Source organism: Noviherbaspirillum saxi (assembly GCF_003591035.1).
GTDB classification, from domain to species: Bacteria; Pseudomonadota; Gammaproteobacteria; order Burkholderiales; family Burkholderiaceae_D; genus Noviherbaspirillum; species Noviherbaspirillum saxi.
Map to the genome: position 1 here is coordinate 1,383,166 of NZ_QYUO01000003.1, position 57,671 is coordinate 1,440,836.

General features: G+C 57.7%; 52 protein-coding genes and 1 pseudogene (2 of these 53 only partly in view). 22 read left to right on the forward strand and 31 right to left on the reverse strand.

What is annotated here, in order from left to right; all coding sequences use genetic code 11:
• From D3871_RS29365 to D3871_RS29390, 6 genes are all read right to left on the reverse strand, one after another.
• Positions 1 to 910 carry the 5' portion of a BMP family ABC transporter substrate-binding protein gene (locus tag D3871_RS29365; protein WP_119772678.1) on the reverse strand. Its footprint begins 179 nt before the window's first position, so the window shows 910 of its 1,089 coding nt (coding positions 1–910); it begins with the start codon at positions 908 to 910; the stop codon falls past the left edge of the window.
• A gap of 126 nt (positions 911 to 1,036) precedes the next feature.
• Entirely contained in the window at positions 1,037 to 1,969 is a 933-nt protein-coding gene (locus D3871_RS29370; protein ID WP_119772679.1) for an ABC transporter permease, read from the reverse strand.
• Positions 1,954 to 3,048 carry an ABC transporter permease gene (locus D3871_RS29375; RefSeq protein ID WP_233575869.1) on the reverse strand — a complete coding sequence of 365 codons (1,095 nt, stop codon included), beginning with the start codon at positions 3,046 to 3,048 and terminating at the stop codon, positions 1,954 to 1,956. The genes D3871_RS29370 and D3871_RS29375 overlap by 16 nt, the downstream gene beginning before the upstream one ends.
• Positions 3,038 to 4,615 carry an ABC transporter ATP-binding protein gene (locus D3871_RS29380; protein ID WP_119772680.1) on the reverse strand — a complete coding sequence of 526 codons (1,578 nt, stop codon included), beginning with the start codon at positions 4,613 to 4,615 and terminating at the stop codon, positions 3,038 to 3,040. The genes D3871_RS29375 and D3871_RS29380 overlap by 11 nt, the downstream gene beginning before the upstream one ends.
• A 59-nt stretch (positions 4,616 to 4,674) precedes the next feature.
• The gene (locus tag D3871_RS29385) at positions 4,675 to 5,781 is read right to left on the reverse strand and encodes a CobW family GTP-binding protein (RefSeq protein ID WP_233575870.1); all 1,107 of its coding nucleotides are present in this window, start codon (positions 5,779 to 5,781) and stop codon (positions 4,675 to 4,677) included.
• Between the two features lie 17 nt (positions 5,782 to 5,798).
• Entirely contained in the window at positions 5,799 to 6,131 is a 333-nt protein-coding gene (locus D3871_RS29390) for a hypothetical protein (RefSeq protein ID WP_119772681.1), read from the reverse strand.
• A gap of 554 nt (positions 6,132 to 6,685) precedes the next feature.
• Here D3871_RS29390 and D3871_RS29395 point away from each other — a divergent pair.
• From D3871_RS29395 to D3871_RS29420, 6 genes are all read left to right on the forward strand, one after another.
• Positions 6,686 to 7,705, forward strand: a complete 1,020-nt coding sequence (locus D3871_RS29395) for an XdhC family protein (RefSeq protein WP_119772682.1) — start codon at positions 6,686 to 6,688, stop codon at positions 7,703 to 7,705.
• Positions 7,706 to 7,712: 7 nt separating this feature from the next.
• Complete coding sequence (locus D3871_RS29400; protein WP_119772683.1) at positions 7,713 to 8,339, forward strand: UbiX family flavin prenyltransferase; 627 nt, start codon at positions 7,713 to 7,715, stop codon at positions 8,337 to 8,339.
• A gap of 601 nt (positions 8,340 to 8,940) precedes the next feature.
• The gene (locus D3871_RS29405) at positions 8,941 to 9,399 is read left to right on the forward strand and encodes a GreA/GreB family elongation factor (RefSeq protein ID WP_119772684.1); all 459 of its coding nucleotides are present in this window, start codon (positions 8,941 to 8,943) and stop codon (positions 9,397 to 9,399) included.
• Positions 9,400 to 9,540: 141 nt separating this feature from the next.
• Positions 9,541 to 10,464, forward strand: coding sequence for a universal stress protein (locus tag D3871_RS29410; RefSeq protein ID WP_158598118.1), 924 nt, complete (start codon positions 9,541 to 9,543; stop codon positions 10,462 to 10,464).
• A 16-nt stretch (positions 10,465 to 10,480) separates the two neighbouring features.
• Positions 10,481 to 11,359 carry a uroporphyrinogen-III synthase gene (locus tag D3871_RS29415; RefSeq protein WP_158598119.1) on the forward strand — a complete coding sequence of 293 codons (879 nt, stop codon included), beginning with the start codon at positions 10,481 to 10,483 and terminating at the stop codon, positions 11,357 to 11,359.
• Between the two features lie 404 nt (positions 11,360 to 11,763).
• Positions 11,764 to 12,798: a C45 family autoproteolytic acyltransferase/hydrolase gene (locus tag D3871_RS29420; RefSeq protein ID WP_119772687.1), complete on the forward strand. Its 1,035-nt coding sequence runs from the start codon at positions 11,764 to 11,766 to the stop codon at positions 12,796 to 12,798.
• Between the two features lie 76 nt (positions 12,799 to 12,874).
• Here D3871_RS29420 and moaA read toward each other — a convergent pair whose 3' ends face one another.
• From moaA to D3871_RS29440, 4 genes are all read right to left on the reverse strand, one after another.
• Entirely contained in the window at positions 12,875 to 14,017 is a 1,143-nt protein-coding gene (gene moaA, locus D3871_RS29425; protein WP_119772688.1) for a GTP 3',8-cyclase MoaA, read from the reverse strand.
• Positions 14,018 to 14,040: 23 nt separating this feature from the next.
• Positions 14,041 to 15,642, reverse strand: coding sequence for a methyl-accepting chemotaxis protein (locus D3871_RS29430; protein WP_119772689.1), 1,602 nt, complete (start codon positions 15,640 to 15,642; stop codon positions 14,041 to 14,043).
• 34 nt (positions 15,643 to 15,676) lie between these two features.
• The gene (locus tag D3871_RS29435; protein ID WP_119772690.1) at positions 15,677 to 17,065 is read right to left on the reverse strand and encodes a nucleobase:cation symporter-2 family protein; all 1,389 of its coding nucleotides are present in this window, start codon (positions 17,063 to 17,065) and stop codon (positions 15,677 to 15,679) included.
• A gap of 208 nt (positions 17,066 to 17,273) precedes the next feature.
• Positions 17,274 to 18,194 carry a LysR family transcriptional regulator gene (locus D3871_RS29440; protein WP_233575871.1) on the reverse strand — a complete coding sequence of 307 codons (921 nt, stop codon included), beginning with the start codon at positions 18,192 to 18,194 and terminating at the stop codon, positions 17,274 to 17,276.
• A 312-nt stretch (positions 18,195 to 18,506) separates the two neighbouring features.
• Here D3871_RS29440 and D3871_RS29445 point away from each other — a divergent pair, with 312 nt between their 5' ends.
• The 5 genes from D3871_RS29445 to D3871_RS29465 all read left to right on the forward strand — a co-directional run bounded on the left by D3871_RS29445 (position 18,507) and on the right by D3871_RS29465 (position 23,436).
• Positions 18,507 to 19,370: an FAD binding domain-containing protein gene (locus tag D3871_RS29445; protein ID WP_119772691.1), complete on the forward strand. Its 864-nt coding sequence runs from the start codon at positions 18,507 to 18,509 to the stop codon at positions 19,368 to 19,370.
• Positions 19,367 to 19,861 carry a (2Fe-2S)-binding protein gene (locus D3871_RS29450; RefSeq protein WP_119772692.1) on the forward strand — a complete coding sequence of 165 codons (495 nt, stop codon included), beginning with the start codon at positions 19,367 to 19,369 and terminating at the stop codon, positions 19,859 to 19,861. Before D3871_RS29445 ends, D3871_RS29450 begins: the two co-directional genes overlap by 4 nt.
• Positions 19,858 to 22,143 (forward strand): xanthine dehydrogenase family protein molybdopterin-binding subunit, encoded by a 2,286-nt coding sequence (locus tag D3871_RS29455; protein WP_119772693.1) that lies wholly within the window; start codon positions 19,858 to 19,860, stop codon positions 22,141 to 22,143. The genes D3871_RS29450 and D3871_RS29455 overlap by 4 nt, the downstream gene beginning before the upstream one ends.
• A gap of 283 nt (positions 22,144 to 22,426) precedes the next feature.
• Entirely contained in the window at positions 22,427 to 22,762 is a 336-nt protein-coding gene (locus tag D3871_RS29460) for an HAD family hydrolase (protein ID WP_119772694.1), read from the forward strand.
• Positions 22,763 to 22,818: 56 nt separating this feature from the next.
• Positions 22,819 to 23,436, forward strand: coding sequence for a superoxide dismutase (locus tag D3871_RS29465; RefSeq protein WP_119772695.1), 618 nt, complete (start codon positions 22,819 to 22,821; stop codon positions 23,434 to 23,436).
• A gap of 90 nt (positions 23,437 to 23,526) precedes the next feature.
• Here the strand turns inward: D3871_RS29465 and D3871_RS29470 are convergent, their stop codons facing one another.
• Positions 23,527 to 24,435, reverse strand: a complete 909-nt coding sequence (locus D3871_RS29470) for a LysR family transcriptional regulator (protein ID WP_119772696.1) — start codon at positions 24,433 to 24,435, stop codon at positions 23,527 to 23,529.
• Positions 24,436 to 24,560: 125 nt separating this feature from the next.
• Here D3871_RS29470 and D3871_RS29475 point away from each other — a divergent pair.
• Positions 24,561 to 24,772: pseudogene (locus D3871_RS29475) on the forward strand (pirin family protein); the annotation flags it as partial.
• 90 nt (positions 24,773 to 24,862) lie between these two features.
• Positions 24,863 to 25,540 (forward strand): hydrolase, encoded by a 678-nt coding sequence (locus tag D3871_RS29480; RefSeq protein WP_119772697.1) that lies wholly within the window; start codon positions 24,863 to 24,865, stop codon positions 25,538 to 25,540.
• A gap of 72 nt (positions 25,541 to 25,612) precedes the next feature.
• On the opposite strand, the gene D3871_RS29485 is transcribed toward D3871_RS29480, so the two are convergent.
• Positions 25,613 to 26,539 (reverse strand): LysR family transcriptional regulator, encoded by a 927-nt coding sequence (locus D3871_RS29485; RefSeq protein ID WP_119772698.1) that lies wholly within the window; start codon positions 26,537 to 26,539, stop codon positions 25,613 to 25,615.
• A gap of 305 nt (positions 26,540 to 26,844) precedes the next feature.
• Between D3871_RS29485 and D3871_RS29490 the strand changes: the two genes are divergently transcribed.
• The 8 genes from D3871_RS29490 (at position 26,845) to D3871_RS29525 (ending at position 35,425) form a co-directional block, all read left to right on the forward strand.
• Positions 26,845 to 27,756, forward strand: coding sequence for a dioxygenase family protein (locus tag D3871_RS29490; protein ID WP_119772699.1), 912 nt, complete (start codon positions 26,845 to 26,847; stop codon positions 27,754 to 27,756).
• A 371-nt stretch (positions 27,757 to 28,127) separates the two neighbouring features.
• A complete protein-coding gene (locus tag D3871_RS29495; RefSeq protein ID WP_119772700.1) occupies positions 28,128 to 29,141 on the forward strand; it encodes a porin in 1,014 nt (337 codons plus the stop codon).
• Positions 29,142 to 30,456: 1,315 nt separating this feature from the next.
• Entirely contained in the window at positions 30,457 to 31,239 is a 783-nt protein-coding gene (locus tag D3871_RS29500) for a sulfite exporter TauE/SafE family protein (RefSeq protein ID WP_119772701.1), read from the forward strand.
• Positions 31,240 to 31,419: 180 nt separating this feature from the next.
• The gene (locus D3871_RS29505; protein WP_119772702.1) at positions 31,420 to 31,956 is read left to right on the forward strand and encodes a cupin domain-containing protein; all 537 of its coding nucleotides are present in this window, start codon (positions 31,420 to 31,422) and stop codon (positions 31,954 to 31,956) included.
• Between the two features lie 96 nt (positions 31,957 to 32,052).
• Positions 32,053 to 32,967: a dioxygenase family protein gene (locus D3871_RS29510; RefSeq protein WP_119772703.1), complete on the forward strand. Its 915-nt coding sequence runs from the start codon at positions 32,053 to 32,055 to the stop codon at positions 32,965 to 32,967.
• A 69-nt stretch (positions 32,968 to 33,036) separates the two neighbouring features.
• Positions 33,037 to 34,026: a quinone oxidoreductase family protein gene (locus D3871_RS29515; protein WP_119772704.1), complete on the forward strand. Its 990-nt coding sequence runs from the start codon at positions 33,037 to 33,039 to the stop codon at positions 34,024 to 34,026.
• An 11-nt stretch (positions 34,027 to 34,037) separates the two neighbouring features.
• Complete coding sequence (locus tag D3871_RS29520) at positions 34,038 to 34,385, forward strand: cupin domain-containing protein (RefSeq protein ID WP_119772705.1); 348 nt, start codon at positions 34,038 to 34,040, stop codon at positions 34,383 to 34,385.
• A gap of 53 nt (positions 34,386 to 34,438) precedes the next feature.
• Positions 34,439 to 35,425, forward strand: a complete 987-nt coding sequence (locus D3871_RS29525) for a Bug family tripartite tricarboxylate transporter substrate binding protein (RefSeq protein ID WP_119772706.1) — start codon at positions 34,439 to 34,441, stop codon at positions 35,423 to 35,425.
• 474 nt (positions 35,426 to 35,899) lie between these two features.
• Here D3871_RS29525 and D3871_RS29535 read toward each other — a convergent pair whose 3' ends face one another.
• From D3871_RS29535 to D3871_RS29565, 7 genes are read right to left on the reverse strand one after another with little or no spacing between them, the layout of a single operon-like run.
• On the reverse strand, positions 35,900 to 36,163 hold the full coding sequence (locus D3871_RS29535; RefSeq protein WP_119772708.1) for a hypothetical protein: 264 nt from the start codon (positions 36,161 to 36,163) through the stop codon (positions 35,900 to 35,902).
• A gap of 12 nt (positions 36,164 to 36,175) precedes the next feature.
• Positions 36,176 to 36,628 (reverse strand): SRPBCC family protein, encoded by a 453-nt coding sequence (locus tag D3871_RS29540; RefSeq protein ID WP_233575872.1) that lies wholly within the window; start codon positions 36,626 to 36,628, stop codon positions 36,176 to 36,178.
• Positions 36,621 to 37,877, reverse strand: coding sequence for a vWA domain-containing protein (locus D3871_RS29545; protein WP_119772710.1), 1,257 nt, complete (start codon positions 37,875 to 37,877; stop codon positions 36,621 to 36,623). The genes D3871_RS29540 and D3871_RS29545 overlap by 8 nt, the downstream gene beginning before the upstream one ends.
• Complete coding sequence (locus tag D3871_RS29550) at positions 37,874 to 38,794, reverse strand: AAA family ATPase (RefSeq protein WP_119772711.1); 921 nt, start codon at positions 38,792 to 38,794, stop codon at positions 37,874 to 37,876. Before D3871_RS29550 ends, D3871_RS29545 begins: the two co-directional genes overlap by 4 nt.
• Positions 38,795 to 38,831: 37 nt before the next feature.
• A complete protein-coding gene (locus D3871_RS29555; protein ID WP_119772712.1) occupies positions 38,832 to 39,629 on the reverse strand; it encodes an FAD binding domain-containing protein in 798 nt (265 codons plus the stop codon).
• 10 nt (positions 39,630 to 39,639) lie between these two features.
• On the reverse strand, positions 39,640 to 42,048 hold the full coding sequence (locus D3871_RS29560) for a xanthine dehydrogenase family protein molybdopterin-binding subunit (RefSeq protein ID WP_119772713.1): 2,409 nt from the start codon (positions 42,046 to 42,048) through the stop codon (positions 39,640 to 39,642).
• 1 nt (position 42,049) lies between these two features.
• Positions 42,050 to 42,520, reverse strand: coding sequence for a (2Fe-2S)-binding protein (locus D3871_RS29565; protein ID WP_119772911.1), 471 nt, complete (start codon positions 42,518 to 42,520; stop codon positions 42,050 to 42,052).
• Between the two features lie 443 nt (positions 42,521 to 42,963).
• Here D3871_RS29565 and D3871_RS29570 point away from each other — a divergent pair, with 443 nt between their 5' ends.
• Positions 42,964 to 43,986 carry an XdhC family protein gene (locus tag D3871_RS29570; protein WP_119772714.1) on the forward strand — a complete coding sequence of 341 codons (1,023 nt, stop codon included), beginning with the start codon at positions 42,964 to 42,966 and terminating at the stop codon, positions 43,984 to 43,986.
• Between the two features lie 106 nt (positions 43,987 to 44,092).
• On the opposite strand, the gene tssA is transcribed toward D3871_RS29570, so the two are convergent.
• The 12 genes from tssA to D3871_RS29630 all read right to left on the reverse strand — a co-directional run.
• Complete coding sequence (gene tssA / locus D3871_RS29575; RefSeq protein WP_233575873.1) at positions 44,093 to 45,190, reverse strand: type VI secretion system protein TssA; 1,098 nt, start codon at positions 45,188 to 45,190, stop codon at positions 44,093 to 44,095.
• 179 nt (positions 45,191 to 45,369) lie between these two features.
• On the reverse strand, positions 45,370 to 46,038 hold the full coding sequence (locus D3871_RS29580) for a formyltransferase family protein (protein ID WP_119772716.1): 669 nt from the start codon (positions 46,036 to 46,038) through the stop codon (positions 45,370 to 45,372).
• Positions 46,039 to 46,163: 125 nt separating this feature from the next.
• Entirely contained in the window at positions 46,164 to 50,279 is a 4,116-nt protein-coding gene (locus D3871_RS29585; protein WP_233575874.1) for a type VI secretion system protein, read from the reverse strand.
• A 28-nt stretch (positions 50,280 to 50,307) separates the two neighbouring features.
• Positions 50,308 to 51,129 (reverse strand): DotU family type IV/VI secretion system protein, encoded by an 822-nt coding sequence (locus D3871_RS29590; RefSeq protein WP_233575875.1) that lies wholly within the window; start codon positions 51,127 to 51,129, stop codon positions 50,308 to 50,310.
• Positions 51,130 to 51,134: 5 nt separating this feature from the next.
• On the reverse strand, positions 51,135 to 52,460 hold the full coding sequence (gene tssK / locus D3871_RS29595; protein ID WP_119772718.1) for a type VI secretion system baseplate subunit TssK: 1,326 nt from the start codon (positions 52,458 to 52,460) through the stop codon (positions 51,135 to 51,137).
• 17 nt (positions 52,461 to 52,477) lie between these two features.
• Positions 52,478 to 53,041 (reverse strand): hypothetical protein, encoded by a 564-nt coding sequence (locus D3871_RS29600; RefSeq protein ID WP_233575876.1) that lies wholly within the window; start codon positions 53,039 to 53,041, stop codon positions 52,478 to 52,480.
• An 11-nt stretch (positions 53,042 to 53,052) separates the two neighbouring features.
• Positions 53,053 to 54,483, reverse strand: coding sequence for a dicarboxylate/amino acid:cation symporter (locus D3871_RS29605; protein WP_119772719.1), 1,431 nt, complete (start codon positions 54,481 to 54,483; stop codon positions 53,053 to 53,055).
• On the reverse strand, positions 54,480 to 55,766 hold the full coding sequence (locus D3871_RS29610) for a dicarboxylate/amino acid:cation symporter (RefSeq protein WP_233575878.1): 1,287 nt from the start codon (positions 55,764 to 55,766) through the stop codon (positions 54,480 to 54,482). Before D3871_RS29610 ends, D3871_RS29605 begins: the two co-directional genes overlap by 4 nt.
• 10 nt (positions 55,767 to 55,776) lie before the next feature.
• A complete protein-coding gene (locus D3871_RS29615; RefSeq protein ID WP_199724958.1) occupies positions 55,777 to 56,691 on the reverse strand; it encodes a substrate-binding periplasmic protein in 915 nt (304 codons plus the stop codon).
• Between the two features lie 68 nt (positions 56,692 to 56,759).
• Positions 56,760 to 57,032 (reverse strand): hypothetical protein, encoded by a 273-nt coding sequence (locus D3871_RS29620; protein ID WP_119772919.1) that lies wholly within the window; start codon positions 57,030 to 57,032, stop codon positions 56,760 to 56,762.
• 21 nt (positions 57,033 to 57,053) lie between these two features.
• Entirely contained in the window at positions 57,054 to 57,440 is a 387-nt protein-coding gene (locus D3871_RS29625) for a DUF4280 domain-containing protein (RefSeq protein ID WP_119772721.1), read from the reverse strand.
• Positions 57,440 to 57,671: the final stretch of a toxin-antitoxin system YwqK family antitoxin gene (locus D3871_RS29630; protein ID WP_233575880.1), read on the reverse strand. It continues 524 nt past the right edge of the window; only the last 232 of its 756 coding nucleotides appear in the window; its start codon lies beyond the right edge, outside the window; its stop codon occupies positions 57,440 to 57,442. The genes D3871_RS29625 and D3871_RS29630 overlap by 1 nt, the downstream gene beginning before the upstream one ends.

A 57,671-nucleotide genomic window follows, 5' to 3' on the forward strand; every position in this document is an offset into this window, starting at 1 on the left:
CGCGCACATCAGCCGGCACCGCCGCGTTCAATGGGGCCATCCGGATCATGCCTTCGCGCAGTCCGCCGACCACGTTGCCCGACTTCCAGCGTCCGGCAAGCACATCTTCGATGACCTTGACATAGTAGGGCCCCCAGGTATGCATGATCGAGGTCAGGTTGGTCTTGGGTCCGAATTTCGACACGTCGGAATAGTAACCGAGCGTATAGACACCCTTCTCTTCCGCCGTGGTCACAATCGAGACGCCGGATGTTGCATAAGCCATCACATCGACACCAAGCTTCATCAGGGTACTGGCTGCATCGCGTTCCTTGCCCGGGTCATACCAGGCATTGACCCAGATCAGCTTGATTTGCGCGTTCGGGTTCACGCTGCGCATGCCCTGCGCAAATGCATTCAGCCCTTGCAGCACTTCGGGAATCGGAAATGCGCCGACATAACCGACCACGCCCTTCTTGCTCATCGCTCCGGCCAGCACGCCTTCGAGATAACGGCCTTCGTAATAGCGGGCGTTATAGACGCCGAGATTCGAGGCGGTTTTATAGCCGCTGCCATTCAGGAAAATCACGTTTGGCGCCTGGCGTGCCACCTTGACGGTCGGCTCCATGAAGCCGAATGAAGGCGTGAAGATCACCTTGCAACCTTCCTGCACAAAGTTCCGGATCACGCGTTCGGCGTCCGGCCCTTCCGCGATATTCTCGACGAACTTGGTGGTGATCTTGTTCCCGACGGCAGCCACCAACTCCTTGCGCGCCAGTTCATGCTGATAAGTCCAGCCGCTCTCTCCTATTGGATTCGAGTAGAGAAAGCAGGTTTTCAGCGGCTCGTCGGCCAATGCGGAAGCGGCGATGCCCAGGCCTGCAACAAGACCGGTAAAGAGACGACGTGTACGGCGGTGATCGTATGACATTTTCTTCTCCTGTATTTTATAGTTAAATTAAATGTAAATGACACTAACCAAAGACTCGAATACAGCGATCGTGCCCGCCAATCCAGGTGCGTCCAGTGATCGCCTTGACGCTGAACAAATCGGTGCTTAACTATCCGCGCGGAACGGCTGCCCGAGCGACACTGGCGAATTCAGCCGGATCGTATTGGCGTTGCGCGAAATCACGACCAGAACGATGATCGTCGCGGCATACGGCAGCGCCGACAAAAACTGCGCCGGGACATCGAGTTTCAGTCCCGACCCCTGGACGAACAATTGGGAAATCATCACGCCGCCAAAGAGGTAGGCTCCGAGCACCACGCGCAATGGCCGCCATGTCGCGAATACCACCAGCGCCAGCGCGATCCAGCCGCGTCCCGCCACCATGCCTTCGGCCCAGAGTGGCGTGTAATACACCGACATGAACGCACCGCCGACACCCGCCATCGCGCCGCCGAAGGCAACCGCCGCATAGCGCAGCGCGATGACCTTGTAACCCACGGAGTGGGCGGCCGAAGGCGACTCTCCCACCGCACGCAATACCAGGCCCCAGCGGCTGCGGTACAGGAACCAGATCACCGCACCGACCAGCAACCAGGAAAAGTACACAAGGGACTGGTGATTAAACAGCGCTGGGCCGATCACCGGAATATCGGCAAGAACCGGAATGGGAATCGGCGGCACGATGCCGATCGGCGCAGACTCGAACGGTTTGCCGATAAAGGCGGACAGTCCGACACCAAAGATCGCCAGTGCGAGACCCGAAGCGACTTGATTGGCCAGCATCGTCAAGGTCAGGAAACCGAACAGCAACGACATCGCGCAGCCGGCGGCCATACCTGCCAATACCGCAAGAAGCGGGCTTCCGCCGGAGAAGGCGACGGCGAATGCGGCAACCGCACCGACTGACATCATTCCTTCCGCACCCAGATTCAACACGCCGGATTTTTCGGCGACCAGCGTGCCGATCGCGACAATGATCAATGGAGTGCCACAGATGATCGTGGCCGAGATGATGGAGGTGATCAGGTGGTTTTCCATGTCGCTTTTCCAAAAAACGGGTTGCTGCCCAAGCGCAGCCGATAGCCGATGAACAGGTCCGCCGCGAGCAGAAAGAACAGCAGCATCCCCTGGAACACCTTGGAAATCGAGGACGGCAGGTTCATGTATTGCTGCGCCTGCTCGCCGCCGAGGTACAGCATCGCCATCAAAATGCTGGAGAACAAAATACCGACCGGGTTGAGCCGTCCGACGAAGGCCACGATGATCGCGGCGAAGCCATAATTCATCGAAATGCTTTCGGTCAGCTGTCCCATCGGGCCAGCCACTTCGCTCATGCCGGCGGTGCCGGCCATCGCGCCGCCTGCCAGGAGACCGATCCAGATCGTGCGCTTTGCGGAATAGCCGGCGTAACGCGCGGCGGCTTCGGCCTGTCCTGCGACCTGCATCTGGTAGCCGTAGAAACTGCGCTGCAGGAACACATAGCCGGCGCCCAATGCGGTCAGGGCGATGAGAAACGCAAGATTCAAGCGCGTACCTTCGATCAGCACCGGCAGCAATGCCGAGTCATCGAACATGTACGTAGCCGGGAAATTGAATCCGTCCGGATTTTTCCATGGTCCGTGCACCAGCCACGACGCGGTCAACTGCGCAATGTAGACCAGCATCAGCGTGACCAGGATCTCATTCGCCCGAAAACGGGTGCGCAGCAGCGCCGGTATGGCCGCCCAGACGACACCGCCGAGCACGCCCGCCACCAGCATCGCGGGCAGCACCCAGATGCTGGAAACACCCTGGAAAAACAGTGCAACTCCGGTGGCGAAAATCGCACCCAGAATGTACTGCCCTTCGGCACCGATATTCCACACGTTGGCACGGTAACCGACCGCCAGGCCGACGGCGATCAGCATCAGCGGCGTCGCCTTCAGCAGTAGCTCCGAAATGCTGTACAGGTCGCGGATCGGATGGATGAAAAAGACCTTGAACCCTTCGATCGGACTCTTGCCCAGCAGCGCGAACAACACCAGGCTGCCGGCCAGCGTCAGCGCCACCGCGATCAGCGGCGACAGATAGCGCATGCGCTGCGACGCTTCAGGGCGCGCTTCAAGTTTAAGCAACATGTTTCACCTCCCTCATGTCAGTGATGGCGTTTGTATTGACTGCTCCGGCCGCACTTGGCCACATGCCGCTCATCCACATGCCGATTTCTTCGACATTGGTCTGGCGTGTCGGCGTGGTCGGCGACAAACGGCCGCCGGCGATGACGGCGATGCGGTCGCTGATCTCGAACAATTCGTCCAGCTCTTCCGAAATCACCAGCACCGCGACACCGGCATTGCGCAGGTCGATCAGCGACTGGCGGATGAAGGTTGCGGCGCCGACGTCTACACCCCAGGTCGGTTGCGACACGATCAGCAGCTTGGGCTTCTGCATGATTTCGCGTCCCATGATGAATTTCTGCAAGTTCCCGCCGGATAGCGAGCGTGCCTGGGCATCCGGCCCGCCACACTTGACGTTGAAGCGTGCAATGCATTCTTCCGCAAAGCCGCGCACTACATCGGCGCGAATCAGATTTCGGTTCAGCATGCCCTGATCATAGGCAGTCAGCAAAGCGTTTTCCGCAAGCGACATACGCGGCACCGCGCCCCGTCCCAGCCGCTCTTCCGGCACGAAGCACAGCCCCAGCTTGCGGCGCTGGTCTGGCGTCTTATCGGCCGCCGGCACGCCGCAGATCTGGACCGCCGCCTTTTCGCGCATCGGCGACTCGCCCGACAATGCATAGAGCAGTTCCTGCTGGCCGTTGCCGGAGACACCGGCAATGCCGACGATTTCACCCGCTCGCACGTCAAGCTGAATATCATCGAGATCGACGCCGAAGGGATCGTCGGATACCTGCGACAGGTGATCGATACGCAGCCGAACTTCGCCGCCCTCATTGCTGGTACCGTGCTCGCATACCGGAAGATCCTTGCCGATCATCAGCCGGGCCATGGACTTCGGCGTCTCGTCGCAGGGTATGCAAGAACCCGTGACTTTGCCGCCGCGCAGCACCGTCGCCGTGTGACACAGTTCCTGGATTTCATCGAGCTTGTGGCTGATGTACAAAATGCTGCGCCCTTCGGCTGCAAGCTGGCGCAAGGTCTCGAACAGTTTTCTTACCGCTTGCGGCGTCAATACCGAAGTCGGTTCATCCATGATGAGCAGGTTCGGATTCTGCAGCAGGCACCGGATGATCTCGACCCGCTGCCGCTCGCCAACCGAAAGCGCATGGGTGATGCGAAAAGGATCGACAGGCAGGCCGTAGCGCTCGGATACTTTTTCGATCCGGCGTGCGAGATAGGACAGGTCCGGTTTGCCGGGCAGCGACAGTGCGACATTCTCGACCACGGTAAGGGTCTCGAACAGCGAAAAATGCTGGAACACCATGCCGATGCCCAAGGTCCGCGCATGGGCGGGACTTTCCACCTGAACCAGCTGGCCTTCCCAGAACATCTCGCCCGAGGTCTGCCGCGTGACACCGTAAATGATCTTCATCAATGTCGATTTGCCGGCGCCGTTCTCGCCCAGAACCGCATGGATTTCACCCGGCATCACGCGCAGGTCGATGCCATCATTCGCTACAACGGATGGATAAACCTTCGTTATTCCGCGTAGCAGTAGCCGCGGCTCCTTACTTTGTTCGTTCACTTTATCTCCTCGCTACCCGGTTCTTGGGCGGCACGCAGCAATGCGGCCGCCGGACCTTTTTAAACTGTGGCTATCGCAGCATCGACGCATTCCAGCAGCGCTGAATGCAGTTCGCTCCGGTCCAGATTGCGGCCGATGAATACAAACTTGCTGGTGCGCGTGCTGCTTTCCCAGGCATCGGCCGGCTTGAGTTCCAGAATGCGGTGCACGCCTTGCAATACGTAGCGCCGACTGTCGCCCTCGATCTCGATGATGCCTTTCAGGCGAAAGATATCGTCGCCATGCACGGCGACCAGACCGTGCACGTAATCGGAAAGCCTTTGCCGGTCGAATGGCCGGTCGAATACCAGCGACACCGACGCGACCGAAGGATCGTGCATATGGCCGTGATCGGCATGGGCGTGCCCGTCATCGTGGTCATGATCGTGGCCGCAGGAGTCGTCGCATACATGATCATGCTCGTCAAGGAAATGCGGGTCGGCCACGATGGGCGATGAAGAGGAAAAACCGCCGATCCCGAGGATCGCCGTCAGATCGACCTTCGCATGGCTCGAACGCAGGATTTGCGCGCCCTCGTTGATTTTGCGGATACGCACCGCGAGTGCCGCGACGGTCGCCGCATCGACCAGGTCGGTCTTGTTGATGATGATGCGGTCGGCCGCCACGATCTGGTCGACCGCCTGATTGTCCATTCCCTGCAGCATTGGATCGTCCAGATGGCTTTCGATATGGACCGCATCGACCAGGGTCACAACGCCGTCAAGGCTGACCTGGCGGGCCACATCGTTATCCATGAAGAATGTCGCAGCGACCGGCGTGGGGTCGGCCAATCCGCTGGTTTCGACCAGGATGTGGTCGAATTTTTCGCTTTGGGATAGCAGTTTTTGCAGGATGCGCACCAGGTCGGTACGGACATCGACGACACAGCAGATACAGCCGTTCGTCATCTGGTAGATTTCCTCGTCCGATGTCAGCACCAGATCCGAATCGACATCCACTTCGCCGAATTCATTTTCAATGACGGCAATGCGATGGCCGTGCTTCTGCGTCAGGATGTAGTTGAGCAGGGTCGTCTTGCCGGATCCCAGAAATCCCGTAAGGATTGTGACGGGCACCTGCCTGGTAACGGACGGTGCGCTGCTGGTCATGGTTGTAGTATCTGTCATGTGTCCTCCGACAATGTTTAAAAATCCCGTTGCAGGGAGATGGGGTGATGATTGAGGCGACGCGCGCTCCGGTCACGTGCTGCGCCGCGCTTCAGGAAAAATTGTGTGATCGTTTGCGCGGACTGGAACGCCGCAGGAAATACCGGCCGGGCCGCATCGGAATGCAAGCTCTCGTGGAGCTTCGCGGCCTGCGCCTGGCGATGCCCACCGGATTCGGTGCCGGCATGCCAATCGTTCCGAGACGCGGCCGTGTCCTGGAAGGTGAATCCGAAAAAAGGAAGGTTCGATGCCGGGATGGCGGCCTGCTTGCTTGCAGGCCATTTGCTATGGCAGACGAATGAGTTAAGCATTGCAGCTCTCGGCGAAGATTACTTCACTGTGGCTCGTTCAATTTGCCTGTCAACCAGGCATATCGTACGAGAGCATCACCAGTGAGCAATCTCCTACCGAACATTCGCGGCATTGCGCCGTCGAATTTTCAGCTGATCGCTTCTACCCACTCACGGCCCTATTTATATTTTGTATTTCAGGGCATGTCAACAACCAATCGATGGTGCAAGTGCACAAATAAACATGTTCCGGGCGCATTCCCATACGCCGGGATGCTGGTGCCGGACGGACCTGCGGAGCCCTTGAAAACCTGGCGAAGGCGCACCACATGGCATTTCGAGCACACGCCCACCCTTAAAAACGCAATAGGAAAAACTCCCCTTTTCGCATACGCACTATACGAATTGCGATATAAGCACTATCAAAAATTTTGTTAAACAGAATCGATGATTTCTTTCATGATTAATGACAGAATGATTTACCCGTTAGCGATTTGCGTCGGCAAATGTGGCTCGGATAAGTGGCATGCCGCGCAGGCGGCATGGATAGACAACACTCTCGTGCCGGAGCAAATATGGATAGCATTGATCTTGAAGTCCTGAAATCCTGCGAACAATGGATTTCCCGCGGAAGCCGATGCGAACTGGTCACGGTCATCAAGACCTGGGGATCGAGCCCTCGTCCGGAAGGCGCCATGCTGGCGATCTGCGACGATGGCACGGTGGTCGGATCGGTGTCCGGCGGCTGTATCGAAGACGACCTGATCGATCGGGTCCGCAAAAACGGCATTACCCGCACCATGCCGGAAATCGTTACCTACGGCATCACCGCCGACGAAGCGCATCGCTTCGGACTGCCTTGCGGCGGTACCATCCAGCTCGCGATTGAACCGCTTTCGCAGGAAAGCGGCATCGCTGAACTGCTGCAACGGCTTACCGGGCATCAGCTTGTCGCGCGCCGGCTCGACCTGCGCACCGGCATGGTAACGCTTGGTCCCGCTTCCAGCGGGATGAGCCTGCAAGTGTCCGAGACGACGCTGACCACCATTCATGGCCCGCGCTGGCGGCTGCTGATCATCGGCGCGGGCCAGTTGTCCCGCTTTCTGGCCCAGATTGCAGTCGGCATGGATTATCACGTCACGGTTTGCGATCCCCGTGAAGAATATCGTGAAGGATGGCAGGTGGCCGGCGTCGAAGTTGTCCACGCAATGCCGGATGACCTGGTGCTGGAAATGCAGCTCGACAGCCGCAGTGCGGTGATCGCCCTTACGCATGATCCCAAGCTGGACGACCTTGCATTGATGGAGGCATTGCGTTCCGACGCGTTTTACGTAGGCGCCATCGGCTCACGCGTGAACAATGCAAGACGCCGCGAGCGCCTGCTTCAATTTGACGTGACAGAGGCGCAGTTGACAAACCTGCATGGTCCGATCGGCATGTACATCGGTAGCAAGACGCCGTCCGAAATTGCGATTTCCATTCTTGCCGAGATGACTGCCGTAAAGAATGGCGTGGCCCTGCTCGATGCGGCGCGCATCGAAAACGCCAAAATCGCAAACCGGCAAGCGGCGACCGATCCTTCATGTGAAAGCTGAGAACATCATGCAAACAAGCAAAAAACGTCTGGTGGTCGCAATCACCGGCGCCAGCGGCGCCATCTATGGTGTGCGCATCCTGCAGGTATTGTCGAAGCTTGAAGACTGGGAAAGCCACCTGGTGTTCTCGTCGTCGGGCGCACTGACCGCCGCCCATGAACTCGGCATGCGCCGGCCGGAAATCGAGGAACTGGCCGATGTCGTGCACAACGTGCGCGACATCGGCGCATCGATTGCAAGCGGGTCATTCCAGTGCGACGGCATGGTGATTGCGCCCTGTTCGATGCGAACCCTGGCTGCGGTAGCGCATGGCATGGCCGACAATCTTGTGACACGCGCGGCCGATGTGATGCTGAAGGAACGACGTCGGCTGGTATTGCTGGCACGGGAAACGCCGTTCAACCTTGCGCATCTGCGCAACATGACGGCGGTCACCGAACTGGGCGCAATCGTGCTGCCGCCTATGCCCGCGTTCTACAATCATCCTCAAACCGTCGACGACATCGTCAACCATACTGTCGGCCGCGCACTCGACCTGTTTCATGTCGAGCACGCCGGACTGGTGCAACGATGGCAAGGATTGAAAGCGTCGCCGGCATTCGCTGAACGCGACGTCAATATGGGTCGGGAATGATGGCCGTGGCATTGTGGCCGCCAAGCGTCGTCAATGAGGCATCGTGTTTGGCCGCAGTGCTGCGATTGATTCATTGACATTTTGATCATGGCCGCGCCTTGTTTGACGAGCAAATCGTCTCGGCCTCGCCATTGACACGCTGTATTGTCCTATTTCGTGGATCTAGCTGTGTCCGGTCGAACTGGATCGCCGTTCGTTGAGGGACCCGGTTGACGAATAATTCAAAGCGTATATACTCAGCTCACATTCAATCACTTCCATAGTGGCACTAGCGTGAACAAGGCCTGCATTCTCGCGAATCGCAATTGTTCTACCCTGAACGAGGGAGTGTCATCTATTGTTGCGTGCTTCATTTTTAATCAGCGCCCGTGCCCTCTGCCGCACGGGAATGCTTTCTTGAATGTACGCCGCGCGCAGTTGTCCACACGGGACCTCGCCTGCCTCTCTTAGGCTCGGCGAGCGCCTAAGAGAACCACCGGTTCTCACTGCCTCCCGAGCCACCCCACCCGAAATTTGAACGACGTGCCGGCATCTTCGGCTGGCACCCCACGTCTTTTTCAATGACCGCTTTCCAAGCATGCGGTCATGGGGATCTATTGCCATGAAAATTGAACGCTTTTTGTCTCAGCATGACGCATCAACCCTTAGTCGACTTGCCGAGAACTTGTTGCGTCTGCGTGATGTTAAGTTTAACCATGCAGAACGGCTCATAGAGCTAATCACTACTTCCATCCTGCTTCCAGAGAATAGCCGGCGTGACGACTATGTCTCCCTGTACTCAACAGTGGTCTACCGCGCGGTCGGCACCTCGCAATTGAAATCGATTGTTCTTGTGTGTCCACAGGATGCAAGTGATGTGCTGGCGAAGGTGTCGCTTCTCGCGCCTTTGGCGATGGCCTTGCTCGGACGCGTCGTCGGAAGCATCGTTGCAGTTACGCTCCCCTTTAACCAGGTTCAGTACATTGAAATTGTAAAAGTCGAACCAGTGTACGACGACGACTGCGCACGTGAGCCATTCAATCGCGGCGCCCCTGCCGTCAGAGAATCCAGGCCTACTTAACCCTAGTCAGGACGGATCGCTTCGCTGCACGCCAAATGAAGCGTTGTCCGTAGATTCTGCCGACCTGGCATAACGACGACAGAGCTAGCAATGCGAGATGCGCAAAATCAGAGTAACAACGATGTATTGAGGGGAGATGGTATGCATCGTATTCAGAATATATTAGTCGCCACGGACTATTCAGAGCAGGCGAGGCGCGCAGAAACGCGCGCTGCAATGCTCAGTGTGGAGTTAAAGGCCAGCACGCTCGAGATTCTAGCGGTACAGGAAACGAGGATGGGATTGAATACGCCCGCCACTGCTTCCGAAAGCACCGAATGTGATGTCAGTTCGGTTGATAGCGTTCTCGTCGAGAACCGGCTTCCGGTTTCGTTAGCCCATAGCGTTGATGCCTTGCAGTGCATTCGCTCATTAGCCGTGGGAAAACCAGCTACTGCGATTGCCAAGCGAGCCGATGAACTGGACTCTGATCTGACGATTGTTGCAGCGCGGTCGAAGAAATTCGTACCCGCTTTTTTCACGCGGGATGGTAACGACGAACTCGTGCGCCTTAGTACGCGGCCGGTACTTCTTGTACATACCGATCCTGACCGGGCTTACGCAAAAGTACTGGTTGCAGTAGACTTTTCGGAAGAGTCGAAGGAAGCTGCCCGTCATGCGCTAGCCGTAGCACCATCGGCCCACTTCACGTTTCTTCACGCCTGCCAGGTCCCGGACGAAGGGATCATGCGGGAGTCCGGCCTCAATACGGAAGCCATGAACGCCAGCCGGATGGCTCTATGCGAAGAAGCACGCGGAGAACTCAATCTGTTCATTGATCAACTGGGCACAAGGAAACAGTTGATCACTCGCGCCATTCACTATGGCCAAACAGTGTCTGTACTCTGTGATTACGCCAAACGCATGCGCGCCGACCTGATCGCCATTGGCAGGCACGGCAAATCGCGCTTCGTAGAACGCCTGCTGGGCAACACAGCACAACGTCTAATGGACCGTACGACCTGCGACCTCCTTGTCACGTCAACTTCGCCCCCCGGTGGCTGGGATGACAGGCCCGCAGCTTAGAATCAAAAGGACCGCCATGAATCGACTTCCGGTGCAGTCGGCAGTGGAAAATTCCATGCCGCGAAAACCACATGCCTCGGCCCTCGAGCAAATCAGCTCCGGCGGCGGTATTGCGCATACTATTGTGGTAACCAGGCCATTAAAACAATCCATGCTTTTGGCAGAACGAATCCAATCGCTGGGAGTAACACCGACGCTTTACCCGTTATTGGACATCTTGCCAGCCGTGGATCGCAGGCTGATATATGACGCCGTGCGCAATATTGATTGTTACGCATTAGTGATCTTTGTCAGCCCGAATGCAATAGCCGCGTTTTTTCCGTCCGTCACTTACTGGCCGCGATCCACGGCCATTGCCGTAATGGGGAGTACCGGGGTAAAGCAGTTGGAAAAACTAGGTTTTACGGAAGCGCACGTGAAGATCGTGGTACCTGACCGCCTCTCTTCAAACGACTCAGAGGGGTTATTGAAAATTCTCAACCTGCAGGAGCTTCGGGGAAAGCGTGCTCTGATTGTAAGGGCGGAAACAGGAAGAGAGTACTTGGCGAACGCCCTTCTCGCCGGCGGCATGACAGTGGATCTCCTTGCCGCGTATCGGCGGATTCCGGTCAGGCTGGATCAGCAGAGGATGGTATTGCTCAATGAATTGCTGGCTGGTCATAACGATTGGGTGGTGACGAGCACTGAGGGACTGGCGGTGCTAGTGGACCAGGCGGAACAGGCTGCCGGCAGCGAAGGACGAGTGCGCTTGATCACGCAACGACTGATCGTGACACATCCGCGTATTTTTGAAGCCGCAAAGATCGCCGGCTTTACCAATGTCGTTCTTTCAGGTACCGGTGACGATAATGTAATGTCGTGTTTAACGGCGCTGTATTCCGGGCATGGGAGCTAGCATGCACTTGGTAACCGGTCCAAGCGTGTGCCTGCCAATGTACATTTATATGAGCAACGACAGTGCGTGACATCACACTTAAGGCTACGCTGAACAAGTCCTCGCGTGTCGCACATCCTGATTTCGGGCGATCCGCGGCGTTGCAAATCCTCGCCATGGCCCCGCCATGTCTGTGGTTTGCGCCTTGCGCCTCATCCCGAAATCAGGCCTGCGCCATCGCGGAACTTATTCAGCGTAGCCTTAATGGTGTATTACGTATGAAACCTGATACCGTTGTCTCGACTCTCGACGCATGACCTTGGTTTACCCTTCTGAATCAGCTATGGAATGAACCAGATTTCGGTTCTTACTTTCTCGACGACAGTCCATCACATACGTCTTTTTGGCGTGCACTTCTCAATGTAATGCAAACCGCAACACCTATACTAATTCAGGGAACACCAGAAAATATTGGACTCACTCTGGGTGAACTCGCCCAAGAAGCCATGCATGAATGGATAGTCCGCACAGATGAGTGGGCCTGCTTGATGGAATGGTATGGTACTTCGACAATCACCCGGTTAATCGATACCGTTCAAAAGGCATTTCCGACGTGTTGCGACGAGCTGTATGGTATTAGCACCGGCCTGGGAATGGAATTTGAAAAGGTGTTTATTTGGAACTGTCGTGCGGAGCTACTCGGCGTATCGTCGCTGCGTAGCAGCACGCTTGCCTGGAACCGCTTAGGATCGCGATCCGTGTTCCATCGTCTTAGTGGTATCGGTGGAAATGAAGGTGCAGTGCGATTAGCCACGATTCACCCTGACGGGATGCCGGGCTTTGCTACAGTCTATGCACCCGGAGAACTTCCAGGCAATACCATTGCGGCGACGACGTCCGGAATGGTGCACGCCGTAAATCGCCTGGATTTACCATGCGCATTAGACGGCGTCCCGACTGGATTCATCAACCGCGCGGTTCTCGGCACTCAATCTCTGTTGGAAGCGATCGAACTGGTCATGGAATGGAACGACTTTGGCGCAGCACACCATACTCTAGGTTCGGCACATGAGTTTGTCATGGTAAGCATTGAATCAGAGAGAGGGCAGCGCTCAATCGTTCCAGTCGCTAGCAAGTATGCGCACACAAATCATGCTATTCACGACATTATGAAGTCGGCAACCCACATGCGTAACGTCGACAGCGAGGCACGCCTGGAGGAGATGCGGCGGCTACTCGAGGAAATCCCGCCGCACCCTGACGAAATGTGCATCGATCAGACGCTCACGCCGACGACGCAATGTCAAGGACCTCCCGAGCTGGCCGCATCAGGCGACGTGGAGAAAACGACTGATTCTGTCGTCACCCTGGTAACGACAAGCGAAACAGATATTAGATTTAGCGTTCGATCAACGCAGGAATCAACATGGCTTACGCACAGCTTTCCCCTCAATAGGTAAGGTCAACACCTTTACTGAGCGTTCAGGCGGTGGATGACAGGCGCAAGCCATCGACGGATGCCTCGACGCCCTTGCTCTAGCCGCCTATGTACGACATTTCCACCTTGCGCAACGGTACGGCAACCGATGTCATCGCGGTCCGCATTTCCGAATACCGGTCGCTGCGTGCGCGCCACAGGCGCGCGATCACCGTCGACAACTCGTCATCCGTATCGCCGCGCCGCAGCAAGGTCCGCAAATCGTAACCCTGCGTGCCGAACAGGCAGGTGAACAGCTTTCCTTCGGTCGATAAGCGCGCCCGGGTACAGCTTTGGCAGAATGCCTGCGTAACGCTGGAGATAACGCCAATTTCGCCACCGCCATCCACGTAGCGCCATCGCGCAGCCGTTTCACCATCATAATTCGGCGCAATTGCACGCAAGGGAAACTCTTGATGAATGCGCCGAATGACTTCCGCTGACGGGATCACCTCGTCCAGCTTCCAGCCATTGGACGATCCCACGTCCATGTACTCGATATATCGCAGGATAAAGGGGGAATCCTTGAAATAGCGGGCCATAGTCAGTATCTGGCTGTCGTTGGTGCCGCCCTTGACCACCATGTTGACCTTGGTATGCGTAAAGCCGGCCTGATGCGCAGCATCAAGGCCTCGCAGCACATCAGCCACGGCAAAATCGACATCGTTCATCTTGCGGAACAGCGTGTCGTCCAGCGCATCGAGCGACACCGTGAGGCGGGTCAGCCCGGCATCTTTCAGCGCATGGGCCTTTTTCGCAAGCAGCGATCCGTTGGTCGTCAACGTCAGTTCCAGACTATCCCCGTCGATTGTCCGAAGCGTGCTGAGCATGGCAACCAGGCGCTCTATATTCTTGCGCAACAATGGCTCGCCGCCGGTGAGCCGGATCTTGCGAACGCCACGGGCAATGAATAGTTTTGCGATCCTGACTATTTCTTCAAAGGAGAGCAGCGCATCCTGCGGCAGATAGGTATAGCGATGGTCGAATACTTCCTTGGGCATGCAGTACACGCAGCGGAAATTGCAGCGATCTGTCACGGAGATGCGCAAGTCGCGAAGCGGGCGGTCGAGTTTGTCGGTTACGACATCCGGCAAGGCGGAGACCGATGCAGGCTCGGCGGTCGCAACCACAGGTCTCCGGTCAGCCGCTGCGTCGACGTCCAACCGACGATGATCCATGATGGGAATAATCTTCTTGTTCATAAAGTCCGGCCTACCGGCATGCGTCACATGGCCGCAGAGTGATAAACCATCATACCCATGTGCGGCATGGCCTCGGCATTGTCCAGCTTGAACACCTTGACGACATCGACCAGTTTGCTTGCCTGCTCCTGCATGGCTTCCGCGGCCGCCGACGCCTGCTCGACCAATGCCGCGTTTTGCTGGGTCGTCTGGTCCATCTGCGCGATCGCCTGGTTAATCTGCTCGATCCCGGTTCGCTGCTCGCGGCTGGCAGTCGTAATCTCGCCGATGATATCGGTGACGCGAAGCACACTGCTTACCACTTCATCCATGGTCTTGCCGGCCTGTCCGACAAGCCTGCTGCCCGCCTCTGTTTTATCGACCGAATCGCCGATCAAGGTCTTGATTTCTTTTGCCGCGGCGGCGCTTCGTTGCGCGAGGCTGCGTACTTCGCTGGCGACCACGGCGAATCCCCTGCCCTGTTCGCCGGCGCGCGCCGCCTCCACCGCGGCGTTCAGCGCAAGAATATTGGTCTGGAAAGCAATGCCATCGATCACACTGATGATGTCGACGATCTTCCTGGACGAATCGTTAATCGAGGCCATCGTGTCCACCACTTGCGATACCACCTCGCCGCCCTTTGCCGCTACGCCCGACGCGTTAATCGCCAGTTGATTGGCTTGCGTTGCATTGTCGGCGTTCTGCTTCACGGTTGCTGTCAACTGCTCCATCGACGCTGCCGTCTGCTGGAGGGAACTGGCTTGCGCTTCGCTTCTGGAAGACAAATCCAGGTTCCCCGATGCTATCTCGCCCGATGCGGTCGCAATGGTATCGGTCGATGCGCGTACATCGCTGACGATGCGCACCAGACCGTCGTTCATATCCCTCAGTGCCTGCATCAGCTGGCCTGTTTCATCTTTCGATCTGACCTCGATGATCGCGGTCAGATCGCCGGCGGCAACCCGCCTGGCGGTAACGACGGCAAATTTCAAGGGACTGGATATGATGCGCGCGATCCATAAGGCGAGCAAAATGCCTGATACCACGGTTGCGCCTATCAGGCACAGCATCCAGATAAGCGACATCGTGTAGGTGTCCTGCGCCCGTCGATGTGCAGCGTTTCCGCCTTCGGCATTGATGTCGACGAGCTTGTTGATCCGGGCAGTCATTTCTCCGAGCAGGCGCGAGGATTCGCCGACGATGAAGGTTTTCGCTTCATCCTTGCTGTTCTGCCGAGACAACACTAGAAACTTTTGATGTTCGACCATGAACTGGTCGAACATCGTGGTCAGCTCCGCATACAGCGCCTGTTCCTCCGGCGAGGATAGCAGGCGCGCGTATGCTTCCCGGTCGCGCTTCAATGCCGCGGACAAGTCGGCAAGACGCTTTTCCGCAAACGCCATTGTCGGCTCGGTGGTATTGATCAGATGCGACAACTCCCAGCGGCGGAACTCGCCCAGATTGCCGCGCAAGAGCAGGATGGTCTTGACACCAGGCAGCCACTTGTCAACCTGTTCGCTGGACGCCTGGTTGATGCTGCCCATCCTGTAGAGAGAAACCGCACCAAGCAATACGGTCAGGCACAACACTGCGGCAATCGCGACGACGAGCTTGGTCGCGATTCTCAAATCGTAAAACCATTTCATGGTGCCTCTCTCAGTCGGGCGTCTTTCCTGTCGATCAGGAAGCTGCGCCAGTAGGTTCTTCCGCAATCGCAAATGCCACTTCCTTCTCTGTGCCTGCCCCATTGAACAGGATGTTCAGCAGCAGCGCGGTCAAGGTCCCGAGCAGAATGCCGTTCTGGCAGAACTTCGCCAGCAGTTCAGGTAACTGGACGAAGAATTTGTCGGCGACCAGCGGAATCATTCCCAGCGCAACACTCACGGCGACGATGTACAGGTTTTTATTGTTCTTGTCGAAGTCGACATGCATCAGGATCTTGATACCGGTGGCAGCGACCATGCCGAACATGACCACGGCAGCGCCGCCGAGTACGTATTGCGGAATCGAAGCCGCGAAATAGGCAAGCTTTGGCAGGCATCCGAGAATCACAAGGATGCCGCCCGCCGCAGCGCACACCCAACGGCTGCGCACGCCCGTTACCTGGACCAATCCGATGTTCTGCGCATACGAAGTGTAGGTGAAGGTATTGAATATGGACCCAAGGATGGCTCCGACGCCATCAGCTCGCAATCCGCGCGCAATATCGGTGCGCGTAATCGGTTTGCCGACCACTTCCCCGATAGCAAGAAACTGGCCGACGCCTTCGACCATGATGACCATCATGACGATGCAAAGCGTAATGCTCGACATGATGTCGAACGTGGGCAAGCCGAACTGGAAGGGCATGATCGGATAAAACCAGCTGGCGGTGGCAACGCCGTCGAAGCTTACCTTGCCTAGTGCCAGCGCGATCAGGAAGCCCGCCGTGATACCGATCAGGACGGAAAGATTGGCGATGAAACCCTTGCCGAAAGCGACGATCAGCAACACCGTCAACAAGACCAGGGCGGAAATCGCCAGATTGATCGGCAAGCCATAGTTGGGGTTGGGCATCGGTCCCGAAGGGCCGGAAATGGTCGGACTGCCGCCCGCTGCCCAATTGATGCCGACCCGCATCAAGGATATGCCGATAACCAGTACGACCGTGCCGGTGACGACAGGCGGAAACCATTTGACAAGGCGACTGACGTAGGGCGATGCAATATAGGTAAAAATACCCGCCACCATCACTGCGCCGAACACCGCTTGCATGCCTAGCGCAGGATTGGAACCAGTAGCGATAATCGGCGCGATGGCGGTGAACGTCACGCCCATCATCATCGGCAGGCGAATGCCGATATTCCAGATACCGATACTTTGTATCATCGTCACCAGACCGCAGCAAAACAAGTCAGCGGCAATCAACAGTGCGATCTGATCTTTGGGCAGCTTCAGCGCGCCACCGATTATCAGCGGTACCGCAATCGCGCCGGCATACATCACCAGTACATGCTGCAAGCCGAGGGCAGCAAGCTTTGATGCGGGAAGAACTTCGTCGACGGGATGGGCTTTTTCAATACTGGACATGCTGTCTCCTGTGGTTCCCCAGACCGACTGGGGGAGCTATATGGTGAAATACGCTCGCATCGGCTATGTGCAAATTGAGGATGCCACCTGAACCATCACCGGTAAATACTTAAAGACAAATTTATCGATCGTGTTATCCGATGAATGCGCACATAAGATCGAATAGCTGGTATACGGGTGCCGACATGGGCCATGCCGCCCAGCCCACTCACTGTTCGGCAAGCACCTGTTTGCTACGGATCAATAGATCGCGAAAATGCTGGGCCGTTGGAGAAAGCGAGCGGCCGGCATGGAACAGCAAGGACACTTCACGCTGGATCACAGGATTAGTCACCGTTTTGACCACAAGTCCAAGTCCTGCAGCAAGCCTGCTCACCGCCGTACTCATCACCGCAATTCCGAGACCCGCTTCCACCATGCCGACCATGGTCAGCGGCAAATATACCTCATGCAGACGGGAGAGCGTGATTCCCTCGGCCTGCAAGGCGCTGTCAAGGCGCTCGCGGATAGGATTGCCGTGCCGGGGGCCGATCAACGGCATATCCGCCAGGTCCTGCCAGCGCAATTCGCGCTTGCGTGCGAGCGCGTGATCGGGGCGCATGACCACCACAAACGCATCGGAAGATAACAAATGCGCGGCAAGGTCCAGCTTGCTGTCGGCTTCTGTCCCGATGCCGAAATCAACTTCCCCCATGCGCACCATTTGCGGGACTTCGTGTTCCGCGACGTCATGCAATTCCACTTTGACGCCGGGATATTCGATACAAAACTGCCGGATAAAGCGCGGCAGCATCAACGCAGCCTGGACCGACGACGCGGCAATCGATACGCGACCCCGGCCGAGCGTTCTCAATTCACTGGAATTTTCGATGACGCTGTCGATGTCGTCGACCGCTTTCTTTACCAGAGGTAAGAGTTCGGCGCCGGCCTGCGTGATTTGCAGCAGGCGCGTGTGGCGATCGAACAGGCGCAGGCCGAGATTGGCTTCGAGTTCATGTACCAGTGCGCTGACCGATGACTGCGACAGGTTGAGCTTGTCCGCAGCGCGGGTGAAGTGTCCTTCCGACGCGACTGCAATAAATGCGCGCAGCTGGCGCAGGGAAACATTCATGTTGGCGAGATTTTTCATGTCGCAAAAATATCCGATTTCACCAAAGGGTTGGCTGGTTTCGGCACTCCCGTTAGAGCCTTTTCGTCCTGAGTTGACCAGGCAAGGCAAAAAGGGCTCTAGAGCGGGCAACATCGCGGCCTACGTGCGATTGATAGGCATCCAATCGACACGATTCATAGAGTAACACGATTAATAAATAGGGTTTGACCCATTTACCGATTGCCCGTGACCAGAGATTATCACGTTGACCGGCAGCCGGTCAGTATCCGTGAACATGCATACCGGCAAGCGCGTGTCGTCGTGGCTTCCACGATCATTTAAGGAAAAGAGATGAGAGACTTTCAGTACTTTGAACCCGTAACGCTATCCGAAGCGGTGTCCCTGCTCCAGAGCGGCAACGGCAAGGCGAGCCTGATCGCCGGCGGCACCGACCTCCTCGTGCAGATCAAGGAACATGTGCGGCAGCCCGACCATGTCATCAATATCAAGAAAATTCCTGGCATGGACGATCTGCACTTCGATCCGGAAACCGGATTGCGCATCGGCGCCTTGACCACCACCCGCGCGGTCGAAACCTCGCCGCTGGTGCAACGGCATTATACGAGCCTGGCGCGCGCCACCACCGATTTCGCCTCGATCCAGGTGCGCAACCGGGCAACCGTGGTCGGCAACGTATGCCGCGCCTCGCCTTCTGCGGACACCCTGCCACCGCTGATTGCCGATGGCGCGACGCTGCAGATCTACGGCCCGAAAGGACGCCGCATCGAACGGATGGAAGACTTCTTTACCGGGCCGGGCAAGACCGCGCTCGGCGCCGACGAGATTGTCACCCACATCATGATCCCGCCGCCGGCACCGCACACCGGCAAGGTCTATATCAAGCATGGGCGCCGTATTGCGATGGAACTGGCCACCGTCGGCGTGGCCGTCACCCTGACGATGGAGGGCGATACCTGCCGTGAGGTGCGCATTGTGCTGGCGGCGGTCGCGCCGACGCCGATCCGGGCCAAGCGCGCCGAAGAGTTGTTGCGCAACAAGCGCATCGATCAGGAAGCCATTGCTGCGGCTGCGTTTGCCGCCAAAGAAGAAGCGCGTCCGATCAGCGATGTACGCGGCAGCGATGCTTACCGGCGGCAGATGGTCAGCGTCTTGACAAAAAGAGCCCTTGAACAGGCATTGAAGGAAGCACAATGAAACAGATTATCTCCCTCACCTTGAATGAAGAGCAGCGCGAGCTCGCCATCGAACCACATCACACGCTGCTCGACACCTTGCGCAACGACGCCTGCCTGACCGGCACCAAGAAAGGTTGCGATGTCGGCGAATGCGGTTCATGCACTGTCATCCTCGATGGCAAACCAGTGAATTCCTGCCTGGTGCTGGCCGGTGAAGTCAATGGCTGCAAGATCACCACGATTGAAGGCATCCAGCGCTCCTGCGATGAAGTCCATCCGCTGCAGGACAACTTCATGAAGTGCGGCGCTGCACAATGCGGATTCTGTACTCCCGGCTTCATCGTGATGGCGAAAGCGCTGCTCGATGAAAATCCGGCGCCGTCCACTGACGAAATCCGGTTCGCCATTGCCGGCAATATCTGCCGCTGCACCGGTTATACAAAAATTATCGAAGCGATCGACCGCACCGCCGGCCAGATGAATGAAAGCACACAGGGGGAAACACGATGACACATTCGATTATCGGCACCAGCGTCAAGCGTACCGACCTGTTGGCGAAAGTGACCGGCGATGCCAAGTATGTGGCGGACATGAACATGCCTGGCCTCCTGTTCGGAAAAACCAAGCGGTGCAACGTCGCCCATGCGCTGATCAAGCGCATCGACGTCAGCAAGGCCCGTGCGCTGCCCGGCGTCAAGGCAGTGCTGACCCATGAGAATGTTCCCCGCGTGCTGCACGCCGGTTCCCCGCACCCGCGCTCGGCGTCGGTCACCTGCGACCAGTACATCCTCGATAACAAGGTGCGCTACTGGGGTGAAGGTGTCGCCGTGGTCGCCGCGATAAGCGAAGAAATCGCCGAGAAGGCCATTGGCCTGATCGAAGTGGAATACGAAGAATTGCCGGCCGTATTTACCGTGGAAGACGCACAGCGTCCCGACGCGCCCCTGATCCATGATCGCGAACCCGGCGGCAATCTTGTTTTGCCGCCCGCCATTTTCACGCGCGGAGACGTGGAAAAGGGTTTTGCCGAAGCCGACTTTATTCTCGAAGGAGAATATGAAGGCGGACGTCCGACGCCGGCTTACATGGAACCGAACGTCTGTACCTGCCAATGGGATGGCAACGGCAACCTGACGGTATGGATCTCCACCCAGACCGCCTTCATGGTGCGCGGCATCATGGCCGAAGTGCTCGGCCTGCCCCTGCACAAGGTCCGCGTGCTGGTCGACCATATGGGCGGCGGCTTTGGTGCGAAACAGGATTTGTTCCAGCACGAGTTCCTGTGTGCGCTGCTGGCGAAAGAAACCAAACGCCCGGTACGCATGGAGTTCACGCGCGAGGAAACCTTCCTCGGCGGCCGCACCCGGCATCCTGCAAAAATCTGGCTCAAGCAGGGTTTCAGGAAAGACGGCACGATCACCGCGCGTCAGGCACGTGTCGTATTCAACTCCGGCGCATACGGTTCGCATGGCCCGGGCGTCACCAACGTCGGCACCTCCGCCTTGGTTTCTTTATATCGCTGCGAGAACGTGCATCTGGAAGGCCGCTGCGTGTACACCAACAGTCCGATCGCCGGCGCGTTCCGCGGCTACGGCGTGGTACAGACCTATTACGCGCTGGATATCCAGATGGATGAGGCAGCGGTGAAACTGGGCATGGACCCGGCAGAACTGAAATTGCAGAACGCGGTGCGCGAAGGCGATATCGCACCATCCAATCATCCCTTGATCGGTCACGGACTGGAAGCCTGCATCAAGAAGGGTATGGAGTTGACCGACTGGCGCAACCTGCGCCGCCAGCCGCGCAAGGTGGAAGGCCCGATCCGTTACGGCTGGGGCGTAGGCTGCGAGATGCACGGCAGCAGCGCCTATCCCGGCATCAAGGAGCAAGGCAATGCCATCGTCAAGATGAATGAAGACGGCACGGCGGTACTGCTGACCGGTACTGCGGGACTCGGCACCGGGGCGCACACGGCGCTGGCGCAGATTGTCGCCGAAGAACTCGGCTTGAAATTCGAGGACGTATCGGTAGTCCATGGCGACACCGATGTCGTCCCTTGGGATATTGGCGCGTTCGCGAGCCATACCACCTATATGGGTGGACGTGCCGCCCAGATGGCCGCTGCCGAAGTGAAGAAGCAGATGCTCAAGCGCGCCGCGGAGCAGCTCGACGCCAGGATCGACGACCTGGTGGTGGCACAGGGCGACATCACCGTGCGCGCGCGGCCCGGCCTGCGCATGACAGTGCGTGAAGCCGTGATGCCGAAAAAAGGCATTCCTGCGGCGCAGCTGGTCGGCACCGCCACCTACCATCCGACCAAGTCCTACTCGTTCGCCGCCCATTTCGTTGAAGTGCGCGTCGATACCGAAACCGGCTACATCACGGTCGAGCAGGTGATCCCGGTGCACGAGATCGGCAAGGTCATCCATCCTGTCGCGGCGGCCGGCCAGATCGAAGGCGGTATCCAGCAAGGTATCGGGCACACGTTGTACGAGGACTATCAAATCGACATGCGCACCGGCCGGTCTCTCAATGCCAATTTCGTCGATTACAAGATGCCGCTGGCAATGGACATGCCGCCGATCAAAACCGTGATCCTCGAAAACGCACCGGACCCGGGCGGACCGTTCGGCGCGAAGGGAGTCGGCGAAGATCCTATCGTCGCCATCGGTCCGGCCATCGCCAATGCAGTATACGACGCGATCGGCGTGCGTTTCCGGCATTACCCGATCAAGCCGGAACAAGTCCTGACCGCGCTGGCGCAATTGAAAGGCGAACAGCAGACCGCATAGGCTTTACCGCTTATCAATAAGCACAGCGCAGCCATCCGGCAAAGAACCGCATGTTCCCTTCCCGCGAGAAGGAACATGTGCGTCCCTCACCCGTCATTCCCGCGAAAGCGAGAATCCATAAGCCGATGGGACAGGCAGCGACCTGAATAGTCGTAGCCGAAGTGCAGGCTCTGTATGGATACCCGATTTCTCGGGTATGACGAGGGGAGCAGGCACTGTAGATGTGTCCTTGCCGCTTCCGCATGGCTTCGGAAGCCACTTTTCACGACACGGGAGTAATGCAATGTCGAACACGACATTCGACCAACATGTTGGCGACGCCACGGAAAGACTGCACCTCAGTGCTTTCAATGCCGCTTTCTACGAACTCGGCCTGCGATGGCACTGGGATGATGCGACCTATCACGAACTGCGTCGCCATCCTTGTGAAAAGGAACGCGTACGCATTTATCTGCAAATGCATCAGCCCCATTTGCTCACCGCCTACGACGCCAGCTTTCTGGTCGAGGCCATCCATGCAGTCAAAGCGCGCCGTTTCGAAGCAATGACGCATTGCGGCACGCAAGCCGCCACGGATGTGGACTGGGCGGCCGTGCAGCGCTTTAAGCGTGACATTTGACGACCGCTTGGCCCACAGACCTTCAAGAAAATCTAAGTAACTTAAAAGGACATGCAATGGAACATCGGCTACCCGCCCTCCCCTACGCTGCGGATGCGCTACAACCTTATATATCGAAGGAAAGCATCGATTACCACTACGGCAAGCATCATCTGACCTATGTCACCAACCTGAACAACCTGGTAAAGGGTGGCGAGTTCGAACATGCTTCGCTGGAAGAGATCGTCAGGGATTCCGCGGGCAGTCTGTTCAACAACGCAGCCCAGATCTGGAACCATACCTTCTTCTGGAATTGCATGGCGCCTGAAGGTGGTGGAGCGCCGGTCGGTTTGCTGGCGGGAGCCATCGTGGTGCGATGGGGTTCGATCAGCAAGTTCAAGGAAGAATTCACGCGCGCGTGCGTCAGCAACTTCGGTTCCGGGTGGACCTGGCTGGTACGAAAACCGGATGGCTCACTCGACATCGTGAATACCGCCAATGCCGGCACGCCGATCCTCACCAGCGATGTGCCGCTGCTGACCTGCGACGTTTGGGAACATGCGTACTACATTGACTATCGCAATGCGCGCGCCAAATTTGTCGAGGCATTCTGGAATGTTGTCAACTGGGATTTCGTTGCGCAAAATTTTGCGGCTCAGGAGCGATGTGTTTCGTTAGAAGATAGTTCGGAATAAATACCTTTAACGTATTGAGAGAGCAGCCTGAAATGCACTCAAATAGTTGTAATCAGAGAGCTGCTTATCTTCACTATTTGCGTTGCATCCTCATTCTTCATGAATCTGCGCGAACTGAAAAGAAAGGTAGTCGATTAGTGCTCGAACCGACGGCAGCAATCCGCGCCTAGATGGGAATACCACATGTACAACACCACCTTTGGGTACCCAATCAGGAACAAGTTTCACCAGTTGGCCTTGGCGCAATTCATCCGTCATCATCATCGTGGGTAGCTGTACGATCCCTGCTCCAGCCATAGCGGCTATGCGCAGCATTATCATGTCGTCGGTTACTAATCTCGGAGTGTGATGCAGCGTTGCCTTGGTGCCGCCAGGACCATCCAGATCCCAGGCGTGCTCGGACTGAGCGGGGCCAAGATCAAGAGTCGGCAGACGATTCAAATCAGCCGGCACGATGACTCCCCCATGCTTTTCGAGCAGGGTTGGGCTAGCAACGATGCACCAGGCTCGCTCAGCTAGCACTTTCATCACCAAGTCACTATCCTGTAGTGGAGGCGGGCGCACGCGGATAGCCAAGTCTATCCCCTCTCCAATCACATCGACCCGGCGATTGGTCGCCTCCAGGTGCACGGTGACTTTCCGGTTCTCCGCCATGAAGTCGGCCACCATCTGGCCTACACGAGCATGCAGGAGTGCAACCGGACAGGTCATTCTGACAAGGCCACTTGGTTCCGAACGAATTTGCTCTATCGCCTGTTGCGCGGCTTCCGCCTCGACCAGCATCGCCGCACAGTGGGTGTAGTAACTCTGTCCCAGTTCTGTCACCGAGAACCGTCGTGTTGAGCGTTGGATAAGACGAACGCCTAGTTGCTCTTCCAGCAATGCCACGCGTCGGCTCAACTTTGATTTAGGGATACCCAGTGCTCGTCCGGCCGGGGCAAATCCTTGGTATTCGACCACTTTGGCAAAGTAGAGCAAGTCATTGAGATCTCTAAACATGTAGCCTCTTTTGTTCCATTGGTAGAACGCTGAGAACGTATTTTGCTACCTATTGCTTAAAACTGCCATGCATTACGCTACTTCCATCCCCGACGGCCCTATTGGCCTAGACTCAGGAGTAGATGATGAAAAAGATTCTTGGCATTTATAGCAGCCCCGGCAACATTGGGTCGGGAATGGTTTCCCGGTGCGCACACTGTTCTCCTATAACCAATTTGATCGGCATCTGAGCCCCTTCCTGATGCTGGACTATGCTGGTCCTGTGGATTTCAAACCAGCAGCACACCCGCGCGGCGTCGGACCGCACCCGCACCGAGGATTCGAAACCGTCACCATCGAGTAGTCGGAACCCCTGTTGCCCGCTCCATGCCACAGGGATTTTTTTTGCCGGAGTAAGACACCGGTCAACTTGCAAAGGAGAAATACTATGAGTGCCCCAGCCAACTTCAACGGCCAACGCCCGGTTATTGATCCCAACGATGCCGTCATGTTGCTGATTGACCATCAGAGCGGTCTGTTTCAAACCATCGGCGACATGCCTATGACCGAATTGCGTGCGCGCGCCACCGCACTCGCAAAAATGGCGACGCTGTCCAAACTTCCCGTGATCACCACTGCTTCGGTGCCGCAGGGCCCCAACGGCCCGCTGATTCCGGAAATCCATGAGAACGCACCGCACGCCAAATATGTGGCACGGAAGGGAGAGATCAATGCTTGGGATAATCCGGACTTTGTTGCCGCTGTCAAGGAAACCGGCCGCAAGACGTTGATCATTGCCGGCACCATTACCAGTGTGTGCCTGGCTTTCCCTTCCATCAGTGCAGTAGCTGATGGCTACAAGGTGTTTGCCGTGATCGATGCTTCGGGCACCTACTCGAAGATGGCGCAGGAAATCACCTTGGCTCGCGTAATGCAGGCCGGCGTGGTACCAATGGATACCGCTGCCGTGGCATCCGAATTACAGAAAACCTGGAATCGCGATGATGCACAGCAGTGGGCCGAGGTCTATACCAAGATCTTCCCGGCGTATCAACTGCTAATTGAAAGCTACATGAAAGCGCAGGCAGTTCAGAAGAACAATGAGGTGCTGGATTCCCAACGCTAAGGAGTACGATCGGCTTGGCTCATCCACGCTTACTTGGTTTATTCAGACAGACCTTAGCCTAGGCTCACCACCTCAGCTATCAAGCACAGCGTGGGGCCATTCCCCTCCTTGGACCAACTCTTCGATCACCGTGCGCAAGATGTCAATCATTTCTTCAGTTGCCCTCGAAGGTGGGCGGTCAGACGCGCGCGCAATTATGCGCCGTAGATGTAATCCCTCAATTGGGATCGCATTCAAACGACCAGCTTCTAGGTCTTCCTTGACGGCGGCGGCGAAATGCACGGTCAGGCCTACACCATCACGCACCAGGCGTTTCGCGACTTCGACAGTCTCGACCTCGACCATCTGGTTAAGTTCAACACCAGCGCGTGCCGCACCGACCTCTAGTTCAAGCCGCACACCTGACTTTGCGACGCCAGTCATCACGAGCGGCAAGCCACCAAACTGTTTCAGTTTAGCTTTCGGTGCATGCATTCGCTTATCGTCGGGCCGGCCGATGAGGCAGATATCTTCAGTCAGGAGAGGAAAGGTCACAAGATTGGTACCTTGCGCAGGATAGTTAAGCACTGCTAGGTCTACCGTTCCCTGCAAAAGCATGCCCTGCAGCGACTGCGCGAGACCCTCGACGATTCGAAGCCTAACGTCGGGCATCCTCCGGTGCACTGCGCGGGTTAACGGCACGGCCAACAATAACGCCAAGCCAGGTGAAAGGCCGACGGCGACTGGACCACGCGGGTCACGCTGGCGCGCCATCATGTCCTGCTTTAACTGCTCGGCGTATCGCAGCAAGAAGGACGCTCGCTCAAGAAGAAACAGGGCCTCTTCGGTTGGTGTAGCTCCTCTCGCATGCCGCACGAAAAGCTGCACCCCCAGTTCTTCCTCTAACAGTTGAATCTGGCGTGTGAGCGCGGGCTGCGCAACATGGAGAACGTTCGCTGCGCGACCAAAGTGCTGCTGGTTCGCCAGCACAATGAAGTAGCGAAGTTGCCTAAGGTCCATCGAGTGCCTTCTGTTGTGTTCTATTGGCGTTTCTGCGAGTGGCAGACGCTCAATGCCGAATTGTTATGGAATCACTCAAAAAATTATACTGGACCTGTTCCTCAGCGACTATCTATATTGACGCCTACAGAGCGCGAAATGAAGTGTTCTGATCCGCAAAACAGGCAGCAAATAAAGGAATGAAACTTGACATCACTTCCCAAGAAATGGGGAGTTGCCCGCATCGTACCCTAGAACTCTCCGTGGCAATCAGTTAGCGAAACCAAGTTCAAGCCGCAATAGCACCAAATTGAAGAGACCAACCCATGGCACCCACAAAGCTCGTCACATCAACTGCTCCCTCGCAGCAGTCTATCCCAGCCAATCCGCAAGCATTACTCAACGCCGTCCTGGAAGCAAACAAGGGTACGCATGACCCGCGGACGAGAACCGTTCTGGACGCGCTCATACGGCATCTTCATGCATTCGCTTCCGAAGTGAAGCTCACCTACGAGGAGCTCCACGCGGGGCTCGACTTCATGGTTCGCGTGGGGCAGGCCACAGGGCCGGCGAAGCACGAAGGTATCCTGCTTGCCGACATTCTTGGACTGGCCACGCTCGTTCTTTTAATGGATGCGAAAGCTGTATTGGCCGCCGGAGGAACGGAACCCGCACTTATAGGGCCGTTTTGGAGAAGCAATCAACCGGTCAGACCCAACGGCGCACGCATAGCGGCGGACGGCACGACCGGAGCAGCCCTGTTTGTCCACGGACGCGTCCTGTCGCTGAATGGCGAACCCATCCAAGGTGCGCGCGTTGAGACATGGCAAGCATCTCCTGGTGGTCTGTACGAGAATCAGGATCCTGAGCAGGAAGACATGAACCTACGCGCGGTCTTCGAGACCGACGCCAACGGCAGATTCTGGTTTGAAAGCGTCAAACCGTCCGGGTACGGTGTTCCGATTGACGGTCCTTGTGGAGAGCTGTTGTCCCTGCAAAATCGTGATCACATGCGACCGGCGCATCTGCATTTTATTGCCATCGCACCTGGTCACAAAGTCTTGACCACCCAGATTTTTGACGAGCGCGACCCCTACGCATACAGCGATGCAGCCTTCGGTGCAGTCGGGTCGCTACTGCGCGAGTTCCAGCCGGACAGCCAGGGTCATTTCCATCTCGACGTGGAGTTGCGGCTTGAACCCGGCGAGACGCGAATTCCTAAGCCGCCCTTGCCTTAACAATGCGTCCATAAGTAGCTATAGGACGGGGCTTCAAGTACGAGAGTCACCTTCACCATGTATATCAGCTGCCGCATGCTTCGTCTCGGCGCAAAGCTGCAGGCCAAGCGCGCCTGTTGCGCGATAACTCGGCCAAGCCATGCAAGGTCCAACTCATTATGCCAAACACATAGCAAGACGATCCCCAAAACGCCATCACAAACAAAACAGGAGACAAGGATGAAAACAATCCATTCGAAGTGAATGCCAACATAACAAGCGGTCCCAGATTTGGCACCTTAGCCCCATGGCTTACGCCAATGTAACCCCACGAAGCCCGCTGCCCGTGCATCAGCAAGGGCAATCGTCTCTACAGTTAATAAAGGCATCTTATGAAGAAGCAATTTTTCTCGCTGCTGGCGCTTGGACTCGCAAGCACAGCGTTCGCTCAATCATCCGTCACGGTGTTCGGCAGCATCGACCTGAACGTGACCCGCTCGAAGGCCGGTAGCAATTCAGTCACCGGCATGGACCAAGGCGGCTACCTGCTGCCAAGCCGAATCGGTTTCCGCGGAACCGAAGACCTTGGCGGCGGTCTCTCCGCAGGATTTTGGCTTGAAACTGCTGTCCTACCCGACACCGGTGCCTCTCAGGGGGCGTTATTCGGACGCCGCTCGACCGTGAGCTTGGCCAGCAAACAGTACGGAGAGCTGCGTATGGGACGGGACTACACTCCCATATTTTGGAACGTCTCGCATTTCACGCCCTTTGGAACGGTCGGTGTCGGCGGGAGCAGTAACATCATCGAAGGCTGGCCCCTCGGACTGGGCAGCGCAAGGACTCAGTCCCGGGCGAGTAACTCCGTTGGCTATTTCCTGCCGCGCACGCTGGGCGGCGTCTATGGTCAGCTCATGTTCGCATTCGATGAAGATGTGGATGGGGCGAAGCACCAAGGTGGTCGCATTGGCTACGAGGCCGGCCCACTGAACATTGCCGCCGCATACGGGACGACCCCTGCCGGCGGAAGCGACTTCAAGACGGCCACTGTCGGCGGCACTTATGACTTTGGCGCGCTCAAGGCTTATGTGAACTATCTTCAATACAAGCTGGCCAGCGACAAACAAACTAACGTGCTGGTCGGCGCGGCCATTCCCTTCGGTGGGGGGACTATCAAGGCCTCCATCGCTCGCTCAGACCGGTCGGGCCCTGGCCTCGACGCAGACGATGCACGCCAAGTCGCCATCGGATACGTATACCCCTTAAGCAAGCGCACGACACTCTACACTGCCTATTCGCACATCACCAATGACGGTAACGCGGCTTACGTGACGGCGGATTCGTCTCCGGCGGGTGTGCCTGGCGAGAAGTCATCCGGCTTTCAGTTTGGCATCAATCACGCGTTCTAACAATAGGAAGCGCAACGCTCGTGTGGCAAGCTCGGTTTCTGACCGAGCTTGCATAGAGTACATGGATCGTTCAACAGATAGAACGCTGAGTGTCGATTCCACTACCTATACGGGGAGTTGGACTGGATATATATTGCTTATCGACGACGGAGCATGTGGCGGAAAGCAGGATGGATGCGACAAGGATACTTGGGGTTTATCATGCTCCGCGCGCGTACTGGGCCAGCGACGCATTCCCGGTGCAGTCAATGTTTTCATATTAAAACCATGTAGAACCATGGGAAGCAACTCAGTCCATTTCTTCTACTCGATTTCGCGGGCCCAGCCGTTTCCGTCAATTACCCATTCACGCGGAATAGACCGGCCACCATCGCGCAAATGAAATAATCCGATCGTCTACAAGGGTGACGTTGCCCTCGCGATTCAATGGGAAACAGTGGCGTACTTGGTCCGCGCTGGCCGGCATGGCGAAGTAATTTCGCAAGCATAGTAATAGCCAAAGACCAAGAAGCCTTCCCACTGCACGCGCTAACAGTTTAACAACACGGTTTTATTAGACCGTTTTCGACGGGCCCGGTGAAACGGGAGTTATCGCTACCTTTTGACCGGGTGCTTAGTATGTGTCGATTTCTTCTCACATGGTTTGTCTCCGCGATGACTGCGAGCGCGCATCGTCTAAGTCCAGACCATATACCTCCTTTGGACGTCGTTGACGTTGTGGAATCAATCTTGTCAGACAGTCGCGCTCAGAAGTTAGGACTCGTTCCGACGCTCCAACGCATAGAAGCCGCATTGGGTTTTCTTCCCGCTGAATGTCTTCCGCTTATCGCCACGCAAATGGGAACGACAGCTGCGCAAGTGCAAGATACCTTCGACCAGTCGCGCCGCCACGGTTTGTGAGATGTGATGTCATGCGACTTGGTTCATTCAACGTCTCATGGGGCCTCATCTAAGCCGTGCGAAGTTGCTCAGGAACGCGCACGGCGTATTGGCATCAATACTGTCCCATTCGTGATTACCAAGGCAATCGATTACATGATGGATTGACGGGGGCGTTTACGCGCTATATCGATGAATTAGGTTCTGAGACCAACAACAACTTTGCCGACAAGGTGTTGCGCTCGGCTGCCGCCGGGGAAAAACTGGCTGCATTGCGATTCTGACGCTCACAACAAGCGCGCTAGAGCGGTGTATAGCCTCATCGGTCCACCAAAAAATCGTGGTCATGATACGGCCGTCATAGAAGACGGACTTTTTTCCTAATCCACTCTACCAACATGTGGAAGCTCATACCACTCATATAAGAAAGGTGCACATGATTTTAGATCCAGTCTTTTACCTTGTAGCGATCCCAGCGGTTCTTTTGACCGGCGTCTCAAAGGGCGGATTTGGCGGTGCGCTCGGTGGTATTGCCGTGCCACTGATGGCGTCCGTCATATCTCCACGCCAGGCGGCAGGCATTCTTCTGCCTATTCTGTGTCTCACGGATCTATTTGGACTACGCCTCTACTTTGGAAAATGGGACCGTCGTCTGTTGAGTGTTTTGTTACCCGGAGCCTTGGTCGGCGTCACGCTGGGCACACTAGCGTTCGGAATCTTTAACGAATCTTCCGTCCGCCTGCTCATTGGCGTTATCTCTGTACTCTTCGTTGTGTGGAGGTGGTTTTTGCCGCTCGGAACGCAGATTGCAGCACCGTCGCGCCTCAACGGAGTTTGTATGGGGGGCTTATCGGGTTTCGCCAGCTTCGTAGCGCATGCCGGAGGTCCTCCTGTCATGATTTACCTGCTGCCGCAACGTCTGGACAAGACGACCTATATCGCCACTATGAGCTTTTTCTTTCTGACGACGAATGCGATCAAACTCGTGCCATATGCCTCACTCGGCCAGCTTTCGAATGAAAACCTGCTTGCCAGCTTAGCGCTAGCTCCCCTGGTGCCAATAGGCATGTACCTTGGTAACTGGCTTCAAAAGCGCGTGAATCATCTTTGGTTTTACCGCATTGCTCAGACAGCATTATTGGTCACCGGGCTGCAGCTGATTTATCAAGCCATGGATAGCGAGAGCGGGTTTCTGACCTCTCTGGCGAGAGGGATTTGAGCGGCTGCACCACGCTTCATCCTGGTCGTTCAGTGGTGTACGCGGAATATAACTTATTGTTATCGAGCCTAATCAAAAATGGTATTGGATCGATCATATGAGCTTCATTACAGTGATGCTTCAAGAGAGTGGCCAGCCGCTATCTTTATCCGAAAATTCTCATTGCAAAAAGGAATCGACATGGACATCACACCTAAAGAAATGGAAGAAACCCGTATCGCCCGCTGGGGCAAGGTCGAGCCGTACGGCGAAACTTTCATCGAAAGCCGTCTGCCCGGCATGAAAAAAAATATATACAAGATTATCAACCGCGGCGTCCTCGAGAACAAAGGTGTCGTACCCGCGATCCCCGGTGATCACCGCTTCAGCGTGACGTTCATCGAAGTGCCGGTCGGCCAGGGCGCCAGCCTGCATGCGCACAAGACCGAAGAGGTGTTCTGCCCGCTGAATGGCCGCATGGAGGTGCTTTGGAGCGATGACAAGGGCCAGCAGTACTCAGTGATGCTAAACCAGTGGGACGTTATCTCGTGCCCGATCGGCGTGATGCGCGGCTTCCGTAATCCGAACGATCACGCTCTGGTCGTTTACTCCGTGGTTGGCGGAAACGACGAGGAAGTGGGACGCATCGCCTGGCATCCCGACGTGATTAAGGCAGCCGAGAGCACGGGGTTAGTGTATGGCGAGGATGGCTACATCAAGGAGTCGACTCCGACGTAAGGAGAGGGGGTCGTTTGACGGCCCTCGCTAGCTCTGAGAGTTCGCCAAAAATCATCCGCCCCCCCAAAAAACCTTCCAGCCACAGGAGCACCTGAAATGACACAACTTGCCAACGCCCACGCCGAAGAGCCGGCACAGAAGACCACGATTCCCGCCAATCCCCAAGCATTGCTGGATGCGGTACTTCGCGCCAACCAAGCTACCGCCGATCCGCGCACGCGAGCTGTGCTCGATGCGGCGATCCGGCATCTGCATGCGTTCGCGTCGGAGGTCAAGCTTACCTACGAAGAGTTGCACAAGGGACTGGACTTCATGGTTCGCGTCGGGCAGGCAACTGGTCCGGAGAAACATGAAGGCATCCTGCTGGCCGATATTCTCGGGCTCGCAACGCTTGTCGTATTGATGGACGCCAAGGCTGCGCTGGCCGCCGGAGGCACCGAGCCTGCGCTGATCGGGCCGTTCTGGCGTGAAAACCAGCCAGTGCGGCCAAACGGCGCGCGCATCGCTAGCGATGAGACTACTGGTGAGCGGCTATTCGTGACTGGACGAGTCCTGTCGCTAGACGGCACACCGATCGCCGGCGCACGTGTGGAAACCTGGCAGGCTGCGCCGAGTGGTTTGTACGAAAACCAGGACGCACATCAGGAAGACATGAACTTGCGCGCCCGATTCGAAACCGACGCTGAGGGCCGTTTCTGGTTCGATAGCGTCAAGCCATCGGGCTACGGTGTCCCCACCGACGGCCCCTGCGGCGACCTGCTCGCGCTGCAGGGCCGTCATCACATGCGACCGGCGCACCTGCACTTTATCGTGATCGCTCCGGATCACAAGGTGCTTGCGACTCAGATCTTCGACGCGCTCGATCCCTACGCCTATAGCGACGCGGCGTTCGGCGCCGTAGGCTCGCTGCTTCGCAGCTTCGAGCCGGACGGCGAGTCCGGCTACAAGCTCGACCTGGAGCTGCGCGTAGAGCCTGGCCAATCCAACCTCCCGCGCCCCCCTTTGCCCTGACCAAACATCAGGCATGAACGGCGTCGTCGCGCGCCGACGAGCCACTCCTTTAATGAAAGTAATACGATCATGAAATCATCCGCCCGTGCACTACGCCTCATCGATAAGGCCGACAGCCCTGACACGCTTCGTCCGCAGCTCGTCGAAATCCTGCAACCACAAGCGCCCGCTGGCAGCGCGGTGATCGAAGTCTTGGCTGCCGCGATCAATCCAAGCGATGTCAAGGCGGCCCTCGGCATGATGCCGTACGCGGTCTGGCCGCGCACTCCAGGACGCGACTACGCCGGCAAAGTGGTTGCCGGCCCAGCCGAATGGCTCGGCGCCAATGTCTGGGGGACCGGCGGCGATCTCGGAATCACGCGCGATGGTACGCACGCGCGCTACCTCATATTGCCGGTCGAGGCGCTGGTGCACAGGCCGGCACATATTTCGCTGGCAGCGGCAGCAACGGTTGGCGTTCCATTCGTGACGGCATTCGAAGGGCTGCGGCGCGCCGATCTCAAAGGCAAAGGGCAGACAGTGCTGGTGCTCGGCTCCAACGGCAAGGTCGGTCAGGCTGCAGTGCAGCTCGCGACGCGGGCCGGCGCTCGCGTGATCGGCGTCGAGCGTGGCGGCGCGCGCTACGTCGGCCATGCGAGTTCACCGATCGAGGTCTTCGACGGTACCCGTAGCGACTTGGCCAGCGCAGTATTAGCGGCAACCGACGGTCAAGGCGTCGACATCGCCTACAACACCGTAGGCTCGCCATACTTCCAGGCCGCGCTCGACGCGTTGCGGATAGGCGGCGTGCAGATTCTGATCTCGACGCCGGACCGCAACGTGCCGTTCGACATTATGGCCTTCTATCGGCGGGACTTGCGATTGCTCGGCGTGGACAGCCTCAAGCTCAATGCCACGCAGTGCGCCGACGTCTTCCGCGTCCTGCTGCCGGGCTTCGAAAACGGCAGCCTGCGTGCCTTCGACGTCAGCGACAGCAGCCTGCTTCCGCTTGACAATGCGGTAGAGGCTTATCGACAGGTGCTCGAAGGCTCGAAGGAACGCCTCGTGCTGGAGCCTTAAGGAGCGATGCCATGCACGTGATGTGTTTCGATCAGGCTCCAAGCTATCACGCCGACGGCCATTTTCGGATGAGCATGCGTCAGCTACAGGGCAAGCAGGCTGGCCCGTCCGACATCGTCTGGATCGGTCTATCGATCATCGAGCCGGGCGGCGGCACCGTCGTGTCGGCGGCGCGGGTCGAAAAATTCTACGTTGTCGTCGAAGGCGCGCTCGAGGTGTCGGCCCAGATCGATGATTCGCCACCGACCGTCGCCGTGCTCGGAGTTCTGGACAGTTGTCGCATCGCCCCGGGCGAGACGCGGCGTCTGCACAACCGATCGGACCAGCTCTGTAAGGTGATGCTCGTCATGCCCAACTGAGACGACAGAGGCATCGTTTCTGTCCCTTTTTATTATTACAACAGGAGAAGACAATGAATTACAACCGCCGCAAGACCCTTCATCTCATCGCCGCCGCTGTTGCCGGCTCAGTCGCACTTCCCGCGTCGTTGCACGCGCAAGAACCCTACCCGACAAAATTGGTCACCATGGTCGTTCCATTCACGGCTGGTTCAACCACTGACGTCGTCGGCCGGGTGGTGGGCGAACGGCTCGCAAATTATTTGGGGCAGTCGGTCATCGTCGATAATCGGCCTGGTGCCGGTGGGACGCTCGGGGCCGGCCTGGTCGCCGCTTCGGTGCCGGATGGCCACACGCTTCTGGTTCACTCGGCCGGCCATGTCGCGAACGCGGCGCTGTATCCGTCGCTGAAGTATGACACTATGAAGGACTTTACGCCGGTCACCATGCTCGCGACGATGCCGAACGTCTTGGTGGTAGCACCTGACAAGGGATACGCTTCGCTGAAGGACCTGGTAGAGAAAGTCAAGGCCGCCCCCGGCAAGTTCACGTATGCCTCGTCTGGCAACGGCAGTGCGTCGCACATCGCCGGCGAGAAGTTCCGACTCGCAGTAGGTCTCGAGGTTACGCATGTGCCCTACCGCGGAACACCGCAGGGGCTGAACGATGTGATGGGCGGGCGCGTCGACTGGTTCATGGCCCCGCTCGCAGTCGCAACGCAGCTGATCGCAGGCGGCAAGCTTCAGGCGCTGGCGATCGGATCGGCGAAGCGCTCACCCCTGCTGCCAAACGTTCCCACTACCACCGAGGCCGGTTTTCCCGGAGCAGACTACACCTTCTGGGTCGGCCTGTTTGCGCCTTCCAAGATCCCGAAGCCCGCTTTGGACCGTCTGCACATAGAATCCCTGCGCGCGCTGAAATCTCCTGAGGTGCGCAGCCATCTCGGCAAGCTTGGCGCCGAACTCAACGAGATGACGCAGTCGCAGTTCGCGCAGTTCGTGCGTGATGAAACGGTGGAAACGGCCAAGCTGATCAAGCAGGCAGGCATCCGGGTCGACTGATTCGGCTACAACGGATCTGTACTTCCCCTGATCGCTCATAGTCGCATGGAGTGGTCGGAAGGCTGAATCGACATATCGCGTGTAGCGGACAAGCCTGCAGAAAGCAGGCTTGAAAGCATCAGCAGTAGTGTACTTTCTGCCCTCGTTCTTCTAGCAGAAGAGCGCGGCCACGATCGCCGACAGGAATCTGCTGAATGCGGCGTATTACGAACTGCGTCGCCATCCTTGTGAAAATGAACGCGTACGCATTTATCGACAAACGCATCAGCTCCATTTGCTCACCGCCTATGACGCGAGCTTTCTGGTTGAGACAATCCATGCAGTCAAAGCACGCCGCTTTGAAGCAATGAAGCATTGCGGCACGCACGCCGCGCCGGATGTGGACTGGGCCACCGTATAGCGCTTCAAGCGCGACATTTGAGATCGTGCGAAACGCATCTTAACGGAAGGCGTCCGCACTCCCGCACGCCATCGTTATTGAAAGTCCGGGCGCTGTACCCCGTCGGTCTGGTTGCAATTGGGGCATGAAATGACAATGCCTCCGAATACATTCGTCAGGCTCTTCTCGGCGCCACCTTCGGTTGCGGTCCATGTCTCTCCACACTGCAAACACTCCACGGACACGGATGCCACTGACTTTTGCCCGCTTTCCGCCGTACCGTCTTCCCCTTTCGCGTCCGACGGTATCTCTTGCATCTGCACATTCCAGACCTTGAATCCTTTTGCGTCTCCGGCCATGTTCGTCTCCTTTTAAAGCTCGCTCTGTGGTTCGTCCTTGAGTTCTCTGGCAAGTGCGGCAAAGAAATCGGTTGCCATCTTGTTTGCGGCGCCGTCAATCAAACGCGAGCCGATCTGCGCCAGCTTGCCGCCGATCTGCGCCGAGGCGGTGTATGCCAGCTTGGTGGCTTCACCGTCCGGTGACAGCATAACCTTCGCATTGCCTTTTGCGAAACCTGCCATCCCTCCTTGTCCTTCGAAGTTGAGCGTGTAGGATTCCGGTGGATTCAAGTCGGCCAGAAATATTTTTCCCGCAAACTTTGCATTCACGGGACCGACTTTTACCGCCATCGACACCTTGTACTGGTTCTCTTCGATCGGTTCGATTGCCTCGCAGCCGGTGATGCACCGCTTTAGCAATTCCGGATCGTTGAGCGCCGACCAGACCCTGTCCGGTGATGAAGGCACGATTTGAACGCTAGACATTTCCATAGTGTTCTCCTGACGAATGAGGTGATCGTCGAGTTGACTGTGAGCGCCGAAAGCTTGCCTCATCCAGCGCCGCGCCGAGGCGACTCAGGCTCGTCAGATTATGCACAGGCAGGAACAGGTCGACGTGCGGCAGCATGGCGCGGATTCCGGCCGGCCTGGCTTCAAAACCTTCAAAGCGCAACAGCGGATTAAGCCAGATCAGGCGCCGGCACGAGAGGCTGAGCCTTTCCATTTGAGCGCCTACGCTTTGGGCATCGCCGCTGTCGAGGCCATCGGTGATCAGCAGTACGACCGTTCCCTGGCCGAGCAGCCTGCGCGCCCAGTGCTGGTTGAACTCTGCCAGACAAGCACCAATCCTCGTGCCGCCGGCCCAGTCCACCACCTGGCGCGACACCTGACCGAGTGCGACATCGACGTCGCGGTCCCGCAGCAAATAGGTAATGTTGGACAGGCGCGTGCCGAAAAGTAAGGTATGCACGCGGCGACGGCTATTGGCTAAAGCGTGGATGAAATGCAGAAGCATGCGCGTATAGTTTTCCATCGAGCCGGATATATCGCACAAGATCACTAGCTTGACAGGCTGCATGCGCGACGTGCGATGTCGCAATTCGACGCAGCCATCCATTGTTCTGATCATATGCCGCAGGGTGCTGCGCAAATCGACCTGCGCTCCTTGCAAGAGCGGGCGTGACCGGCGGCTGGCGATTTCAGGCAATGGCATGCGTACTGAAGCAATCATTTTTTTCGCCTCGGCTTGCTCCTCCGCAGTCATCGCTGCGAAATCCTTGTTACGGAGAACTTCGACGCGCGACATCGTCATCGACGCGTCGAGCCTCAGGTCCGGGGGCAAGTCATCTGGCACCGATACCGCACGCGGCGCTCGCGGCAGCATCGCCTGTGCGATACGCGGCGCAAGCTTCGGCGTATCCGGTTTGGGCGAGCGTACACCGCCCAGCAAATCCTGGATCTGCTGCAACTGCAGCCGAATGCGCGACGGATCGCGCCAGTACAGTTCGAACGCCTGATCGAAGATGAATTGCTGGTCTCGCCGGTCGACCAGCACCGTCGACAGCGCGTAGTAGAAGTCGTCGCGCCGCTCCACGCCGACGGCCTGCAGGGCGCGCAAGGCATCGATCACCTTGGCCGGCCCGATCGCCAATCCGGCCCTGCGCAGCACCCGCGCGAAATGCACGACGTTCTCCGCCAGCAGCCCCTTGTCCTGGCTTGGCGCCGCCACGCTCATCGCATCCCCGCAACGTCTACCCGGACATCGTCAATCAACTGGTCGATCTTGCCGGCATTCATCCTGGCGATATCATCTTCGTATTTCAGCACTACGCCCAGCGTTGCCTGCACCGCTTCCGGATCGAGCGTGGTCTTGTCAAGGGCAGCAAGCGACGCTGCCCAATCGAGGGTTTCCGCCACGCCGGGGGCCTTGTACAGTTCCATGTCGCGCAGTCGGGCGATGAACGCGACCACGTCGCGGCTCAGCGTGTCAGCGGCCTGCGGCACCCGGCAGCGAACGATTTGCAATTCCCGCTCCTTGTCCGGGTAGTCCACCCAGTGGTAGAAGCAACGCCGCTTGACGGCGTCATGGATTTCACGCGTGCGGTTCGAGGTGATGACGACCAACGGGGGTTGTTCTGCGCGAATGGTGCCGAGTTCCGGGATAGTGATCTGGTATTCGGCCAGCACTTCCAGCAGATAGGCTTCGAAAGGCTCATCGGCACGGTCGAGTTCGTCGATCAGCAGGACCGGAGGGCCACGGTCCGTGCTTTCCAGCGCCTGCAATAACGGGCGCTTGATCAGGAAGCGGTCGGTGAAAATATCCGCCGCCAACTGGTCTTTTGAGGTTTCCCCGGTCGCTTCGGCAAGCCGGATTTCGATCATCTGGCGCGGATAGTTCCACTCATAGACCGCGTTGGCGACGTCCAGCCCCTCATAGCATTGCAAGCGCACCAGCCTGCGATTGAGCCCACCCGCCAGTGCCTTGGCGACTTCGGTTTTGCCGACTCCCGCTTCGCCCTCCAGGAACAGCGGCCGGCCCATGGTCATTGCGAGATAAAGCGTGGTGGACAGATGGCGCTCGGCGATATATTGCTGAGACGCCAGTAGTTGTGCCACCTGATCGACGGAAGCGGGAGGACAGGCTATCGGCATACGTTCGCCGTAAAGATTGCGCCGCGGCGACGTAACCTCATTTCAATGCCTCGGCAACGGCGCGCCCGGCCAGAACCGGGATCAAGTGTGCGCGATAAGCCGCACTGGCATGCAAGTCTGAACTTAGTCCGTCGGCCGCTACCCGTACCGCTTTGGCGGCGTCCGGGTTGAAATCCGCTTCAAGCGCCTTTTCCAGATCTGTAGCACGGAAAGCGCATCCGGCGCATCCGGTCACCGCCACCCGCACATGGCCATCGTCGCTCCGGCTGACGAATACGCCCACCAGTGCAAAGCGCGAGGCCGGATTCAGGAACTTGATGTAGGCCGCCTTGTCGGGAACAGGAAATTGGACCTCAGTAATGATTTCGCCAGGCTCCAGCGCGGTTTCATACATGCCCGTGAAAAAGTCGTCGGCCGCGATGGTCCGCCCGTTGGTCCGGATGGTCGCGTTCAGCGCCAGCGCTGCGGCCGGATGGCAGGCAGCAGGATCGTTGTTGGCCAGCGATCCGCCCAGCGTGCCGAGATTGCGCACCTGGACGTCGCCGATTTCGCCGGCAAGGTAGGCCAGCGCGGGGATTGCCTGCCGGACTTCGTCGGATGCGGCGATTTCGGCATGGCTGGTTCCCGCACCGATCACCAGCGCGCTGTCTTCGCGCCGGATGCCGCGCAGTTCGGCGATTCCGCCCAGGTCTACCAGGCTCTTCGGCGCAGCCAGCCGCAGTTTCATCGCCGCGACCAGACTCTGCCCGCCGGCCAATGGCTGGCTGTCCGGGTTGGCAAGCAAAGCGACGGCTTCGCTCACGCTCTTGGGTTGATGCAGCTCGAATGCATACATACTGCTCTCCTCACGGGGCTGGGTTGGCTGACGGTTGCGCGGACTGCCTGGCGGATTGAATGGCATTCCATACCCGTTCCGGCGACGCAGGCATGTCCAGATGCGTCACTCCCAACGGTGAAAGCGCATTGATCACCGCATTGATGACGGCGGGCGGCGAACCGATCGCACCTGCTTCGCCGCAGCCCTTGGCGCCGAGCGGATTATGCGTACAAGGTGTCACCCGGCTGCCGACCTTGAAGTTGGGCAGATCCTCGGCGCGCGGCATCGCATAATCCATGTAGCTGCCCGACAGCAACTGCGCGGTACTCTTGTCGTAGACGCAGTTCTCCAGCAACGCCTGTCCAATGCCTTGGGCCAAACCGCCATGTACCTGGCCTTCGACAATCATCGGATTGATGATATTGCCGAAATCGTCCACGGCGGTCATGGCGGCCACTTCAACGGCGCCGGTTTCCGGATCGACTTCGACTTCGCAAATATGGGCACCCGCAGGAAAGGTGAAATTCGTCGGATCGTAGAATGCGGTTTCGTTCAATCCCGGCTCCAGCTTGTCCAGCGGATAGTTGTGCGGCACATAGGCAGCCAGCGCAATCTGCGCGAAGGGCACGCTGCGATCGGTGCCGATGATGGTGAATTTGCCATCCTTGAATTCGATATCGCTGGCCGACGCTTCCAGCAGGTGTGCGGCAATCCGCTTGCCCTTGGCCTCGATCTTGTCGAGCGCCTTGACGATTGCCGAGCCTCCCACCGCCAGCGAACGCGAGCCATAGGTACCCATCCCGAACGGAACACGTCCGGTGTCCCCGTGCACGATATCGACCTGCTCGAACGGGATGCCGAGCCGGGCAGAGACAATCTGCGCGAATGTCGTCTCATGCCCCTGTCCATGGCTGTGCGACCCGGTGAACACAGTGACGCTGCCGGTGGGATGCACCCGGATTTCACCGACCTCGTATAGTCCCGCCCGTGCGCCCAGCGCACCGGCGATGTTCGACGGCGCCAGCCCGCAGGCTTCGATATAGGTAGAAAATCCCAGGCCGCGCAATTTGCCGCGCCGCTTGGCTTCCTCGCGGCGTGCCGGGAAACCGGCGACGTCGGCCAGTTCGACCGCGCCGTCCAGGCAAGCATTGAAGTCGCCGATGTCGTACTGGAGCGCCACCGGCGTCTGGTACGGAAAGCTTGTGATGAAGTTGCGCCGCCGCAGTTCCACATCATCGATGTTCATCTCGCGGGCTACCGTCGATACTAGCCGTTCGACCACGTAGGCTGCCTCCGGCCGCCCGGCGCCGCGATAAGCATCCACCGGCGTGGTGTTGGTGAATACGCCATCTATTTCGGCATAAATGTGCGGCGTGCTGTATTGCCCCGCCAGAAGCGTCGCATACAAGATGGTCGGAACCGAGGTCGAGAACGTAGACAGGTATGCGCCGAGATTGGCGACGGTGTGTACCCGCATGGCCAGGAATTTCCCGTCTGCGCCGACTGCCATTTCGGCCACCGTCGCGTGGTCCCTGCCGTGTGCGTCCGTCAGGAACGATTCGGAACGTTCGGCGGTCCACTTCACCGGGCGGTTAAGCTTTTTCGATGCCCAGGCCAGCACGACATCTTCCGCATACAAAAATATCTTCGAGCCAAAGCCTCCGCCGACATCGGGCGCGATGACACGCATTTTGTGCTCCGGCAGCCCAAGCACGAAGGCCGTGAGCAACAGCCGCTCGACATGCGGATTCTGGTTGGCGACATACAGCGTGTAGCTGTCGTCGCCACGGTTGTACTGCGCCAGTGCTGCGCGCGGCTCGATTGCGTTTGGAACCAGCCGGTTGTTGATCAGTTCTATACGGGTAACATGATGCGCCCGCGCGAATGTCGCATCTACCGCAGCCTTGTCGCCCAGTGCCCAGGTATAGCACTTGTTATCATGCGCGATGTCGTGCACGACCGGAGCGCCAGATTTCAGCGCGTCGCGCGCATCGGCAACTGCCGGCAGTGCGTCATAGTCCACCTCGATGAGTTCGGCCGCGTCCTTCGCCTGCAAATAGGTTGCCGCCACGATGAGCGCCACCTGGTCGCCAACATGGCGTACCTTTCCCTGCGCGAGGGCCGGATGCGGCGGCTCCTTCATCGGCTGGCCATTCACGTCCGTGATCAACCAGCCGCAGGGCACGCCGCCGACCTTGTCAGCCGCGAGGTCATCCCCGGTCAGGACAGCGATAACGCCGGGGGCGCTTCGCGCCGCGCTGGTGTCGATCGATCTGATCGTTGCATGCGCGTGCGGAGAACGCAGAAAATAAGCATAGGTCTGGCCGGGGATCTGGACGTCATCGGTGTACTTGCCGCTGCCGGTGACGAAACGATAATCTTCCTTGCGGCGCACCGAGGCGCCAATGCCGGTTTCATGTTCAGAAGGGGCATTCATGTCAGCCTCCGCTCATGTTGGCGGCGCCTGCCTGCACCGCCTTGACGATGTTGTGATAACCGGTGCAGCGGCACATGTTGCCCTTGAGTTGCTCACGGATTTCACGCTCGGACGCATTGGGATGATGCTTGGCAATATCGATGGCGCACATGATCATGCCGGTAGTGCAGAAGCCGCATTGCAAGCCGTGGCATTCCTTGAACGCTGCCTGCATGGGGTGCAGTTCACCGCCAGGACCGGCGATTCCTTCGATCGTTGTCACCTGCGCGTCCTGAAACTGCGCTGCCAGAGCCGAGCATGACTTGACGGCGTTGCCATTGACGATCACCGTGCAGGCACCGCACTGGCTGGTGTCGCATCCGACATGCGTGCCGGTCAATGAAAGGTTTTCGCGAAGAAACTGAACCAACAGCGTGCGCGGATCTATTTCCGCGTTCGCCGGGATTCCATTGACGGTCATGGATACCTTGATTGCCATGCGATTACTCCTCAAGTGAATTGCCGTTTGATCAGGGCTCGAAGAACAGTCGCAGGGCAGAAAAGGGAACGGGCCGTGTCCGGCAGAATATCGAACTCTGCCGGACACGGCTTGTCTCCATTGTTTGTCCCGATAACCCGGCCCCTCGCCTTGTCATCGATTCTTTTCGTCGCAGCCGGTGGTGCAAAAATTAGCGTACTTACGCTGAGCACATCGTCTTTTGCGTTAAGTCAAAAGAAACCTCAGCGCCAAAATCAAACTTCTTTGTACGGTGATGGTGTCAAGGAACAGAATGGCCGTGCATGCATACATAACGGAAATAGTTGCCTCATAGTTTTACTGTATGGATGGGGATTTTTCCGTGTTGCCTGTTCGCCGGACCGGAACGTACCGGGACTTTACTTCGACTTTCATGGAGCGCTTTCGCGTGCACGACAATGGATAGCATCGATATGGAAGTTCTGAAAAGCTGCGAGCAATGGCTGGCTGGCGGCCACCGCTGCGAATTGATCACCGTGATAAAGACATGGGGTTCCAGTCCACGGCCGGAAGGCGCAATGCTCGCCATGTGCGACGACGGGCGCGTGGTCGGCTCCGTGTCCGGCGGATGCATCGAAGATGATCTGATCGACCGGGTTCGCAAACAGGGCCTCACACGCCTCCGCCCGGAGATCGTTACCTACGGCATCAGTGCCGATGAGGCACATCGCTTCGGCCTGCCGTGCGGCGGCACGATTCAGTTGGCCATGGAACCTCTGTCCACAGGCAGCCTCATTACCGAGTTGCTGCAACGTCTATCGGCACATGAACTGGTAGCGCGCCGGCTCGATCTGCGAACCGGCCAGGTCACGCTGGGAACGGCGCGCGCCGGCATGGCGCTCCAGGTGTCGGCCTCCACGCTCACTACGCTGCATGGCCCGCGCTGGCGCCTCCTGATCATTGGTGCAGGACAGTTGTCACGCTTTCTGGCGCAGATCGCGGTGGGCATGGACTATCACGTGACAGTATGCGATCCGCGCGAAGAGTATCGCACCGGCTGGCAGGTCGAGGGAGTGGAACTGGTGCACGGCATGCCGGACGATGTCGTGATCGATATGCGGCTCGACGTCCGATGCGCGGTGCTGGCGCTGACCCACGATCCCAAGCTCGACGATCTGGCCCTGATGGAAGCCCTGAAGTCAGATGCCTTCTATGTCGGAGCGATCGGCTCCCGCGCCAACAATGCGAAGCGGCGTGAACGGCTCAAGCTATTCGATGTGAACGATGCGCAGTTAGCCAAACTGCATGGCCCCGTTGGCATCTATATCGGCAGCAAGACGCCGCCCGAAATCGCGGTTTCCATTCTGGCGGAAATGACCGCAGCCAAGAATGGGGTTGCGCTGCCGACTGAAATACAAGTCGGCAATGCCAAAAACGTGAAAAATTCGCAACCGGAAAATTCAAGCTGCACAAACAACTGAGAAGGCGGTTCATAAGCGAAGACGCGCGCAACACATCAACGACATGTACCCGCAGCGAGAACACTTCGGCATGATCAGAGAGCTTCTTAGCTGTCTACCGGCCTGCCTATTCCCGCAAGCCGAGCACATTCATGAGTCGGTTAAGGTCTCCTTCCTCCCTGATGATCTCGGCCATCAGTTCAGGCAGCGGCATTCTTCCCCAGTTCACTGCGCGGCGCAGTAAATAAGGCGTCGGACTATGAGGTTCCACGACGGCCAGATAATCTGCAATCGCCTCCAACGTAACATACGCTTCATGGCGGCTTTGCCAGTGTGAAAGGGTGACAGGCGGTGCCATGATCATTTCTCCTGCGGTTGCGCTGGACATATTAACGCCGTGGGGGACAGGAAGTTCTTCCATTACCGCCGGCTCGTTTTTAACGGGTATCAATTGTGTGAACACGCGCTCGATCGAAGTGAGCGTCCCATGCAATCTGGCCAGGTTCGGCGAATCCATCCCTAGTTGTGTATCGACAAACGATGTCAGGGAACTCAGGCAGATAAGGCAACGGCGAACCAGGTCAATCCTGGTCTGAAGCTCATAATACAAATGCTGATGCGCATAGGAGATGACGTCTTCACGTATGAGCGGCAAGTCGCTGGAGTCCACGCCTGACGTCTTGTCGGTCGCATGATCCTGCCCGGATAGTTCTCTTGCGGTCAGGCGCTCCCAGTCGGCGAAGCTCACCTTCGGTGGTTTGCGACCGGCCACGTTCAGGAGCGGGACGTGCACCTTCAGTGTCATGGACATCGACTCATTGAGCCACACCAGCGGCGCAATCCGCGCATCGCAGTCATTGTCTTCATCAATCACCGGGTGCACTGCGGTCCAATGCTGCCGCAGCAACTCATCGACCAGATGCAATCCGCGGAGCAAGCCTTCAAATCCATGCTGGCGTGTCCATGACTCCAGCAGCCAGACTGCAAGTTGCAGATCCTTGGACCGGTTGGCAAGCATGCCCTTGCATCGATCTTCGATAAACACCCAGTCGGCCCGCTTGAGCGGCCGCTCCCATTGTCCCATTGGCAAACTGGGATCGTCTTCCTCGCGTGCGAGACGGATTTCGGTAAATGCCGGGTCATACCGCATGGCCGGACCACAGGGTTCATTTTCTGTGATCGGCGCCAGCAACACTTCCAGCTCTGCCTGATGGTCAGGATTCATAAGGATGCGGGGTTTCTCCTCGCCGGGTGGGCTCATCGGTAATATCTCCATGTGCACAGGCGCGGGTGCGGGAACTGAAGTCGGACTGGATACTAACGAGCGTGCCTTGTCATACAGATCCGATAAACTAGCAGCAAACATCTTCTTTCGAGTGGCCATATAAATCAACCCGGCTTGGGTTATTCCATTGCATAGTCGATCTCGCACAATGCAAGTAACTTACCCAGTTCCTGCGCGAAAAATTTTGCTGCCAACGGTGAGGACGACTTATGCAAGTCGATAACGGAAGCGTCCGGGGGGAAGTAAATTTTTTCTGATATTGCGATCAATCTGCCGGTATCAAATCCATCATCGACCTCGTGCATCGCAATCACCGCGTGATCGGATTTATTCTCCAGCAAGGCATGAAACGGATTAGGTCCGGCGTAATGAGATGGCCAGCCATCATCAATGCAAGGATGGAGATTATAAAAACCCATCTCTGGATACAGGAACAGGCGCGAACTGATACGTTGGCCGAATGTGGCGGAGATACAAACGTCCGGACACCATTCATTTTCGTATATATCGTAAAACTCTTCGGTCTTTACTCGCCCTTTGTATAGGGGAATATGATGCGCCACGGCGAGCTGTTCCACCATGACTTCTTCGGTCTTCGTATGTGGATAGCTCCAGACACGGCGCTCACGGCTCACGAAAGTTGAGGAGACATCATCCGTCGCTACACCTACCACCTCTACCTGCCTGGCAAGAGGTCCTTTGAGCATTTCGCTCAGTACATGAAATCCCCGGTAAAAGCTACCGAATACGGCGACACGAACTTTACGCTGCGGCTGGAAGGATGACATAGCATTCTTATTTAGTTAGTCGATCAATTTCATGTTTCAGCCAATACCATCACCATGCCCGGTCAAACCAGGACCAACGGGGGTGTGCTCCGATGCGATCACCCGATTTGCCCTCGGCACATTTCCTACAAAGACGGCACACGGACCGGGAAAGTACCAGGCCAGACCAGCGGTGTGCGCTTGCCCGCAGGACTTATGGTTAGTCGCGCATAGACACGGGCACGCGATGCGCGTGGCTGTGCACCCGGATTTGCACTATTGGTGATCAGCGGAAATTCAAACCGCAATAGCTGCGATCGTGCATCGGTCCCGGAAGAAGAATCTGTATCTCGGTGTGTGGTAATGAATGAGAATAAAGCCCACGGATCGTCAAACCGGTAAGTAACAGTGCGGTCCTCGACCGTCATATCCCTTTGAACCATCTCCGCCACCGGGACGACCGGACCATCACGCGCGACACGCATGGTCAGCACAATCGGCAATCCCGGCTCCCATCTGAGCGGCCGAACCGGATCGCGCAATCGCATCGTCTGGCTGCCGACCGTCAGGGACCAGTCAATGATCTTGTTGCCGTCGATTTCAGATGCCGAATTGGCACGGAATTCCACTGTCAGGTCCATGCCGGGCACCTGGTTATCTTCAGTCGGATAAAGGGGTGCGAGGAACTCGCGCACCCGTTGCATCTGCTCTTCAACCCGTCGTACCGGTGCCGATGCCATGACGCGTGATGGTTCGCGCGCAGTTGCAAGGGAGACGGTATTCGAGCGCTCAAACAGCTTAAGTACTTTCCCAACCTCTTCTATATCGGCAGGACTACGGTCAGCGGCAGTGCCTTTGATGGTGGGATCGAGTGCCGCCGGCCTGAACGGAAAACGATTCGCAAGATCACGGTTGAATGTATCGGCAAAACGGTTCCATGCTTCCTGATATTCATTGTGCTTGATTTCGCGGCACCGGGTATACAAGCCCGCCTGCAACACTTGCATCCGTTCGGAGAACGGATCTGCAGCGCGCCGCTGGCCCGCGCGCGATGAAAGCTTTTCCATGCAATTCTTCAGATCCACTTCTGTCGCGCCGGAAAGAACGAATTGTTCAAGCGCCATGAGACTGCTGGTCGGGCTCTTCAGACGGTAACGGTTCAGGTCAGCCACGATAGCCTGCCAGCGCGTCACAAGCGGATTGCCGGAATGGGTAGCTCCCAGCTGCTGCAAGAGTCCTTCTGCATCCTTGCCGGCAGTATCGATGAATGCCTGTTGCTGGGCTACATAGGCCGCCAGGGTAGCCGCATCAATGGCGCCGAAGGCGTCAATCAGCGGCGATTTTTCCCCACTCCATGTACGGAAAGCGATATCCCGTGGCATGAATATTTCGGCCCGCGCAAAGGTATTGTCCAGGAATTGCAAGCGCGATAACGCATCCTTTGCCAGTACGGCTGACAGACTATCCGCTGCGGATTCGCCGCCCAGTTCACGCAACCAGGCGCGCAATTGCAATGCGCGAGTGCGGTCCGCTTCAGGCGCGGGAGCCTGGACTTCGTTGACCGACACAATAAATGCCTGCGACAGCAGGTCGCGTGCGGTTTCTGCCAGAGCGGCATCATTCAACCTTGCCACCGGGGCTTGCAGCATGACCGGAAATCTGGTCAGCAATTCAGTCTGAAACCGTTTGCGCGCGTCGGCCAGTGCCAGGGCCTGATCGAGCCGTCCTCGATTCCAGGTAACTGTCGCACCGGCAGGAACATCGGGAATGCGGCTGAGTTTATTTACCTTCATGTAGGGTTGCGCGAGCAATGCCGACAATGCGTCCACCAAGGCCTTGCGGGCCGGCGAAAATGCCCAGGACGACGATGTGTCCGACCATGCCAGACCTGGCGTCATGCTTTGCGAATACTTGTCGGCGGTGAGCGTCTCGTCCCAGGCGGTCAGGAATTTGGCAAAGCCATCCTCTGCCTGACTCTGTGCGTCGCTGGCTACGCCTTTGCCAAGCAAGGAAACGGTCTGGACTCTTTGCAACAGCGCGTCATGGGCCTGCCCAAGCTGCATCGTGCGGCGCCGCATCCAGACGCCTTTACCAGAGGTCAGCAGCGCTTCCTGACGGAGAAGGGTTTCGTGCAAGGCTTGCCATGCTTCAATGGTAGCGACTGCATCAGACGCATTCGGTTGGGCGTCGATCAACGCAGATGCGGTTTGCGCAATGGTCTGCTCAGACTTGAGCAATCCATTGTTGGCAAAGAGTCTCTCGTAAGTCGCCTTCAGCGCCAGGTTGAGCGAGCAAGAGGTAGCGTCCTGCAATGGTGTCACCGGAAGCGCCGGAGTACCTTGTATCGCTTGCCGGAACAGTTCGGCCGTGCGTGTGGCATTGCCGTTGAGTTCGGCACCCAGCAAGGCCCCGACCACAAGAGCCAGGTCCTCGCCCGATGCCGGATCGTCCGAGCTTTTAAGCCGGGTCATGGCGCGCACTACCCGGTCCAGTTCTTCAATGCGCCCCACATACTGCAGTGTGGCGCCGAACTCCGGCAAATCCTCGATGTTCAGTGCGGTACCGGGTTTGGCAAACGCTACTTCATTCCATTGCGCCGGCAAGGTGCAGCTTGCGCCGGCGATCAGATTGCCCGATGCCGGATCAACCGGTACACCGGTAAGCTGGCTTGCACGCCGGTATATCTCCCGGCGCATCGGGTCGAATGCGTTGTCGGCAAATCCTTGTTCAAGCTTGCGGTGGACGCGTATGTGCAGATCATCGAGCCACGGCCAGGAACCCGGCATGAATACCGAGCGCATGCGTGCCGAATCCATCCGCTCTATGTTCGTCAGTGCGTCCATCGCACGTTGCCGGCTTTGGGCCGGATCGATCACGTTGTTGTTGCTTGCCTCGATACTGTCGCGTGAATCGCGATCGAGCTTATGCAGGGAGACTGTGACGTCCTCCACCTGCCGGTGCAACTGCACGGATGCCACGCCCATTCCAACCAGCCATACGACCGGAACGCCCACCATCGTCCATTGCACTATGCGGCTCATTGCGGGCCGACGCATATGTTGCGACGCGGACGAACTGACGAGCCCTACTTCGGCAAAAATCTTGCGTTCGAAAACATCGCGCAGAAAGGCCGGGAGCGCACTGGACTGGCCCAGTACAAGCGCTCTGGATGACGAAAACGTGGGTTCCTCTGCAGTCTGCGGAAGTTCTGGCGTACTGTCCGGTTGATCCGACAGCAACCGGACATCCGTCCCGCCGGTCAGCGCAGCGACATCGCTGTAGTCACCCGTGAGGTAAATGCCTCGCAACAGAAAGGGTTCATGATATGCGCTCGGGCGCATCAGCTCTTCGGTGAATAACTTGAGACCCGCGCGCAAGCGTTCGACCTCATTCGGCAGCATGAAGTAACTGGCGCTGTTGGATTCCCCGGATTCAAGCGCGCACAGCTCGGAACAGGTGTCAGCCAGCGAGCGCACGACTTCATTCATTGCCGTGTCTACCCACTGCGACTGGAATGGCGCGACCAGCTCATACGGTGACGACCATCCCAGCATGGAGCGTCGCATCGGTTCCGGCAAGGCCGCTGAAAATGCAGTAAAGCCGGGAATGGTTTCGCAGTCTGCGATGACCAGGTAAATCGGAAAGCGCAAGGCAAGCCGGTTTTGCGCCAGCCAGAGGCGGCGATGAATCGACTTGGCACGCGCAACGAGGTCAAGCTGCGCTTGCGAGTCGGCCTGAAGAAATACGCTGGCCGGAATCGAAAGGACGATCGAATCAAACGGCCGGTCCGGGCGGTAATTACGGCAAAGACCCAGAAAATCGTCCCAGGTATTCGTGTTGGCTGGTGCGTCCGGATCGGACGAACCCAATTGCTCGGACTGCAGCTGGACCGCGACGCCATTATCGAAGAAATTCCAGCTGATGCCTTGCGCAGCGGTGGTGAGCGTCGTGTCCGCACTGAGCGCACTCTGCAGCCCCGACTGCACCAGCGGTAACTCGCGCCCTTCCTTGCCCTCATTAAGGATCAGTGTCCACGACAGGTCATAGCGTTCGGAGCGAACGGCAAGATTACTTTCAATCAGCTCTACTGCGCTACGGAAGGAATGCTTGAGCGAGTCGGCACTGATCAGCCGGGGCTTTTGCTCTGCCGGCTTGTCCTGCTTTTCTGCGCCTTTCATTGCTGCCCAGATGACGATGCCAAGCAGCAGCAGGACGATCAATGTAAGAGAAAGCAGTGTGAGAATTGCTGTGTTATCTGACAAAAAATTCAACACTGTAGGATCCTAACTGTCAGACGTGAGAGTTGAGCGGCGCAACAAGCGCACCTGCGTTCGCTGACAGCGCCTCACGTACCGGCCACGACTGCCACAGCCAGAGCAGTTCCGATAAGCCTAGCAAGAACAGCAGCGCCAAAAGGACGATGACACCGCTGCGGTTGATTCTTGGCAGCCGCCTTGCGGCAATGTGCGACAACGTGCTGGCATAAGGCTGTTCCGACAAAGTGCGGTCACGGCCATGCATGTCTGCCGGCCGCATATAAATAAACTGAAACAGCTCGCGACGGTATTCGGCGATTTTGCTTTGTCCTGCGGTACCGCGATAACGACCCTGGAACCCGAGCGACAGCAGATAGAGGTATAGCCGGCCGACATGGCGCCGCGATGCTTCCCGCTCGCGCAGCAGCTGGTCCAGGTCGTCAAATACACGTTCGCCGGCAAAGCTGGATTTGAACAAGGTGGCTTCGATCAGGACATGGCGCCAGTACGAGCGCCCTGCCCAATCGGTATTGAGCAGCACCTCGTCGGCCAGTGCCGCTTTGAGGAACCGGCCTTGCACTTCGGCTTCGATACCGGCTTTGCCGCCGACACGGCGCGCTTCCAGGGTTTGCAGCTCGATCAGCTGGCACAACTGGCCGCTTAGTGACTCGGCCGCCGACTTGGCATCGGCATCGCCTACCTGCCCTGCCGTCTGCGCCAGGCGTGACAGCACATCGAAAAAATCGCGGAACTGAACCGAAGCAAGGTCTGTTCCGTCACTGATCGCACTGCCTGCCGAGCTGAGTTGCAGCCGCTGCGAAGGACTCTGGGTAGTTATATTCGATTGAGTGGTCACGATCATCAGCCCTTAATGAACAGAACCACTTCATGGGGACGCTGAGCAAGCGTACTTTCATTCCCGTTACTGATCAGCAGTGGCTGGTCAGCGACAATAAAGTTGTCCGACACCTCGATACTGAAGAGGGTATAGCCCGAACTGGAGCGCAAGCCCAATTCAGGCGCATCATCGATGCGCCGCCGCGGCGCACCCAGCACCCTGCGATCGGTAAGCGAAGTCCACACAGTCTCGGAGCCGATCACCGCACCGGACATCCACTGCGACAGCTCACGCTCCGGCTGACCGCGCAAGCCGATGACCAGCCGCGTACCAACCCAGTCCGGCTGCATCGACAGCGAGAATGCCTGACTATCAAAGCCAAACGTGCAGGTCTTCCATTCCTGGCTAACCTCGTCGACCAGATCGGAAAGCGCGCTCAGCACCGCATCGAACGCGGGATAAGCGTCCGCGTGGTCGTATGCTGGCGGGAGAATCGGGACCGCGCCGGGCCGCAATGTCGCCAGCGAACCGAGCTGGGCGCACAGCGCAAGATACAGCGGCACCGGTTGCACTACCGGACAGCGCAGCACCGCTTCGAGCACCGGCAAGTTAAGGATCAGGCTCGACAGACGTGCTTTTTGCTCAAGAATATTCAGGCGGTCTTCCAGGCGCGACGAAGGCGATGCGGTCTGCCGCGCCAGGAACACTGCCTTGCTGCGCATATGCGCAGCAAGCAATTGGGCGCGCTGCCGCAAAGGCGATGTGGCAGGCACTTCCAGCATGGCCGGCAGTGCGGTACCACGACGCACGATTTCGTTATCCTTGCGCACGGTCATGAGACGCAGATAGACGTATGCCGCCGACGGTACCGGTCCGGCAGCCAGCGACAGGTTGATTGCCATGCGAGGAATATCCGCCGCCAGCGCCTGAGACACTTCATCTTCGACCAACTGTCCTTCGACACCGCGAAACATGGTGGGCTGCCCCGGCGCACGTTGCGACCGTGTTTTGCCGACCACAAGATACACCGACAAGTCCTGCAATTCCATGTCCGCCGACCATGGCGACAAATCCAGCTCCAGCGACTGCCCCCGGGATTGCTCGAAATCAAAGGTCGCCGCCATGCCATTCGGTAGAATGGCTTCAATGGAAAAGATCCGTAACAGCCCGGTCGTCAGCAGTGCTTCATCGATCACGAGATTGCGAACACCCCAGCCATAGGGCTGCGTTGCCATCGATTGCCAGGCCAGGAGTGCATCAATGCGTGCGCCTTCCTGCTGAAAATGCTGCGGCGTCAGCAGCATTCCTTCATGCCACTGAATGCGGTCCGAGAGTTGAAGAGATGTCATTAAGAGCGTTCCATGTTCTACTGCGCGGCGCCAGGCTTGAATTCACTGACCGTGAAACTCTGTGCATTCAACTGCACAGAATAACCTGTGTTGTTAAGAAGCAGCCGGGCGCGATGTTCGCCAGGCGAAGCGTAATTGGCAAAAACAATCGCTGCCCATGCACGCTCCTTGCCGAAATGCTTTTCATCGAGTCGAACCGCCTGAGTAGGGACCAGCTCATACTGATACACGGTAAACGCTTCAGGAAAGGTGCGCCGCAGATCGTGTCGTGAAGTGAACCACTTGGTGGCCGGCATCGTAAGCAAGGTATCCAATACCGCCTTGTCCTTAACGAGCACCAGGTCCACTGCCAGTGCGCTATTTGCATTCGCGTCGTCTGCAGCGGTGATTGCAAGAGATTTCCAGTCCGGTTCCACCGGTTTGGGATCGAGTCCGATCAGGGAGCGCGACCCCGCTACAACGCTGTTAAGTGCACTACATCCGGACAGAACGACCATCACAAAGGCGACAAGCAGCACCCAGCTATAGCGCCTGGCAAGAGCATGATTAATTTCATCGGTCGGATTAGTCGGTCGTAGCATCGAAGTGACTTTTATATGGCAAATGGGATGGTTTTACGCAAACCGAATCCGACACCGGCGCAAAAAACCGCTAAGAATGCGATCGCCAACAGTAAAGATCCGAAGAGTGCCTGCTTCCGGCTGAATGTCAGCGTAATAGAAAACGCATGCCAAACCTCAGAAACTTGCCCATTATTAATATACAGCCCATCAGACACGAGTGCAAATAAAGCGGACGACACTAGAAACGACAGCAGATTGCGCGCGCCCTCACAAATCCCTTCAATCAGTATGAAAACGGGCAGCACTGCTTCTAATGGTAGTCCTAAGGAGTTCATGACGAATGTCCCCATAATCACGGACTTGACCCCGAAGACACCGACCGACCATAGCGCAGCCAGCCACGACAGCAGGCATATCGTTGTCACTTCACCAACGGTCAGCGTGTGGCCATAGAGATTGGCGATGAAAATTGCAAGCACCGAGAAAAAGAGTGCCTCGCCAGCTTTGACAAAGACCGGGGCGATCGGTGAATACAACTCCACCAGGCCACGGCTAAAGCCGAGTCTGACGCTCATGCTATGGATGAACCCAGGTACGGCCGCCACCGCCACCGGAGAAAAAAGACATACCGTGATCGGCTCGCGCAGCGCCATCAAGACTTCCAGCGGGGATTTTTTCAGCCGCCATGCAATCGCACTGATCGACGCCGCACAGATCAGCAATGCCGCGGTAAAAAAAGCCCCGAGAAAACTCTTTAACAACACCAGGACTTCGAGACCGGCAGCGCTGGTGGCCGCCGCTGCGAGCACGAACGCCGCTGCCGGCAGCAAAGAATTGAATCGATTGACCAACGACTCGAGCGCGCGATAAATACCTTCGAGGATGCCGGTCAGATGCGCGGACGCGTCCGGCTTTTGCGCCGCCACGGCAATTCCGAACACCAGCGCGCCGATCAGGACGGAGGGAAGCGACCCGAACGCCAGTACGGCATAGAAGTTGTCCGGAATGATCGACGGGACTTTCAGCAGGTCTTGCGTATCGGCGCTGATGTCGCGCAGGGACATCATGAACTGAGACTCGGACTTCAAGGCAAACCCGCCCAGTGCCTCGGCTTCATTGCCCGCGATCCCCGCCCCTGCCGATGTCAGGCTGGCAACCAGGATCCCGACGACCGAGCACAAAAGCATCGCGATCACCGACAACACGATCATGAGAAACAGCCGTCGTCCGCTTTTCGGCAATGACGGCAAGCGCTGCAATCCAAAAAATACCGCCAGCACGACAAACGGCAACGATGCCACCTGAATCAGCGACAGATACAGCGTCGATATTGCAGACATGACCGAGACGCTTTCCGGGAACAGCGTGCCTGTCCAACCGCCCAGCAAGACAGCGGCCAGCAGCGTCGCCGGATGCTGGAAAATCTCCCTCAGCTGAATGAGCGGTCTCTTCTGGATCATAGCTGCACCGGCCTTGGGCAAATGACGGACACTGCTGCGCAGCCTGCAATCACGGTAACCGCGGTTCTCGCCATCGCACACACCGGATCGACCGCTGCGAACAGCAGGAATGCGGCTTCAAATGGCAGCCCGAGATAGCTGCAGGTCGTGCCGATCAGCGAAATCGTGACGATCCCGGCCATCCCGGCGGATGCGAATCCCAGCATGATCGAGACCAGCATCAGCAAGCCGACGTCAAGCGCCGAAATGGGACGGCCGTACAGCGCGGCGATAAACAGGGTGCCGCAAATGTAATAGGCAACCGGCCCCATCCGCAGGAGCGAAATGCTCAAGGGCACCAGCAATTCGACCCGCGAACGTGCGAAATTGAGCTTGTTGACGAGGCCGCTCACCATCGCCGGCATACAGGTCGCGCTGTTGTTGGTCGCTACGCCCAGTGCAAATGGCTCGCGCATGGCAGCTACTACCGTTTTCAGCGGCACATCGGCGCGGCGGCCGATCAGCGTGACCGCAAGCGCCAGCAGGATCGCGCATATCACCAGGAATGCCGCCACAAATCCGGCCATCGCCTTGAGCGGCTCCAGGCCGGTCTCCGCAATCTGGCTGGCGGTCATGCAAATCAGGATGAACGGTACCGGCAGGTTGATCCAGTGTGTCAGTGTCTCGCACGCGACATAGATCGTCTCAAGCGCGTGATTCAGGCCGGTCGACATACGGGTAGGCACCTGGCCGACCGCGAACCCGAACAGCAGCGCGAACACCAGCGCCTTGAGGGTTTCGCCATTCGCCAGCGAAGCAAAGATATTCGACGGGATCAGGGAGTGAAGAATATCCTGCAGGGTCATTGCCTTGGGCGGCTCTTCCGGCGTTCGCAACGACATGTCGGTATTGGTCTGGTTTGCATCGATGCTGACGATATTGCCAAGTGCGGCAAGCGTCTCCTGCGGCAGGTCGCTGCCCGGACGGAATAGCAGCGAGCCGGCCGCCGCGAGCACCGCCGTGACTACCGAGATGGCAACAAAGACGATCACGACACTTTTGACTATCCTGCCGGCCCCGCCGTCACGGTATAGATTCTGCAGGCTGAAGATGACGGCCGAAATCATGAACGGCAAGACAATCATCTTGAGCAGATCGACATAGACGACACCGACGATTCCCAGATTCCTGGAGAACGCCGGCGCGGCCCAGCCCAATGCCCCACCCGCCAGGACGCAAGCCAGCACGGTCCACGGATTTAAGGCCCAGCGTTGAAAACGCTGCATTCCGGTCGGGATATCCACAGGCTTCTCTCTAGTTCATCAGTTTCAGTACGCTCGCCACAGTCGGCTTTTCCGGACGCTGGGCTATCACCTCGTTGACAAACGAGAGCAAGGTCGCATCGCGCACACCGATCATCATGCTCAATGACGATTCGAGATCATTGAATGTCACGGTGCGCAGGGTTAACGCAAGACTCGGATCGCGCCGCAAAATAGCCATCACTTCCAGTTCATCCCGATAGGCGGCAACGACTTCGCCCTTTTTTACCGCCGCAACGGCGGCGGTCCAGCTGGGATAAGGGATGATCTTTGCATCGGGAAAATTCCGGCGCCCGAATTCCTCCCATGAGGAACTGGCGATCACGCTGATCCTGCCGGTGAAGTTGCGGAGAACCTGTGGCGGCGGACGTCCGCCCGAAAGCTCGGCAAAACGCACACGGTTGATCAACAGTGCATGGCCAAGACGCATATACGTGCTGGAGAAATGCACGAACTGCCCACGCTTCAAGGTTTTGGCGAGCCGGCTGATGCCCAGGTCCGCCTGACCATTGGCGACGATTTCAGCCACGCTGTCGTAAGTCTCCGGCGAGCGGTCAAAGCGCACCGGAACGCCCAGTTCCTTCCCGATCAATCTGGCGAGATCGACATCCGTTCCGCTCAGTTCGCCATTTTTTTCAGCAAAGAATGGTGGATTGTCTATTTTGAGCATGGCAACAACCAGCTCACCGCGATTGACGATGCGCGCAATATCCGGCGCCAGCCAACGGCCATCGGCGACCTTGACCAGCGGTGACTGCGATGCCGGTTCTGCCGGCATCGGGGCAACCGCCGGGGCCGGAGCAACCGCGGCGGAACGTGTGAGCGCGACCTTTTGCGGCGTAACAGGATCAGCGAACGTCCAGCCATGCACACAGGCACACAGCAGGATAAGGCTGCTAACAAGCATCCGTCCGCCGGACCAGCGGCGCGAATGGATTCGTTGAGTATGCAAACAGGCGTTCATGATGGCATCTTTCAAGGAACTGGCTTCGGCGTCCAGGCCGCCTTGTCCACACCCGGTGTAGCAGCAGCGGCAATGTCAGAGCTCATGCTGCCTGCCATCCGGGTTGCGGCCGCAGCATCCGCCTTGGCGTTGGCGACATAGCTGGCCGGGGTTGCCTTTGGTGTGGCGCCACCCATCCGCTGTCCGACCTGGAAGCCGAGCGTAAAAAGCAGGGCCAGTAACGAGACGCCGCAGAACAGGGTCAGGGCTATCAGGCGCGGTGTCAGGCTGAATCGATATTCCATGATGATCACGCTAAAAATTTGTTAAGGAACCATGACGGTAAACTGTCCGGGGACATCAATACCGATCACCCCGCCCCACATGCACATCAGTTTGGAGGAGTTATTCAGTGCCGGCATATTGCCGGTCAAAACGGTCGGAGCGCCAGGAACCCATGGCGCAGCCGTCGCTGGAATACAAGGCATCGGTGTCAGGACTCCGAGCGCAGCGGCGGTTGCAGCCGCCACCATGGGGTTGGAAACCGACTGGCACATCCCGAACGGCAGAATATTCACGAACGGCTTGTTGTCCATGATGTTGGCAGCCGGCGTCCCGGTCAGAACCCCATTGACCGGCAATACGACCAGGCTTGCCGGCGCTACCCCAAAGGTGCACCGGAGCATCGCACCCATGCAGACTTGTTGTCCCATCAGCCTCCCCTCACCAGTTTTTGCAGCCGCTCCAGCAGATCGGGCGTGGCGGCGGCGGTGTCGGTGCGTCGTCCCTTTGTGTCATACCGTGCCGGCGTCCCTACGGGTACGCCATTGCGGTAGGTCACTTCTTCCATCAGCTCGCCATCCGGCCAGAACCGCCGCATCGGCCCATGCAGCACGTTGGCGCGATAGATGCAGGTCTGGACAATGCTGCCCTGCCGGTCGAAA

Excerpts from the sequence above, each read along its gene's own strand:
- D3871_RS29390 (WP_119772681.1), bottom strand. The coding sequence starts at position 6,131 with ATGCTTAACTCATTCGTCTGCCATAGCAAATGGCCTGCAAGCAAGCAG.
- D3871_RS29385 (WP_233575870.1), bottom strand. The coding sequence starts at position 5,781 with ATGACAGATACTACAACCATGACCAGCAGCGCACCGTCCGTTACCAGG.
- D3871_RS29480 (WP_119772697.1), top strand. The coding sequence starts at position 24,863 with ATGAGTGCCCCAGCCAACTTCAACGGCCAACGCCCGGTTATTGATCCC.
- D3871_RS29375 (WP_233575869.1), bottom strand. The coding sequence starts at position 3,048 with ATGTTGCTTAAACTTGAAGCGCGCCCTGAAGCGTCGCAGCGCATGCGC.
- D3871_RS29570 (WP_119772714.1), top strand. The coding sequence starts at position 42,964 with ATGGATAGCATCGATATGGAAGTTCTGAAAAGCTGCGAGCAATGGCTG.
- tssA (WP_233575873.1), bottom strand. The coding sequence starts at position 45,190 with ATGAATCCTGACCATCAGGCAGAGCTGGAAGTGTTGCTGGCGCCGATC.
- D3871_RS29600 (WP_233575876.1), bottom strand. The coding sequence starts at position 53,041 with ATGCTACGACCGACTAATCCGACCGATGAAATTAATCATGCTCTTGCC.
- D3871_RS29615 (WP_199724958.1), bottom strand. The coding sequence starts at position 56,691 with ATGCTTGTTAGCAGCCTTATCCTGCTGTGTGCCTGTGTGCATGGCTGG.
- D3871_RS29485 (WP_119772698.1), bottom strand. The coding sequence starts at position 26,539 with ATGGACCTTAGGCAACTTCGCTACTTCATTGTGCTGGCGAACCAGCAG.
- D3871_RS29400 (WP_119772683.1), top strand. The coding sequence starts at position 7,713 with ATGCAAACAAGCAAAAAACGTCTGGTGGTCGCAATCACCGGCGCCAGC.
- D3871_RS29535 (WP_119772708.1), bottom strand. The coding sequence starts at position 36,163 with ATGGCCGGAGACGCAAAAGGATTCAAGGTCTGGAATGTGCAGATGCAA.
- D3871_RS29500 (WP_119772701.1), top strand. The coding sequence starts at position 30,457 with ATGATTTTAGATCCAGTCTTTTACCTTGTAGCGATCCCAGCGGTTCTT.
- D3871_RS29435 (WP_119772690.1), bottom strand. The coding sequence starts at position 17,065 with ATGTCCAGTATTGAAAAAGCCCATCCCGTCGACGAAGTTCTTCCCGCA.
- D3871_RS29440 (WP_233575871.1), bottom strand. The coding sequence starts at position 18,194 with ATGAAAAATCTCGCCAACATGAATGTTTCCCTGCGCCAGCTGCGCGCA.
- D3871_RS29505 (WP_119772702.1), top strand. The coding sequence starts at position 31,420 with ATGGACATCACACCTAAAGAAATGGAAGAAACCCGTATCGCCCGCTGG.
- D3871_RS29605 (WP_119772719.1), bottom strand. The coding sequence starts at position 54,483 with ATGATCCAGAAGAGACCGCTCATTCAGCTGAGGGAGATTTTCCAGCAT.
- D3871_RS29510 (WP_119772703.1), top strand. The coding sequence starts at position 32,053 with ATGACACAACTTGCCAACGCCCACGCCGAAGAGCCGGCACAGAAGACC.
- D3871_RS29545 (WP_119772710.1), bottom strand. The coding sequence starts at position 37,877 with ATGAGCGTGGCGGCGCCAAGCCAGGACAAGGGGCTGCTGGCGGAGAAC.
- D3871_RS29620 (WP_119772919.1), bottom strand. The coding sequence starts at position 57,032 with ATGGAATATCGATTCAGCCTGACACCGCGCCTGATAGCCCTGACCCTG.
- D3871_RS29415 (WP_158598119.1), top strand. The coding sequence starts at position 10,481 with ATGAATCGACTTCCGGTGCAGTCGGCAGTGGAAAATTCCATGCCGCGA.
- D3871_RS29560 (WP_119772713.1), bottom strand. The coding sequence starts at position 42,048 with ATGAATGCCCCTTCTGAACATGAAACCGGCATTGGCGCCTCGGTGCGC.
- D3871_RS29445 (WP_119772691.1), top strand. The coding sequence starts at position 18,507 with ATGAGAGACTTTCAGTACTTTGAACCCGTAACGCTATCCGAAGCGGTG.
- D3871_RS29625 (WP_119772721.1), bottom strand. The coding sequence starts at position 57,440 with ATGGGACAACAAGTCTGCATGGGTGCGATGCTCCGGTGCACCTTTGGG.
- D3871_RS29450 (WP_119772692.1), top strand. The coding sequence starts at position 19,367 with ATGAAACAGATTATCTCCCTCACCTTGAATGAAGAGCAGCGCGAGCTC.
- D3871_RS29550 (WP_119772711.1), bottom strand. The coding sequence starts at position 38,794 with ATGCCGATAGCCTGTCCTCCCGCTTCCGTCGATCAGGTGGCACAACTA.
- D3871_RS29370 (WP_119772679.1), bottom strand. The coding sequence starts at position 1,969 with ATGGAAAACCACCTGATCACCTCCATCATCTCGGCCACGATCATCTGT.
- D3871_RS29465 (WP_119772695.1), top strand. The coding sequence starts at position 22,819 with ATGGAACATCGGCTACCCGCCCTCCCCTACGCTGCGGATGCGCTACAA.
- D3871_RS29430 (WP_119772689.1), bottom strand. The coding sequence starts at position 15,642 with ATGAAATGGTTTTACGATTTGAGAATCGCGACCAAGCTCGTCGTCGCG.
- D3871_RS29420 (WP_119772687.1), top strand. The coding sequence starts at position 11,764 with ATGCAAACCGCAACACCTATACTAATTCAGGGAACACCAGAAAATATT.
- moaA (WP_119772688.1), bottom strand. The coding sequence starts at position 14,017 with ATGAACAAGAAGATTATTCCCATCATGGATCATCGTCGGTTGGACGTC.
- D3871_RS29460 (WP_119772694.1), top strand. The coding sequence starts at position 22,427 with ATGTCGAACACGACATTCGACCAACATGTTGGCGACGCCACGGAAAGA.
- D3871_RS29555 (WP_119772712.1), bottom strand. The coding sequence starts at position 39,629 with ATGTATGCATTCGAGCTGCATCAACCCAAGAGCGTGAGCGAAGCCGTC.
- D3871_RS29490 (WP_119772699.1), top strand. The coding sequence starts at position 26,845 with ATGGCACCCACAAAGCTCGTCACATCAACTGCTCCCTCGCAGCAGTCT.
- D3871_RS29455 (WP_119772693.1), top strand. The coding sequence starts at position 19,858 with ATGACACATTCGATTATCGGCACCAGCGTCAAGCGTACCGACCTGTTG.
- D3871_RS29580 (WP_119772716.1), bottom strand. The coding sequence starts at position 46,038 with ATGTCATCCTTCCAGCCGCAGCGTAAAGTTCGTGTCGCCGTATTCGGT.
- D3871_RS29520 (WP_119772705.1), top strand. The coding sequence starts at position 34,038 with ATGCACGTGATGTGTTTCGATCAGGCTCCAAGCTATCACGCCGACGGC.
- tssK (WP_119772718.1), bottom strand. The coding sequence starts at position 52,460 with ATGACATCTCTTCAACTCTCGGACCGCATTCAGTGGCATGAAGGAATG.
- D3871_RS29540 (WP_233575872.1), bottom strand. The coding sequence starts at position 36,628 with ATGTCTAGCGTTCAAATCGTGCCTTCATCACCGGACAGGGTCTGGTCG.
- D3871_RS29525 (WP_119772706.1), top strand. The coding sequence starts at position 34,439 with ATGAATTACAACCGCCGCAAGACCCTTCATCTCATCGCCGCCGCTGTT.
- D3871_RS29410 (WP_158598118.1), top strand. The coding sequence starts at position 9,541 with ATGCATCGTATTCAGAATATATTAGTCGCCACGGACTATTCAGAGCAG.
- D3871_RS29395 (WP_119772682.1), top strand. The coding sequence starts at position 6,686 with ATGGATAGCATTGATCTTGAAGTCCTGAAATCCTGCGAACAATGGATT.
- D3871_RS29515 (WP_119772704.1), top strand. The coding sequence starts at position 33,037 with ATGAAATCATCCGCCCGTGCACTACGCCTCATCGATAAGGCCGACAGC.
- D3871_RS29405 (WP_119772684.1), top strand. The coding sequence starts at position 8,941 with ATGAAAATTGAACGCTTTTTGTCTCAGCATGACGCATCAACCCTTAGT.
- D3871_RS29470 (WP_119772696.1), bottom strand. The coding sequence starts at position 24,435 with ATGTTTAGAGATCTCAATGACTTGCTCTACTTTGCCAAAGTGGTCGAA.
- D3871_RS29495 (WP_119772700.1), top strand. The coding sequence starts at position 28,128 with ATGAAGAAGCAATTTTTCTCGCTGCTGGCGCTTGGACTCGCAAGCACA.